Origin of the sequence: Lachnospira sp. CLA-JM-H23 (genome assembly GCF_040096425.1) — a bacterium.
In the GTDB taxonomy this organism is placed as follows: domain Bacteria; phylum Bacillota; class Clostridia; order Lachnospirales; family Lachnospiraceae; genus Lachnospira; species Lachnospira rogosae.
On record NZ_JBBMET010000005.1, the window covers coordinates 57,672 to 115,342 of the forward strand.

The 57,671-nt window shown below is 36.9% G+C and carries 46 protein-coding genes (2 of these 46 cut by a window edge); 38 read left to right on the forward strand and 8 right to left on the reverse strand.

Translation table 11 applies throughout. The features are described 5' to 3' along the window. From WMO42_RS07730 to WMO42_RS07745, 4 genes are all read left to right on the forward strand, one after another. A protein-coding gene (locus WMO42_RS07730) for a heavy metal translocating P-type ATPase (protein ID WP_349191961.1) crosses the window boundary here: on the forward strand, positions 1-2,205 show its 3' portion. The gene continues 468 nt to the left of window position 1, outside the view; 2,205 of the gene's 2,673 nt are visible here — the last part of the coding sequence; its start codon lies beyond the left edge, outside the window; its stop codon occupies positions 2,203-2,205. Positions 2,206-2,745: 540 nt separating this feature from the next. After that, positions 2,746-4,218 (forward strand): 4Fe-4S dicluster domain-containing protein, encoded by a 1,473-nt coding sequence (locus WMO42_RS07735; RefSeq protein WP_055174073.1) that lies wholly within the window; start codon positions 2,746-2,748, stop codon positions 4,216-4,218. Between the two features lie 15 nt (positions 4,219-4,233). Then, the gene (locus tag WMO42_RS07740; protein ID WP_055306179.1) at positions 4,234-4,800 is read left to right on the forward strand and encodes an NUDIX hydrolase; all 567 of its coding nucleotides are present in this window, start codon (positions 4,234-4,236) and stop codon (positions 4,798-4,800) included. Next, positions 4,800-5,534 (forward strand): leucine-rich repeat domain-containing protein, encoded by a 735-nt coding sequence (locus WMO42_RS07745; protein WP_055174075.1) that lies wholly within the window; start codon positions 4,800-4,802, stop codon positions 5,532-5,534. Before WMO42_RS07740 ends, WMO42_RS07745 begins: the two co-directional genes overlap by 1 nt. Positions 5,535-5,784: 250 nt before the next feature. Here WMO42_RS07745 and WMO42_RS07750 read toward each other — a convergent pair whose 3' ends face one another. Next, positions 5,785-6,108: a cupin domain-containing protein gene (locus WMO42_RS07750; RefSeq protein WP_022502582.1), complete on the reverse strand. Its 324-nt coding sequence runs from the start codon at positions 6,106-6,108 to the stop codon at positions 5,785-5,787. Positions 6,109-6,639: 531 nt separating this feature from the next. Here WMO42_RS07750 and WMO42_RS07755 point away from each other — a divergent pair. Next, positions 6,640-7,398: a YdcF family protein gene (locus WMO42_RS07755; protein ID WP_055174076.1), complete on the forward strand. Its 759-nt coding sequence runs from the start codon at positions 6,640-6,642 to the stop codon at positions 7,396-7,398. 75 nt (positions 7,399-7,473) lie between these two features. Here the strand turns inward: WMO42_RS07755 and WMO42_RS07760 are convergent, their stop codons facing one another. After that, positions 7,474-8,331 carry a patatin family protein gene (locus WMO42_RS07760; RefSeq protein ID WP_055174077.1) on the reverse strand — a complete coding sequence of 286 codons (858 nt, stop codon included), beginning with the start codon at positions 8,329-8,331 and terminating at the stop codon, positions 7,474-7,476. 208 nt (positions 8,332-8,539) lie between these two features. Here WMO42_RS07760 and WMO42_RS07765 point away from each other — a divergent pair, with 208 nt between their 5' ends. The 5 genes from WMO42_RS07765 (at position 8,540) to WMO42_RS07785 (ending at position 13,842) form a co-directional block, all read left to right on the forward strand. Further along, on the forward strand, positions 8,540-10,270 hold the full coding sequence (locus tag WMO42_RS07765; protein ID WP_055174078.1) for a hypothetical protein: 1,731 nt from the start codon (positions 8,540-8,542) through the stop codon (positions 10,268-10,270). 164 nt (positions 10,271-10,434) lie between these two features. Further along, complete coding sequence (locus WMO42_RS07770; RefSeq protein WP_055174079.1) at positions 10,435-11,577, forward strand: glycoside hydrolase family 88 protein; 1,143 nt, start codon at positions 10,435-10,437, stop codon at positions 11,575-11,577. Between the two features lie 75 nt (positions 11,578-11,652). Then, positions 11,653-11,988, forward strand: coding sequence for a cupin domain-containing protein (locus WMO42_RS07775; RefSeq protein ID WP_055174080.1), 336 nt, complete (start codon positions 11,653-11,655; stop codon positions 11,986-11,988). A 19-nt stretch (positions 11,989-12,007) separates the two neighbouring features. Beyond that, positions 12,008-12,508, forward strand: a complete 501-nt coding sequence (locus WMO42_RS07780; protein ID WP_022502588.1) for a hypothetical protein — start codon at positions 12,008-12,010, stop codon at positions 12,506-12,508. A gap of 119 nt (positions 12,509-12,627) precedes the next feature. Then, positions 12,628-13,842, forward strand: a complete 1,215-nt coding sequence (locus WMO42_RS07785; protein WP_022502589.1) for an LL-diaminopimelate aminotransferase — start codon at positions 12,628-12,630, stop codon at positions 13,840-13,842. Between the two features lie 818 nt (positions 13,843-14,660). Here WMO42_RS07785 and WMO42_RS07790 read toward each other — a convergent pair. After that, a complete protein-coding gene (locus WMO42_RS07790) occupies positions 14,661-15,560 on the reverse strand; it encodes a DegV family protein (protein ID WP_055306178.1) in 900 nt (299 codons plus the stop codon). 285 nt (positions 15,561-15,845) lie between these two features. Here WMO42_RS07790 and WMO42_RS07795 point away from each other — a divergent pair, with 285 nt between their 5' ends. The 3 genes from WMO42_RS07795 to WMO42_RS07805 all read left to right on the forward strand — a co-directional run bounded on the left by WMO42_RS07795 (position 15,846) and on the right by WMO42_RS07805 (position 17,827). After that, on the forward strand, positions 15,846-16,400 hold the full coding sequence (locus WMO42_RS07795) for a DJ-1 family glyoxalase III (RefSeq protein ID WP_055306177.1): 555 nt from the start codon (positions 15,846-15,848) through the stop codon (positions 16,398-16,400). 17 nt (positions 16,401-16,417) lie between these two features. Beyond that, the gene (locus tag WMO42_RS07800) at positions 16,418-17,500 is read left to right on the forward strand and encodes a serine hydrolase (RefSeq protein ID WP_349191968.1); all 1,083 of its coding nucleotides are present in this window, start codon (positions 16,418-16,420) and stop codon (positions 17,498-17,500) included. A 105-nt stretch (positions 17,501-17,605) separates the two neighbouring features. Then, positions 17,606-17,827, forward strand: a complete 222-nt coding sequence (locus WMO42_RS07805; RefSeq protein WP_022502593.1) for an alpha/beta-type small acid-soluble spore protein — start codon at positions 17,606-17,608, stop codon at positions 17,825-17,827. A gap of 206 nt (positions 17,828-18,033) precedes the next feature. Here the strand turns inward: WMO42_RS07805 and WMO42_RS07810 are convergent, their stop codons facing one another. Genes WMO42_RS07810 through WMO42_RS07825 form a run of 4 tightly spaced genes read right to left on the reverse strand, consistent with a single transcriptional unit; the run spans position 18,034 to position 22,048 of the window. Next, the gene (locus WMO42_RS07810; RefSeq protein WP_022502594.1) at positions 18,034-19,446 is read right to left on the reverse strand and encodes a hypothetical protein; all 1,413 of its coding nucleotides are present in this window, start codon (positions 19,444-19,446) and stop codon (positions 18,034-18,036) included. Positions 19,447-19,463: 17 nt separating this feature from the next. Then, complete coding sequence (locus WMO42_RS07815; protein WP_022502595.1) at positions 19,464-19,979, reverse strand: DUF4364 family protein; 516 nt, start codon at positions 19,977-19,979, stop codon at positions 19,464-19,466. Next, positions 19,976-20,893 (reverse strand): TIGR01212 family radical SAM protein, encoded by a 918-nt coding sequence (locus WMO42_RS07820; protein WP_055174083.1) that lies wholly within the window; start codon positions 20,891-20,893, stop codon positions 19,976-19,978. Before WMO42_RS07820 ends, WMO42_RS07815 begins: the two co-directional genes overlap by 4 nt. Before the next feature lie 3 nt (positions 20,894-20,896). Then, positions 20,897-22,048, reverse strand: a complete 1,152-nt coding sequence (locus WMO42_RS07825) for an NADP-dependent malic enzyme (RefSeq protein WP_349191971.1) — start codon at positions 22,046-22,048, stop codon at positions 20,897-20,899. 282 nt (positions 22,049-22,330) lie between these two features. Here WMO42_RS07825 and rho point away from each other — a divergent pair, with 282 nt between their 5' ends. From rho to prfA, 5 genes are all read left to right on the forward strand, one after another. Then, complete coding sequence (gene rho / locus WMO42_RS07830) at positions 22,331-23,842, forward strand: transcription termination factor Rho (protein ID WP_349191973.1); 1,512 nt, start codon at positions 22,331-22,333, stop codon at positions 23,840-23,842. A gap of 203 nt (positions 23,843-24,045) precedes the next feature. Further along, positions 24,046-24,249 carry a 50S ribosomal protein L31 gene (gene rpmE / locus WMO42_RS07835; protein WP_022502599.1) on the forward strand — a complete coding sequence of 68 codons (204 nt, stop codon included), beginning with the start codon at positions 24,046-24,048 and terminating at the stop codon, positions 24,247-24,249. 386 nt (positions 24,250-24,635) lie between these two features. Next, positions 24,636-26,234 (forward strand): DUF1385 domain-containing protein, encoded by a 1,599-nt coding sequence (locus WMO42_RS07840; protein ID WP_022502600.1) that lies wholly within the window; start codon positions 24,636-24,638, stop codon positions 26,232-26,234. A 9-nt stretch (positions 26,235-26,243) separates the two neighbouring features. Continuing rightward, positions 26,244-27,134, forward strand: a complete 891-nt coding sequence (gene prmC, locus WMO42_RS07845) for a peptide chain release factor N(5)-glutamine methyltransferase (RefSeq protein ID WP_349191975.1) — start codon at positions 26,244-26,246, stop codon at positions 27,132-27,134. Positions 27,135-27,173: 39 nt separating this feature from the next. Further along, positions 27,174-28,247, forward strand: coding sequence for a peptide chain release factor 1 (gene prfA / locus WMO42_RS07850; protein ID WP_055174317.1), 1,074 nt, complete (start codon positions 27,174-27,176; stop codon positions 28,245-28,247). 323 nt (positions 28,248-28,570) lie between these two features. Here prfA and WMO42_RS07855 read toward each other — a convergent pair whose 3' ends face one another. After that, positions 28,571-29,668, reverse strand: a complete 1,098-nt coding sequence (locus WMO42_RS07855; RefSeq protein ID WP_070101440.1) for an HD-GYP domain-containing protein — start codon at positions 29,666-29,668, stop codon at positions 28,571-28,573. Between the two features lie 218 nt (positions 29,669-29,886). On the opposite strand from WMO42_RS07855, the gene WMO42_RS07860 reads away from it, so the two are divergent. The 20 genes from WMO42_RS07860 to gltB all read left to right on the forward strand — a co-directional run. Further along, complete coding sequence (locus tag WMO42_RS07860; protein ID WP_349191977.1) at positions 29,887-31,809, forward strand: methyl-accepting chemotaxis protein; 1,923 nt, start codon at positions 29,887-29,889, stop codon at positions 31,807-31,809. 111 nt (positions 31,810-31,920) lie between these two features. Beyond that, positions 31,921-33,228 (forward strand): Na+/H+ antiporter NhaC family protein, encoded by a 1,308-nt coding sequence (locus tag WMO42_RS07865; protein ID WP_090139949.1) that lies wholly within the window; start codon positions 31,921-31,923, stop codon positions 33,226-33,228. 51 nt (positions 33,229-33,279) lie between these two features. Beyond that, the gene (locus WMO42_RS07870; RefSeq protein ID WP_349191979.1) at positions 33,280-34,788 is read left to right on the forward strand and encodes a methyl-accepting chemotaxis protein; all 1,509 of its coding nucleotides are present in this window, start codon (positions 33,280-33,282) and stop codon (positions 34,786-34,788) included. Between the two features lie 51 nt (positions 34,789-34,839). Further along, a complete protein-coding gene (locus WMO42_RS07875; RefSeq protein ID WP_055174089.1) occupies positions 34,840-35,349 on the forward strand; it encodes a shikimate kinase in 510 nt (169 codons plus the stop codon). A 97-nt stretch (positions 35,350-35,446) separates the two neighbouring features. After that, positions 35,447-36,934: a methyl-accepting chemotaxis protein gene (locus tag WMO42_RS07880; protein WP_090139945.1), complete on the forward strand. Its 1,488-nt coding sequence runs from the start codon at positions 35,447-35,449 to the stop codon at positions 36,932-36,934. A 139-nt stretch (positions 36,935-37,073) separates the two neighbouring features. Beyond that, positions 37,074-38,123 (forward strand): DUF5692 family protein, encoded by a 1,050-nt coding sequence (locus WMO42_RS07885; protein ID WP_055174091.1) that lies wholly within the window; start codon positions 37,074-37,076, stop codon positions 38,121-38,123. Positions 38,124-38,398: 275 nt separating this feature from the next. Then, positions 38,399-38,950 carry a DUF308 domain-containing protein gene (locus WMO42_RS07890; RefSeq protein WP_022502610.1) on the forward strand — a complete coding sequence of 184 codons (552 nt, stop codon included), beginning with the start codon at positions 38,399-38,401 and terminating at the stop codon, positions 38,948-38,950. 169 nt (positions 38,951-39,119) lie between these two features. Continuing rightward, a complete protein-coding gene (locus WMO42_RS07895) occupies positions 39,120-40,403 on the forward strand; it encodes a homoserine dehydrogenase (protein WP_022502611.1) in 1,284 nt (427 codons plus the stop codon). Between the two features lie 23 nt (positions 40,404-40,426). Beyond that, positions 40,427-41,014 (forward strand): ribonuclease H family protein, encoded by a 588-nt coding sequence (locus WMO42_RS07900; RefSeq protein WP_022502612.1) that lies wholly within the window; start codon positions 40,427-40,429, stop codon positions 41,012-41,014. Positions 41,015-41,622: 608 nt separating this feature from the next. Continuing rightward, positions 41,623-43,068, forward strand: coding sequence for an aminotransferase class I/II-fold pyridoxal phosphate-dependent enzyme (locus WMO42_RS07905; RefSeq protein ID WP_349191982.1), 1,446 nt, complete (start codon positions 41,623-41,625; stop codon positions 43,066-43,068). Positions 43,069-43,126: 58 nt separating this feature from the next. Then, positions 43,127-43,993, forward strand: coding sequence for a polyamine aminopropyltransferase (gene speE / locus WMO42_RS07910; protein WP_349191984.1), 867 nt, complete (start codon positions 43,127-43,129; stop codon positions 43,991-43,993). 76 nt (positions 43,994-44,069) lie between these two features. Then, a complete protein-coding gene (locus WMO42_RS07915) occupies positions 44,070-45,329 on the forward strand; it encodes a saccharopine dehydrogenase family protein (RefSeq protein ID WP_349191986.1) in 1,260 nt (419 codons plus the stop codon). A 15-nt stretch (positions 45,330-45,344) separates the two neighbouring features. After that, positions 45,345-46,562: a carboxynorspermidine decarboxylase gene (nspC, locus tag WMO42_RS07920; RefSeq protein WP_090139943.1), complete on the forward strand. Its 1,218-nt coding sequence runs from the start codon at positions 45,345-45,347 to the stop codon at positions 46,560-46,562. After that, positions 46,559-47,716: an agmatine deiminase gene (aguA, locus tag WMO42_RS07925; protein WP_022502617.1), complete on the forward strand. Its 1,158-nt coding sequence runs from the start codon at positions 46,559-46,561 to the stop codon at positions 47,714-47,716. The genes nspC and aguA overlap by 4 nt, the downstream gene beginning before the upstream one ends. Positions 47,717-47,843: 127 nt before the next feature. Next, complete coding sequence (gene aguB, locus WMO42_RS07930; protein ID WP_022502618.1) at positions 47,844-48,710, forward strand: N-carbamoylputrescine amidase; 867 nt, start codon at positions 47,844-47,846, stop codon at positions 48,708-48,710. Between the two features lie 16 nt (positions 48,711-48,726). Next, the gene (locus WMO42_RS07935; protein WP_349153303.1) at positions 48,727-51,333 is read left to right on the forward strand and encodes a translation factor GTPase family protein; all 2,607 of its coding nucleotides are present in this window, start codon (positions 48,727-48,729) and stop codon (positions 51,331-51,333) included. Positions 51,334-51,358: 25 nt separating this feature from the next. Continuing rightward, positions 51,359-52,789, forward strand: coding sequence for a GDSL-type esterase/lipase family protein (locus WMO42_RS07940; protein ID WP_055174097.1), 1,431 nt, complete (start codon positions 51,359-51,361; stop codon positions 52,787-52,789). Positions 52,790-52,891: 102 nt separating this feature from the next. Then, positions 52,892-54,505, forward strand: a complete 1,614-nt coding sequence (locus WMO42_RS07945; RefSeq protein ID WP_055174098.1) for an MBL fold metallo-hydrolase — start codon at positions 52,892-52,894, stop codon at positions 54,503-54,505. A 104-nt stretch (positions 54,506-54,609) separates the two neighbouring features. Continuing rightward, positions 54,610-55,539: a diacylglycerol kinase family protein gene (locus tag WMO42_RS07950; RefSeq protein WP_242854088.1), complete on the forward strand. Its 930-nt coding sequence runs from the start codon at positions 54,610-54,612 to the stop codon at positions 55,537-55,539. A gap of 507 nt (positions 55,540-56,046) precedes the next feature. Further along, positions 56,047-57,671, forward strand: the start of a protein-coding gene (gltB, locus tag WMO42_RS07955; RefSeq protein ID WP_055174100.1) for a glutamate synthase large subunit. Its footprint extends 2,917 nt past the window's final position; the window shows 1,625 of its 4,542 coding nt (coding positions 1-1,625); it begins with the start codon at positions 56,047-56,049; the stop codon falls past the right edge of the window.

The following is a 57,671-nucleotide window of genomic DNA, read 5'->3' on the forward strand; positions in this document are numbered from 1 at the left end:
TTTAAAAGTATGCTTCACGGCTCACCTAATATGGATACGCTTGTAGCACTTGGCTCTGGTGCAGCATTTGTATACAGCACATATGCCTTATTTGCGATGACTGATGCACAGGTGCGTATGGATATGGATGGTGTAATGCATTATATGCACGAATTCTATTTTGAGTCAGCGGCAATGATTCTTACACTTATAACAATAGGTAAAATGCTTGAGGCCCATTCAAAAGGAAAGACAACAGATGCACTTAAAAGCCTTATGAAGCTTGCGGCGACAACAGCGACAGTAGTTATTGATGGTAATGAACAGGTTGTTCCGGTAGAACAGGTTCACAAAGGGGATACATTTGTTGTAAAACCAGGAGAGAATATTCCTGTTGATGGTGAGATTATAGAGGGTATGAGTGCGGTTAATGAGTCAGCCCTCACAGGAGAGAGTATCCCGGTCGATAAAAATGTCGGTGACAGTGTATCAGCGGCAACTCTTAACACATCAGGTTATATAAAATGTGTTGCAACAAGAGTAGGTGAGGATACAACTTTATCAAAAATTATACAGATGGTAAGTGATGCGGCGGCAACTAAAGCACCTATTGCAAAGATAGCAGATAAGGTATCAGGAGTATTTGTGCCTGTAGTAATAGGAATCGCAGCAGTTACTATTATAGTGTGGCTGTTAGCCGGACAGAGTGCTGGATTTGCACTTGCAAGAGGAATATCGGTGCTTGTTATAAGCTGTCCTTGTGCACTTGGACTAGCAACGCCAGTTGCTATTATGGTTGGTAATGGTGTTGGTGCTAAGAATGGTATAATGTTTAAGACAGCCATTTCACTTGAACAGACTGGTAAAATGCAGATTGCTGCCCTTGATAAGACAGGTACAATAACAGCTGGTGAACCGGTAGTTACTGATGTTGTAAGTGCAGATGGAATTACTGACGACAAGCTTATATCAATAGCGAAGCTGTTAGAGGCAAGAAGTGAGCATCCACTTGCTAAAGCTGTTGTGAATTACGATTATACAGCAAAGCAGAATGATTATTCAGATATTATATCAATAGATGTATCAAATGCAGTTGCAGGAAATGGGCTTGAAGCCAGTGCACAGTATATTAAAGCATTTGAGGCGGACAGTGCAGATATTTCTGATAAAATCAGCTTATACGGTGGTAATGCAGATTATATAAGCAAAAAGGCAACAATACCACAAGAATATATAAAAAAATCCTACGAGCTTTCAGGCGATGGAAAGACACCTATGTTCTTTGCAACAGATAAAGAATTCTTAGGAATTATCGCTGTTGCCGATACAATAAAAGAGGACAGTCCTAAAGCCATAAAGGAATTAAAGGATATGGGTCTTTATGTTGTAATGATAACAGGTGATAATGAAAGAAGTGCCAATGCGATAGGAAAGATAGCAGGTGTTAATGAGGTTATTGCAGGAGTTCTTCCGGACGGTAAGGAAAAGGAAATACAGCGTCTTAAGAAGTATGGCAAAGTAATAATGGTTGGTGATGGAATTAATGATGCACCAGCATTGACATCAGCAGATATAGGTATTGCGATTGGTGCAGGAACAGACGTGGCGATTGATGCAGCAGATGTTGTTATTATGAAGAACTGCTTAAGTGATGTTGCGGCGGCTATCAGGCTCAGCCACAGGACGATAAGAAATATCCACGAGAACCTGTTCTGGGCATTCATATACAATATAATAGGAATTCCACTTGCAGCAGGTGTGTGGATACATCTGACTGGCTGGGAGATGAATCCTATGTTTGGTGCGGCGGCGATGAGCCTTTCAAGCTTCTGTGTTGTGACTAATGCTTTAAGGCTTAATCTTGTAAAGATATATGACACAGCAAGAGATGAGGTATACAAAAAGAAAGCTGCCAGAAAGGGTCTTATTGTTAAGACAACAGACAATACTGATAATAGCCCTGTGAATAATATTACATCACAGGATATTAATAATAAAAGAAAAGAGGATAATAAAATGACAAAGACAATGAATATTGAAGGTATGATGTGTGGACACTGTGAGGCAAGAGTAAAGAAGGCATTAGAGTCAGTTGACGGTGTAAGCGGGGCAGTTGTAAGCCACGAGAAGAATGAGGCTGTCGTGACACTTGCAAAGGAAGTTGATGATGAGGTACTTAAGAAGGCTGTGGAGGAGCAGGATTATAAGGTGATAGCGATAAATTAATTGAGGTTGTGAGGATTAAGAACGGGAGGTTGTGAGTGAGGATTGGGGAAGCTTATAGTTACAACGAAGATACGTTTGCACTGAGTGTCGCTCGCAGCGGTACTAAGTCGCCAGCCAGGGCTGCCGACTAAGGACCGGCGGCTCCCCATCGTATTCTTATGCAACTATAAGCTTCCTCAATCTGATTTACGTTCTTGAAGTGATTTGCTTAGGAATTAATTTATTGATGAGGGACACTAACAGGGGGAGAAGAGGGTATCAGGGATTTTGGTAGATATTGACTTTTCTGTTTTTGATTGGTTTCTTGAAGATTTTGGATAATAACTGACGCTCGCCCAGACTTATGTCTGGGCATTGCTGGTTGCTGGGGGAGTTTATACTGGTTGTTGAGAGGGGTGTGTTGTTTGGTTGTGAGGGAATGTTTTTGCTGGAGTTGGGGGATTAGATGGGAAAGTTTAAAAAAGGGTTAGGAAACATATATTAAGTGTGCTATACTGTATCTACTTAGTAAATATATTTGATTACAGGAGGACAAAAGATATGCTTTCTAATGATGCTAATATACTGAAAATTAAACATGAAATATTATATCAGGTTGCAAAGCTTGCTTATGCTGGACAGCTTGAAGAGAAGAAGGAGGAGCTTCCATATGAGCTGCTTCCGGGACCTCAGGCGAAGTACAGATGTTGCGTATACAAAGAGCGTGAAGTTGTAAGACAACGTATAAGACTTGCAGAAGGAAAGTGTCCATCAGAAACACCTAAGACAGGTAAGGATAATGTGGTTCAGGTTATAGAAGCGGCATGTGCTGACTGTCCACTTTCACATTATATAGTTACAGATAATTGTAGAAAATGTATGGCTAAAGCCTGTCAGCAGGCGTGTAAGTTTGGGGCTGTATCTATGGGGCGCGACAGAGCTTATATTGACCCTGACAAATGTAAAGAATGTGGTCAGTGTGCTAAAGCCTGTCCATATAATGCTATTGCAGATTTGATTAGACCTTGTAAGAAAATCTGTCCGGTAGGTGCAATTACTATGGACGAAAATGGTATATGTGAGATAGATGACAGTAAATGTATTAAATGTGGACATTGCATACACGCCTGTCCATTCGGTGCTATTGGTTCTAAGACAGATATAGTTGATGTTATTAAGGCAATTACATCAGGTAAAAAGGTTGTCGCTATGGTAGCACCGGCAATTGAAGGTTCATTTGGTGCAGATATTACAATGGACAGTATAAGAACAGCCTGCAAGAAAGTTGGATTTTCTGATATGGTAGAGGTTGCCCTTGGTGGTGATATGACAGCCGGTGCAGAAGCAAAGGAATGGCTTGAAGCTAATAAAGAGGGCAAAAAGATGACAACATCGTGCTGTCCTGCATTTGTTAATATGATAAAGAAACACTATCCTGAATTAACAGACAATATATCGACAACTGTATCACCTATGTGTGCGGTTTCAAGAATGTTAAAGTCTAAGGATAAGGACACAGTAACGGTATTTATCGGACCTTGTATTGCAAAGAAAGATGAAAGACGTAACAAGGACTTAGAAGGAAATGCTGATTATGTTCTTACAGTAGGTGAGTACAGAGCAATGCTTAGAGCTAAGGACGTTAAGATTGAGGCTGAAGCTAACAGCAGCCAGCAGGCAAGTGTATATGGCAAGAGATTTGGTAATGGTGGTGGAGTTGCTGCCGCTGTAGTAGAATGTATGAAGGAGTTAGGTGAAGACCCATCTAAGTTCACTATAGAAAAATGTTCAGGTGGAGCAGAATGTAAGAAAGCACTTACGCTATTAAAAATGGACAGACTTCAAGCTGACTTTGTTGAAGGAATGGCGTGCGAAGGAGGCTGTGTAGGCGGACCTAGCCATCATCGTTCAAGCAAGAATGAAATGCTTGTAGCCAAAGACAGGGATAAGCTCTTATCAGAAGCCGATGACAGAAAGATATATGATAACCTTAAGAGCTACGATATGGAAGCATTTTCTATGCATGCAGAATAAGAAGTGAGGAATAAAATGAGATTTGAAGGTATCAAGAAGGTTTTAGACGGACATTTTATTAACAGATATGATATTACATATACAACAGAGGATAACAGAACCAAGGTATATGAAATAATAAGCCGTAATGATAATGTGAGTTCATTGGCTGACCTTCATAATGACAGACCTGACGGGGTTGTTATAGTTGCGACAGATATGGCTGGCGGGAAAATACTTATCAATAAGGAATACAGAATGTCCGTAGGAGATTATGTATACAATTTCCCGGCGGGACTTATTGATGAGGGCGAAACGGCGGAGGTTGCGGCTAAGAGAGAGCTGAAGGAAGAAACAGGACTTAATCTTATAAGGATTGATGATAAGCTTTATGACAGCTACAGTGCAATAGGTTTTTCAAATGAAACTAATCAGGTAGTCATTGGAAAGGCAGAAGGAACATTTTCTAAAAGTACATCAACTATGGAAGAAATAACAGCTTCGTGGTACACTAAAGAAGAAGTGAAAGAACTTCTTAAGAATTGCAGATTTGCGGCAAGAACACAGGCATTCTGCTATATGTGGGCTAAGGGAGGCTGTTAATGAAGATACATAAGAAAATGTTGGTGGCAGGCTTGATACTTATTATGTTATTAGCAATATCAGGCTGTGGTAGAAAGAATATTAAAATTGCTCTTTACCAGTATACAGAGAATGAAGACGGAACGCTTACAATTACTGCTCTTACAGATAAGGGCAGGTCGGAAGATGAACTTGTTGTTCCAGCAGTTCTTGACGGTAAAAGTGTATCCACAATAGGCGATGGTGCATTCAGGGACGATACGATGATTAAAAAAGTAACTATAGAGCAGGGTATAACCTACATATCTTCAAATGCTTTTTTATCTTGTTATAACCTTGAAGAAATAGTCATACCAGAGTCAGTTGAAGATATAGGCACACACGCATTTACTGAAACCAGATGGAGGGCAGAAAAATTAAAAGATTCTAATGATATAATTGTTAATAATATTCTTTATGAAGCTGACCAGAATAAAGAGAATTACTCTATTAAAGATGGAGTTGTAACAATTGCCTCAGGTGTATTTTATAACAATACCAATCTTAAGAGTGTGACAATACCATCATCAGTTAAGAACATTGGTACATATGCTTTTTCAGGCTGTACTAATCTTACAGAGGTGATACTTCCAGATGGTTTGGAAAATATAGGCTATGCGGCATTTATGTCAAGTGGAATTAAAGAGATAACAGTGCCAAAGAGCGTAAAGAATATCGGACAGGATGCATTTCTTAATATAACGGTTAATAGGTAATTGTCTGTTACAGATATCAGTGGTGGTAGGCAGTTTAATTGATACTAAGAATATTGTTAAATTATTGCGATAATATTTTAAGAACATAAAAACTGCGGGATATATTATATAGATGATATTTGAGTATCATTTATGTATGTCCCGCAGTTTTTATTTAATTATATGGTATATTACATAAAAGACACTATGTGCCGATTATGCGCACCCGCACGAAAAGGGTCTAAAATCCAATACATTAATTGTAATGCGGTTAAGCAAGAAAATCTTTTCGCATAGGATTGAACACATCGACAAGTATGCCGTCTTCAAGTGCAGTAACGCCGTGCTCAACATTAGATGGCATATACACACTGTCGCCTTGATTTACAATCTTGGTTTCGCCACCAATTGTAAATTCAAAGCTTCCCTTGGCAATATAAGTAATCTGTAAATGTTCGTGCTTATGAAAGTTCCCCTTAGAGCCTTTCTTAAAAGTAATCTCGCACATCATAAGGTCATCAGAATAACAGAGAATTTTGCGTGTGACTCCTGGTTCACAATCAGTAGGTATAACATCTTTATTATATTTAAACATAAAAACTCCTTTTCCTGCCTGACACTCACTTTTAAATATGAGGAAATCAGACATATTAATTGTATTAATTAAAGTGTATAAATCTTTAAAACCAGTGTCAATACAATTAATTATCAAAAAATAGACAAAAAGACAAAATATCTGTATGATTATAACTAATAAATTAATCAGGTATAGCTAATAAGAAATTATTGTGTTTTGACAAAGCAATTTTTATCTTATTTAATTATACCCCGATAGTAAATAGCGAGCAGGCTTTAGAAATCAAAGATTTCTAAAACCTGCAAAGCGGCCCTCCGGATTATTTCCATTAAATACAGCCGCTATCCAGTTATGTAACTTTACTATATTGCAAGCTGGGTGCTTTTGCAGCCGTCGGCACTTAGCGGCTGTCCTTTAGCCGCTTAGTGTCCGCTACGGCTACAAGCAGCGAAAGCGTGCCCAGCGGTAATATAGTAAAGTTACCTAACGTCCGTCCGCCACCAAACATTAAATTAAGAAACAATCCACCAAACAGTAAAGGAGCACTAAGTGAAACCACATATGAGATATATATGCTTAATTTTATCCATAATATGCCTTGCCTACTATATACTATGTGTATCATATGCAGGTCGTAAATCTTCATTTATATGGATATGGCTTTTAGGTACAATTTTCTTTGCAGGCTTATACATAGCAGGAACACTAGATGCCAAAGGAATTATAGATATCCCACAGCTTGTCAAGAATATTGCAAGAGTTGTCATAATAACAGGATTTGTTATATTTGCAATACTTGAGAGCCTTATAGTTATAAGTATGAAGCAAAAGCCAGATTATAATTGTGAATATGTAATAGTGCTTGGCTGTCAGATAAGAGGCGACCGAATAACACGTTCACTTAAAAGAAGACTTGACTCTGCCTATGATTACGCATGTATTAATACAGAATGTAAGATAATAGTATCGGGTGGACAAGGACGTGGCGAGAATAAGACAGAAGCACTTGCAATGTATGAATATCTATGCGAAAGAGGTATAGATAGTGATAGAATAATTATGGAAGATAAGTCAACAGATACTAATGAGAATATGAAATATTCCGTACAATACATTTCAGATTTCAGCTCTCCGGTAGGCATTGCAACGAATAATTTCCATATATTCAGGTCTAAGCTTTTAGCTAAGGGACAAGGCTTGACACATGTAAGTGGAATAGCAAGCGGGAGCGATGATGTGTTGTTTGTTAATTATATGGTCAGGGAAGCGATAGGAATAGTGAAAGACTTTGTATGCGGGAATTATTAAGATGTTAATGTATGCACTCTATTTTCTGAAGAATAAACAGAGTGTATACATTAATAATAAGCGGATTATGTGGAATTATTTAATTCCATAGAATTCTTTGATGGTATCCAGCAGTTCATAGCACTGGTTGTAGCCGTCATTGTACATAGAAAGGATTTTGTTCTTATCCTTTTCAAGACGTGAAAAGCCCTTGCTTGTTGTAGGTTGTATAGTTATGATACGTCCCTCTTTAACATATTGGTCAAGACCTTTTAGGCTTTCATTGTAGCGGCTGGCTCTTGTAAGCATAGTTTCTGTAAGCTTAGGGTACTGGTTTCTATAAGAATATGCAATAGCCTTAGTAGAGCGTGAAGTTGTCTTAGTGTAGCCTGACTGTCTTGTAAGAACGACAATTATTCTGTCACAACCATCCTCAATGGCTTTAAGATAAGGTATTGAGTCTGATAAGCCGCCGTCCATATAAGGAACATCGTTAATAATAATTGGCGGAAACAGCATAGGCAGTGCACAGGTAGCTTTAAGCACGGTGTTAGTCCTGTCATCACCGGTGTATTTCATATATTCAGGCTGACCGGTAAGAAGATTAGTAACTACACAGTAGAAATCACCCTTATACTGCTTAAAAGCATCATAATCAAACAGATTAAGTTCATTAGGGATTGTTTCATAGGAGAATTCCAATCCATAGATAGACTTGTTATCTTTATCAATCATATTACTAAGACCGAGATATCTTTTGTCATTGCGGTATTTCATAAGTACATCAAGATTACGGCGGGGCTGTTTTGAAGCCATTGATACGCCGTATGCCGCACCGGCAGATACACCAATCATATAATCTGGCATAATATCATTTTCAACAAGAGCGTCCATAACACCACAAGAAAATATGGTTCTGAATGCGCCGCCCTCAAATACAATTCCTGTTTTCACTTTAGTTACCATCCTTTATAGCATATATTTTCCAATTATCATTTTTATACTAAAATTATGGATTGTCAATAAAATATATGTTAAGATTAATATTAAGATTATAAAAATAAGCATATATGTCTATGATTTTATATGGATTGGTTAAATGCTTTGCAGTTTAATACAATTTTAACATAGCATATTGAATTAAGAGGAAAGGTAAGAGTATATGAAGAAAGTCAGTAATGGATTGAAGCTTATTATGGCGTTTGTTGTTATTGTTGTTGCAGCAGTGTATTACTATATCAAGCTACCGGCAATTAATATACATTCACAGGGATTTTGGGGATTTATTATATTTGTTATGATAATAATTACAATTGCCCAGTGGATAATGAATCATAAGGAGGGAAGCACCAGATATAAAGACATTAATAATAATACAATAAAAGTCCCTCATTTTGAATTTAAGACTAAGGCAGGTAGTATTATATTTAAGGTGCTTCTTAATGTTACGATTGCATTTGTTGTTGTATATGTAGTTGGCAATGTATTATCTTCGCCAATAATTAATGCGGCAAAGTACCGGAATCTCTTAACAGTGGAGAACAGAAGCTTTACAGATGATATCAGGGAAGTTTCGTATGACCAGATTCCACTGCTTGATAAGGAGTCAGCTTCAATAATAGGAACAAGAGTAATGGGAACTATGGTTGATATGGTTTCCCAGTATGAAGTTGCGGATATGTATTCCCAGATTAATTATAAAGAAAAGCCAGTCAGGGTTACACCACTTGAATATGGCAATCTTATTAAATGGTTTGCTAACTATAAGAAGGGTATTCCAGCATATATAAGAATTGATATGACAACACAGGAGGCTGAATGTGTAAGGCTTTCAGAGGGGATTAAGTATTCGGAGTCGGATCATTTTTCAAGATATATATACAGGCATTTAAGATTTGCATATCCAACATATATTTTTGATAGTATTAACTTCGAGATTGATGATGAGGGAACGCCTTACTGGGTATGCCCTGTTAAGAAGTTTAATATAGGACTGTTTGGCGGACAGACAGTAGGCAGGGTTGTGCTTTGTAATGCAGTTACAGGCGAAATGACAGATTATAAGGTGGAAGATGTTCCAACGTGGGTTGATAAAGTGTATTCAGCAGAGCTTCTTATTGATTTGTATGATTATAACGGAAGTCTTAAGCATGGATTTATTAACAGTATTTTAAGCCAGAGGGACTGCCTTAAGACAACGGATGGTTATAATTATATAGCACTTGAGGACGATGTGTGGGTATATACAGGAATCACATCAGTTGGACAGGATAATTCCAATGTAGGATTTGTGCTTATGAACCAGCGTACAATGGAGACACGTTATTATGAGGTTTCGGGAGCTGAGGAATATTCGGCTATGGATTCAGCCAAAGGACGGGTGCAGAATCTTGGATATAAAGCGACATTTCCACTTTTAATTAATGTAAGTGGACAGCCGACATATTTTATGGCATTAAAAGATGATGCAGGGCTTGTAAAATGTTATGCAATGCTTAACATAGAGAAGTACCAGAATGTGGCAATTGGTGATTCTGTTCTTCAATGTGAATCTAATTATATCCAGCTTCTTAAGGATAATGGAATTGTTGATAAATCTACGCAGGAGATTACTAACACAGAAAGTGTAACAGGTGTTATATCAAAGATTATGCCTGTTGTAGCTGATGGCAACACACATATGTATATTATGCTTGACGGACACAATGATATATATGATGTTAATGCTGCGGACAATATTGACATTATAAGATATGAGGCAGGAATGAATATTAAGCTTGAATATATCAAAGCTGGCAATGTCAATACAGTTACTTCAATTATCAGAAATACCGATGGTATGGGAGTATCATATAAAGCTGTTGTTCCTGATAATGCTGTTATCTGCTATTAATTCTTTAGAAAATATTAATCAGTTACCTTTTCTGACAGAATACGACAAGAGAGTTTAGGTATAATAAATCTATAAACAAATTGTATTTTATGACAAAAAATGTTGTAAAATTGGACGAAATTTGATACAATTATAACAAATTGAGAATGTTAAGGAGAAACGTGATGGATATTATTGTAAAGTATATTGATGAATTGCTCGAAAAGAGCACACCAGAAGCACCTATGTGGAATATTGAAAAGATAAGACAGGGTCTTAAGTCTAACTGGAATTATATTGATGGAGTTATGATTAAGGCTGTGCTTCAGATGTATGATGTGACTAAGGATGAGAAGTATCTTAAGTTCGCAGATAATTTTATCGATTACAGAGTTCACGAAGATGGAACAATAGATGGATACAACATTGGAGAGAAGAATATTGATAATGTCAATGCTGGTAAGACTTTATTTGAACTTTATGACCTTACAGGTAAAGAAAAGTATAGAAAGGCAATTGATTTAGTATATTCACAGATTGAGATTATGCCTAGATGTAACAATGAAGCAAGATCTTTCTGGCATAAGGATATATATCCTAATCAGGTATGGCTTGATGGTATGTATATGGGACAGCCATTTTACCTTGAATATGAGACTAAGTTTAATAATAGAAAGAATTATCCAGATATATTTGCACAGTTCAAGTATGTTATTGAGAATATGAAGAATCCTCTTAATGGATTATATTATCATGCTATTGATGTCAGCAGGGAAGCATTCTGGTGTGACAAGGTTACAGGACTTTCACAGCATTGCTGGCTGAGAGCAAGCGGATGGTATGCTATGGCATTACTTGACACTCTTGATAAGGTTGATAATTCAGACCACAAGTATGATGCAGAATGTAAGATGCTTGAGGACGCATTTGTTGAACTTATGGATTCAATGCTTAAGTATCAGGATGAAAGCGGAATGTGGTATCAGGTAGTTAATTATGGTGGTATGGAGAAGAACTATCTTGAGACAAGTGGAAGCTCGATTATGGCATATGCAATTCTTAAGGGTGTAAGATTAGGATATCTTCCAGAAAACTATAGAGAATATGCAGAAAAAGCTATTAATGGAATATGTGATAAATATCTTAACATTAAAGATGGTGAGATGTCACTTGGTGGCATCTGTCTTGTAGCAGGACTTGGTGGCAAGGGTAACAGACCAGGTACATATGATTATTATATGTCAGAGCCAATCGTTGAAGATGATGCTAAGGGTGTTGGACCATTTCTTCTTGCTTATACAGAGATGCTTGCATATAAGAACAGATAATAATTAATTATATAAAGTCAAGTGGGGTCGGTGTTCAGGCATTGACTCCATTTTGTTTAATAGGAGGATTAGATTATGAAGCCATATGTAACTATGGAAGAAGTTATCAGTACACAGGGAGCGGACAGCAGAACACACAGATTCCTTACAGCAGAGAATGGCTGTACTAATGGGTGTGCTTCAGGAACAACAATATATGCTTCTAATGAATTTTCAGATAAACCAGGCGTGCATAATGACCAGGAAGGCTTTTATGTGTTAGAAGGAGAGGGGTATGCCAAGCTTGATGATCTGGTATTTCCGATTAAGGCGGGTGATTCATTTGTTGCACTCGCAGGAGTGGCCCATACGATAAGAACCAAAGAGGGATGTCAGCCTGTTAAGGTGTTCTGGTTTCATAGTGCAAAGTAATTATTAGAGAGGGTTGTTTATGGATGAGAAAAAGTTTGAAACTCTTAGTGAACAACAACAGAAGAAATTTCTGTTCAAAGAGAATATAAGATTGAATGAATTAAGCCAGTCTCTTGAAGAGGACAGACAGCTTATTGATATACAGAAGGGTATGTTAAGAAGCCAGCAGAGAAAGAACCAGCTTATGAAGAAACAGCTTGAGAGCCAGCAGTCTTTATTTGATCAGAAGTGGACTATACTTGAAAAAGAGACAAGACAGCTTGCAATTGACAAGGAGAGGTTTAACAGAGAAAAGCTTATGTACAGGGATAAGGTGTATCGCGAAGCACGAAGAACTATGGCTGATGCAGAAAATGTCAAGATATTCTTTAAAGGTGTTAATGATACTGACTCTGTTAAGAAACGTTACAAAGATTTGTTGAAAATATATCATCCTGATAACACACACGGAGATAATAACATTGTGCTTGCAATTAATGAAGAATATGAAAGATTATTAAGATTTTATCTTGGGACATAGCGGTAAATGTATAGTAACGGTTATTATTATTAGGTTTATTATCCTTTATATTGTTGTTAGAATAATAGTAGTGTATAATACTTGCAAATGATTTATGTATAGGATAAGGAGAGAGAAGAATGTTTAAGATTAATGAGAATTATTTAAAGCTTCCAGGAAGTTATCTGTTTTCAACAATTGCCAAGAAGGTAAGTGCTTACAGTGCAGCTAACCCAGACAAGGAGATTATCCGCCTTGGTATCGGAGATGTTACACTTCCACTTGCACCAGTAGTTATTGATTCGTTACATAATGCAGTTGATGAGATGGGTAAGGCAGAGACATTCCACGGATATGCCCCAGATCTTGGTTATGAGTTCTTAAGAAATGCTATTGTAGAGCACGACTATAAGAAGAGAGGTGCAGATATATCTGCTGATGAAATATTCGTAAGTGATGGAGCTAAGTCTGATTCAGGTAATATCGGAGACATCTTCTCGGTTGATAATAAGATTGCAGTATGTGACCCTGTATATCCGGTATATGTAGATACTAATGCTATGGCTGGCAGAACAGGTGATTATATTCCAGAACAGCAGAAGTGGAGCAATGTTATCTATATGCCTTGTACAGCAGAGACTAACTTTGCACCAGAACTTCCCAAGGAAACACCTGATATTATATATCTTTGTTTCCCTAACAACCCAACAGGTTCAACAATAACTAAAGATGAACTTCAAAGATGGGTTGACTATGCTAACAAGGTAGGTGCAGTTATTATATATGATGCAGCTTACGAAGCATATATTTCAGAAGAAAATGTACCACATACAATATATGAATGTGAAGGAGCAAGAACTTGTGCCATAGAACTTCGTTCATTCTCTAAGAATGCAGGATTTACAGGTACAAGACTTGGTTTTACAGTTATTCCTAAGGATTTAAAGAGTGGAGATGTTATGCTTCACAGCCTCTGGGCAAGAAGACACGGCACTAAGTTTAACGGTGCTCCATACATTATCCAGAGAGCAGGAGAGGCTGTATATACAGAAGAAGGACAGAAGCAGACAGGAGAACAGATTGCATATTATATGAATAATGCAAAGACTATTCTTGAAGGTTTAAAGTCAGCGGGTTATACAGTATCAGGTGGTGTTAATGCACCATATATCTGGTTAAAGACTCCGGATAAGATGACATCTTGGGAATTCTTTGATTATCTTTTAGAGAAAGCTAATGTAGTAGGTACACCAGGTTCAGGATTTGGACCAAGCGGTGAAGGATACTTTAGACTTACAGCATTTGGATCTTACGAGAATACTGTTAAGGCACTTGAGAGAATTAAGGCGTTATAATTTTTGTGAAGCTTATACAACTGTGGTGGTATGTATAGGTTTGGGTTATGTTTTGCTACGGACGGCAGGGGAGCGGCTTGCTGATGGCGGGGTGCGGTGCTGTGTAATAAGACAATTGGATATTCTTAAGCTATTCTTAATGCAGGTGGTGAGGACGGACGCATACGCTCCTATTCGCCATCGTGGCTCAGTAGTCGCTTGGCAGGACATCGTGTCCTGCCATTGCTGTTTATTGTAAGAATAGCTTGGAATATTCGCCAATTGTCTTATAAAACACAGCACCACACCCCGCCATCAGCAAGCCCCTCCCCTGCCTGTATTGCGATAAAATGCAACAGCTGTACAGCCGTAGTTGTATAGAGCTTCATAATTTAGAGGAAAGCCAGAACTATATGTAAGAGTTATGCTGTTCCGATGATAAGTCAGCGTACATAATGATACAACCAGCAAAATGGTGAGCGAATACGCAATGCGATGAGCGAGGCGGGCGGGTGACACAGCTAAAGAGGATGATTTATAAAGACAACTGAGATATTCTTAGCCTTTCTTCCCCATAAACCAGCAATGGCAGGACACGGTGTCCTGCCAAGCGACTACTGAGCCACGATGGCGAATAGGAGCGTATGCGTCCGTCCTCACCACCTAAATAAGAAAGGCTTAGAATATCCAATTGTCTTCATACAATACCGTAGCTGTGTCACCCGTTCGTCCGCTCATCACAGCGTGTATTCACCCACCATTTTACGTCCGTCCGCCACCCAATAAAGGTAGAAATCAATCATCAAATGACACATTATTTATATTTGAAGCCCTCCTAATTAAGCCTCAAATCTATCAAACTTAGGCATAAGTGCAACCCCAAGTGCAGTAGGACCTGTATGGCACGAAGTAACAACACCGATACGTGTCTTGAATTCAACTCCTGACTCTAGAAGCTTAGTGCTTATAGCTTCCTCAACTTCTTTTCTGTATTCACTTGCTTCTTCAGGGTTAGTACAATATCCAACTGTTATATCATAATCATTGATATTAAGTCCTGACTCCTGAAAATGCTTGCATAATAATTCGATAACCTTTGCTTTAGCTTTCTTTCTTGTTCTAAAGAAACCGCCAACGCCTATTTCCCCACCCTTCATAATAATAATAGGGCGAAGATTTAACTTGCTTGTAATCATAGTAGCTGTCTTTACAAGACGTCCACCTTTAGTTAAGTAATCAAGAGATTCTGTTGTGAATATAATTCTTCCAAAAGGACGCATAGCTTCAAGCTTCTTAACTGTATCTTCATAAGAATATCCAGCATCTCTCATACACATAGCTTCATATACGAATAAAGACATAGAAGCTGAATTCTGTAAGGAATTGATAACGGTAATCTTAGCATCCGGATAATCTTCAATAATCATATCCCTTGCAGTGCAGGCTGAGTTGTATGAACCAGAGAAATATGTTGTTATACAACAGCATATAATAGGTACACCAGCCTCAACTGATGGCATAAATGCATCAACATAATCTTGAATAGAAGGAAGAGAAGATTTAGGAAATGCGTTCTCATCTGTCATTTTTCTATAGAATTCATCATAGCTGATTTCAAATTGCTCTTTATAATAAGTCTGTCCGTCAAATGTAGTATATAACGGAACTAATGTAACATTATGTTCTTCTGCGTACTCCTTAATCCAGTCACATGAAGTATCACTTATAAGTTTAAACATATGTGCCTCCAACATTCAAATATTTATTTATATATGATAACACATAGTATTCAAAACCACAAGACATAATGATAAAAATGTTTTCAGCTTGACTAAAAAATAATCAGTTATAATTGAATTAAAGTTGTAATTAAAGTGTTATAAAGTATGGTATGAAATAACAAAAAGTGATATACTATAAAATAAATTGATTTAATTAAAATTTTATAAAAACAATACGCTAATAAATAACATTTTATAAAATATCGGTAGATTAAGACATTAAGTAGAAATGGAGATTAATAAATGAAAGTTTTAGCTTTTTTAACAGATGGATTTGAAACTGTAGAAGCACTTGCAGTTATAGATATATTAAGAAGAGCGAATATAGGTGTCGACACTGTATCAATTACTGGTAATAAATCAGTAAAAAGTGCACAGAATATTATAGTTGAAGCTGATAAGCTTATTGAAGATATTAACTGTAACGATGAAGATGTATGCTTCCTCCCAGGAGGACCGGGACACAAGACATATTATGATTGTGACAAGCTTATTGATATGCTTAAGGTGCATAATGAAGCTGGTGGCAGAATTGCCGCAATATGTGCCGCACCAAGCGTACTTGGAAAGTTAGGCTTCCTTAAAGGAAAGAGAGCAACAGCTTTCCCGGGCTTTGAAGATATGTTAGAAGGGGCTGAGGTTGCACCTAAGACAGAGAGAGTTGTTACAGATGGTAATATAACAACTTCAAGAGGAATGGGAACTTCTGTTGATTTAGGACTTGAACTTGTTACTCTTATTAAGGGTAAAGAATTAGCCGATGAACTTGCTGTCAGTACACAGTATATTAATGATTAATTGTATCTGGGGGCAGTATGAGTGAGTATTTAGATTATGATGAAGCTGTCAGAGCCAATAGAGCAAGAAAGAAGAAGGCTATGGCAATGAAGAGAAAAAGACAGGCACAGATAAGACTTATCAAGAGAAATTTATTTGCAGCTATATTACTGTTAGTAATATCGGTTGTTGTCACCAAGTCAGTTAAAGCAATAAGTTCGCGTGCAGATGATAGTAATGCACAACAGCAGGCAGTGCTTACAGATAATGTTATAGAAGATAATAATATAACAGTTATACAGCAGGAATCGGTATTTAAGTGTGCCGCAAAGTCACCAGACTATAAGGAAATGCTTGATGGTGATATACAGTCACCTTATGTGGCACTTCTTGATGTTACCAATAACCAGCTTATAGCAGGCAAGCAGGCAGATACAAGAATATATCCAGCCTCTATGACAAAGGTAATGTCACTTATAATAGCGGTTGAGAATATACAGGATTTGAATAAAACGTACCGTTTTGGTTTTGAAGAACTTAATAATCTGTATATACAGCAGGCATCAGTTGCAGGTTTTAGTGTTGATGAAGAAGTGACAGCCAATGATTTATTATATGGACTTGCACTTCCCTCAGGAGCAGATGCGGCATACGGAATAGCACAGATAACTGCTGGTTCAGAAGAAGAATTCGTTAAGCTTATGAATGAGAAATGCGAAGAAATGGGATTGAAGAATACGCATTTCTGTAATCCGTCAGGACTTCACGATGTCAATCAGTATACAACGCCGGCAGAGATGGCGATGATTATGGAATATGCTATGAGTAATGAGGTGTGTGCAAAGGTTCTTGGAACATACCAGTATACAACTGCGTCTACACCACAGCACCCTGATGGAATACATCTTACAAGCACAATGTTCTCAAGAATGGTCGGTAATGAAGTGCCGGGAGTAACCATTAAGGCAGGAAAGACGGGCTATACAGATGAAGCACATAACTGTCTTGTTAATTTTGCAGAAAAAGATGGAAAAGAATATGTAACAGTTATGGCTGCGGCAGGCAACCGCTGGTATGTAATATTTGACGGTTTTAAGATATATGAAAGATATCTTCCATAAATTGGTATAATAAACAGACGGTATAAGCACATAATAATACCAAGATAAGCAATGAAGCTTATCTAATAAAGAATATGTCTAAGGACATAAGGACGGAGGTTTATTATGGCTAGTTCAAATTCAAGTTCAACTTCATCAAAGACTAAGAAGAATGCACAGGATGCACTCGACAGATTTAAGATGGAAGTAGCATCAGAAATCGGTGTCAACTTAAAGGAAGGCTACAATGGTGACCTTACTTCCGCTGAGGCTGGTTCTGTAGGTGGTAATATGGTTAAGAAAATGATCAGAAAGCAGGAAGAACAGATGTCACAGGGTGGCAACTAGGTAAAAGCCATATATTAGATAAATCTAATAATGACATTTTTAAACTGCTGATACGCTTAACTAAACAGTATCAACCAATTTAATAATAAAAGCCGTCTTGCAGGCAGAAATTTGATAATACAGTAATTGTTATATGATAAATAACAATTGCTGGCTCAGTTAATCAATGAACTACTTGTAAGGCGGCTTTCTTAAATATATTAATATTAATCTAAAAATTTATCTACCCAGCATTTCCAGGAAAAATGCTTATGTGCGTAAGCTCTTGCATTATCAGACAATGAATTAATATTTTCCAGAACACAATCTTTATCGGATAATGAATTAATAATTTCAGGAACACAATTATCATCAGCTGTGTTATTTAGAATATCCATAATGATATCAGGCACAGCTTCGATATTTTCAAGAGAGTATGTGTATACACCTTCATTTTCACCAATATTCAGAATATCAGTTAAATAGGTGCTTGCGTCAGTCAATGAAAGACAGCCATTCATAAGTGCAAGTGGAATTCTGTCGTGCATACCGCCTTTAAACCAGGGCATCTGGTTTAAAGACAGACGTGCATTTGAATATATGGCTGGAAGCCTGTTATAAGTAACTTCCTTTCGTATATCAAGATACTTAGTGTACTCGGGAATTAAGATATCACATTTATCGGCAAAAGCATCCCAGCCGTGTCCGTATATAGTTATTGGAATTCTGTTTTTAATTATTGTGCTTATAATCTCCTCACGGATAATACATTGCAGATATACATCTATTAGGAAATTATTGTGAAGATATTGTATTGTTGAAGAAGAATTGTCTAATATATTAAGGCTTCTAAGATATTGGACGGCTTTCTCCTGCGTAAATGAAGGATTATTAAGAAGTGCATTAAGCAGATAATCGTTATCTATATCCTTAATTAGTGTATTTTTAGTGCTATTATCGTTGATATCTTTATCGTTAATATTATTATTTTGAATATTTAAGCCACTTTTGTTATATAAAAGTGCAACCTTTACAGGGTCAGTGTAAGTGCTTGTAAATAGCAGTTTTACCGCACGTTTACTACATTTATGGTATGATAAAGTGTTGTAGCTGCTGTCTGAATTAGTATCAGCCATATTGTCCTGACAGTATTTTTTAGAAATATTACTGATGGAATATTCATCAGCACTTAACGGAATAACCTTTACTTCCCTGATATGTGGGAAACTTTCCCTGATTAGTTTTGCGTGAAATGTATCAAGGCATATTACATTGTAATTGTTAAGCTGCACTTTAAGAGCCTTATAGTGGTAGAGTGGGTGGTCAAGAATGTAATGCCATACAGGAATATCAAAATTATTAAGAATGTATCCATTGTTATATTTAATACAGGGAATAGTCGTATTAATATCAATTATGGCATCTAAATCTGCGTTAAAATAAGGCTTAAGCAACATATATGCTGTATCAGCTAATGTGCCGCTTAAACCTTTGGCTGGCTTTGGAATATTAAGATGTGTAACTTTAATACCAGCATTGATGAGTTCTTCTGATATACGCTGTTCAAAATATGATGTTGAGTTGTAGCATATATCTTTATAACTTAAGAATAGAATATGTCTGTATTTGCAATTATCCATATTAATCCTCATTATAATTATAAAAGTCTGTGCATTATAAAGTCATATATATCCTGGCTTGAGTCTTTCCATTTGTCACACATATCTTTAGCCTGGTCTTCTAAAGGTACTCCAAGGTTAAGCTCAATAAGTGTGCTGTCCCCTTCTTTAACCAGAAGATGTGCGATATAAGTTCCATTGGTAGTACGATAGTAGTCAGAAGTAGTTCCAACCTCGGATTTTAGTTCGTATTTGTTCCTTGCAAGATATGAATCAATATCTTCACGTATTGCAGGTGAAATCTTAGTATAGAAAAACGCTACAGTATCTTCGCCTTCCTGTGTGAGTTTGTACTGTGTACTGTTTCTGTAATTCATTTGCTGGATAAAGGAATCTTCAACTAATGAATTAATTGTTTCCTGAAATGTAAAATATGAAGTATATTCATTATCGAGCATAAAAGTTGATATCTGTACATTGGAAAGCGGAAAATTGACCTTGCTTAACATATACAAAATCATCAGCTTATAAAGCGTTGTCGAATCGGTATTCATACATAGTTCCGTCCTTGATAAATATTATTATCTTTGAAGTGTTTATTGAGTGAGTTCAATACAAGCTTCTTGTTAGAACTCCATAAAGGAGCTTTAAGTATTGATTTGGGACCATCGCCCGTTATTCTATGGACAACCATATCAGGTGGCAGATGAGTTATTATCTGTCCTGCAATATCCATATATTCTTCTAGTGAAAGCACATTAAAAAGACCTTTATCATAATCCTGGCAAAGGTCAGTACCTTGTAAAATATGTAAAAGCTGTATCTTAATTCCTGATGCACCACAGTGTGCGATGTAGTCAGCAGTATTTAACATATCAGTCATATTTTCATTGGGAAGCCCTGCTATCATATGGACAATTGGACGTATTCCAATAGAACGAAGAGTGCTTACACACTCATCAAATGTCTTAAGAGGATACCCACGCCTTATATAACGGGCAGTGTTCTCGTTGGTAGTCTGTAAGCCTAATTCAACCCATACAGGTTTTATTAAGGAAAGCTCAGCTAATAAATCAAGAACTTTATCATCTATGCAGTCAGGTCTTGTAGCTATAGATAAAATGTCTATGTCATCACGCCTGATAACCGGCATATAAAGATTACGCAGATAATCTATATCAGCATAAGTATTAGTAAAGGACTGGAAATAGGCGATAAAATGACCGCCATTATATTTGTTCTTTATTAATGCTTTGGCATTATCTATCTGTGTGTTAATATCCATATCGGATTTTCTGCCGCCTGCGAAGTCGCCTGAACCTCCGGCACTACAGAATATACATCCTTTTGTATCAATTAGCCCGTCACGGTTAGGGCAAGTCATTCCACCGTTCAGGGCTAATTTGTAAAGCTTATGGCCATATTCTTTTTGAAGAAATTCGTTAAGGGAATAGTAATATGGTAACATATATTACTTAATTAAGTCCATAACGGCTTTGGCAACAACATCGGTTACCTTAGGGTCAAATGCTTCTGGTAAAATATTAGTATCTGAAAGTTCTGAATCTGGAATAAGGTTAGCAATTGCTAAAGCTGCTGCAAGTTTCATTTCCTCAGTTATCTGTGTAGCACGTCCCTGTAATGCACCTTTGAATATACCAGGGAATGCGATGACATTATTAACCTGATTAGGAAAATCTGAACGACCTGTACCGACAACTCTTGCACCAGCGGCTTTCGCAACATCTGGCATAATCTCTGGAACAGGATTGGCCATAGCAAATATAATAGCATCCTTGTTCATAGTCTTTACCATATCAGCAGTAACGATATTAGGAGCAGATACACCTACGAATACATCAGCACCGGCTAAAGCATCAGCAAGTGAACCAGTCTTACCTTCAAGGTTAGTAACGTCCATCATAGATTTCTGCATCCAGTTAAGACCTTCACTATTCTTAGAAAGAATACCAGATTTGTCGCACATAGTAACATTTTTAAAGCCGTAGGTAAGAAGAAGCTTAGTAATAGCAACACCGGCAGAACCAGCACCATTTATTACAACCTTACATTCTTCCTTGGTCTTTCCTATAACCTTTAAACCATTGATGATACCAGCTAATACAACGATAGCTGTTCCGTGCTGGTCATCGTGGAATACAGGAATATCAAGAAGCTCTTTTAATCGGCTTTCTATTTCAAAGCATCTTGGAGCCGATATATCTTCAAGATTAATGCCGCCAAATGCAGGTGCAATATTAACAACAGTCTTAATAATCTCCTCTGTATCCTGAGTATCAAGACAGATAGGAACTGCATTAACACCACCAAATGATTTGAATAACACAGCTTTACCCTCCATAACAGGCATAGCGGCGTGTGCACCGATATTTCCAAGACCAAGAACGGCACTTCCGTCAGATACAACAGCAATAGTGTTAGACTTTATTGTATATGTATAAGCGGCTTCTTTATCTTTGGCAATAACCTTACAAGGTTCTGCTACACCAGGAGTATATGCTAAAGCAAGGTCTTCCCTTGTTGTAATACTCATCTTAGGAGTTGTTTCAAATTTACCATTCCATTCTTTATGAAGCTGTAAAGCTTTTTCTGCATTAGTCATAAGATATATGTTCCTTTCATGAATAATATTATAGAATAATCATATAGACTATATAATAACACAAGCTGAAATTATCATCAATATAAGTCTTTTATTTTTGGGAAAAATAATGTATAATAAATTACGAAATCTAAGATACATATTCGTATCGTTTCCCAGATTAATTTGTTATATATAGTTATTTTACAATTGATATTAGATTTAATCATAGTGTATATCCGGTATTTATGGGTAATAGCATTTTTATAATCAATAAATACTGGAATAAGTAAGGAGGTTTAGATGCGTGAGAAATTAGAAACACTTTCAGTAAGCGTATTAAGAGATTTTGCAAAAGATAAGAAGATAAAGAACATATCTGCTATGAGAAAGAGTGAGCTTATTGATGCTATTATTGCAGCAGAGGAAAATGAGAGTACTGTGGGATATACTGATAATGAGGCAACTGTTAATACTGTTACTGAACGGACAGTTAATAATTCTGAAACAGCTAATACTAATAATGAAGTAATAAATAATACCAATAATAATGAAGCGGTGAATAATAATCACAGACAGCACCAGAACGAAAGATATGAGAAACGCCCATATCAGGAGCGTCAATATCAGGAACGTACATATCAGGAGCATACAGTTAATGAAGGTAAGGCTTCTTATGATGAAGCAAAAGAGCCAGAGATGGCGGATGGAATACTTGAAGTATTACAGGAAGGCTACGGATTTATAAGATGTGAGAATTTTCTTCCTGGCGAGAATGATGTGTATGTAGCACCATCACAGATAAGAAGATTTAACTTAAAGACAGGTGATATAATAAGAGGACCTAAGAAAGCCAAGACACAGGCTGAGAAGTTCTCCGCAATAATGTATGTTGAGTCTGTAAATGGACTTAATCCGGTTGTTGCACAGAGAAGAAAGGCGTTTGAAACGCTCACACCAATCTTTCCTAATGAAAGAATTCATCTTGAGAGGAATTCCAATACAATAGCGATGAGAATGGTTGATCTTATATCACCTATAGGCAAGGGGCAGCGTGGTATGATAGTATCACAGCCTAAGTCAGGTAAGACAACACTTCTTAAGCAGATTGCCAATGCGGTTACTAAGAACAACCCGGAAATGCACCTTATGATTCTTCTTATTGATGAAAGACCAGAGGAAGTTACAGATATTAAAGAGTCAATAACAGGTGATAACGTAGAGGTAATATATTCAACATTTGATGAACTTCCGGAAAGACATAAGAGAGTATCTGAGATGGTTATAGAAAGAGCTAAAAGACTTGTAGAACAGAAGCAGGACGTAATTATTCTTCTGGATAGTATTACAAGACTTGCAAGAGCCTATAATATGACAGTTCAGGCAAGTGGACGTACATTATCAGGTGGTCTTGACCCGGCGGCACTCCATATGCCTAAGAGATTTTTTGGTGCAGCACGTAATATGAGAGAAGGCGGAAGTCTTACAATACTTGCAACAGCACTTGTTGAAACAGGAAGTAAAATGGATGACGTAGTATTTGAGGAATTCAAGGGAACAGGTAATATGGAACTTGTACTTGACAGAAAGTTATCCGAGAAGAGAGTATTCCCGGCAATAGACATAGCCAAGTCGGGTACAAGAAGAGAAGACCTTCTTCTTGATAAGGAAGAACTTGAGGCAGTAGACATAATGAGGAAAGCCCTTAACAGCCTTAAGACAGATGAAGCTGCAGAAAGAATACTTGACCTGTTCACCAAGACAAGAAATAATGATGAATTCGTAAAGACAATCATCAAGAACCGTTATGTATAAAAATATTATATATAAAATATAAAAGCTGCGTTTGTTAATTCGTATTAATATATGGAATATATGGAAGTTAAAAAATTAGTAAGTTTTTAAAATTAGTACTTGCATTACATATATGTGTATGATACAATAACAAAGCTGTTTATCAAAATGATAAAAAGAAATAAGGATAAATCATATAAAGATATTGTAAAGAGGTGAAAGTAATGAGAGAAGGAATACATCCAGCATACTATCAGGCAAAGGTTGTTTGTAACTGTGGTAACGAATTCGTAACAGGTTCTACAAAGGAAGAAATTCACGTAGAAATTTGCTCAAAGTGCCATCCATTCTATACAGGACAGCAGAAGGCTACATCAGCTCGTGGACGTATTGATAAGTTCAACAGAAAGTATGGTGTTAATAACTAGTTATGAACATAAAGTTGAGGTTGTCAAGACCTCAACTTTTTTTTGCGCGAGTAACGATGAGAATAGGAATATATAATGCTGTGAATCCTGCTTGCAGGAATTCACGGTATTATATATTTCTATTCGAGGAGCACCGCGACAGTGACAGAAGCTTTTGCTTCTGGAACGGCATCGTTACGAGTTAGCCACAACGTAAACCGATCACCTACCGCTATAACGGCCCAAAGCTCTATAGCGAAGCGCTTAGAGCTTGTCCGACAGGTCAATGAACAGGTGCTCTACAGCGAAGCGCCTAGAGCCCGTCCGTATATCTAAGCCCGTCCGGTTTACACACATTGTCCGCTAACCTCACCAATATTCCATCAAACAAATTGGAGGTCCAAACTATGAAACCATCAGGTATAGGTGGTCAGGCAGTCATCGAGGGGATTATGATGCGCAATAAAGACAAATACTCTATTGCCGTAAGAAAGCCTGACAATGAAATCGAAGTTACCGTTAGAGAAAGTAAGGTTCTTACTGAAAAACATAAATGGATGAGTTACCCTGTAATAAGAGGTGTAGTAAGTTTCATAGACTCACTCATAACAGGAATATCAACAATCAACTACTCAGCATCATTTTATGATGATCCAGATGAGCAGAAGAAGACCAAGGCTGATGAAATCGGCAAATCAATATTCAAAGACAAGTTTGAATCAGTACTTATGGCACTTACAGTTATAGTGTCAGTATTTCTTGCAGTTGGTTTATTTATGCTTCTGCCATACTATGTATCAAGACTTGTTAAAGGATACGTTGCTTCAAAGACACTTCTTAATCTTATAGAAGGCCTAGTCAGAGTTGCAATATTCATACTATATCTTGTTCTTATATCATTGATGAAAGATATTAAAAGGACATTTATGTATCATGGTGCTGAACACAAATGTATCAATTGCATTGAGAATGGTGCAAGGCTTACAGTAGAAAATGTTATGAACAGTTCAAGATACCATAAAAGATGTGGAACAAGCTTTTTATTTATAGTAATGTTTATAAGTGTTGTATTCTTCATTTTCATAAGAGTTGATAATACAGCACTACAGATTGTTATAAGACTGCTTTTAGTTCCTGTAATTGCAGGCGTATCTTATGAATTTATAAGATGGGCAGGACGTAATGATAATGGGTTTACAGTTGCTTTAAGCAGACCGGGAATGTGGCTTCAGAAGCTCACAACAAGAGAACCTGATGAGGATATGGTAGAAGTTGCCATAAAGGCAGTTGAGGAAGTATTTGACTGGGAAGCATTTTTGAAGGAATATTATCAGACTTCACTTGATATGGAAGCTGATATTAAGGCGGCAGAAGCCAAGCTTGCCCTGACAGGTGAATTAATACATAAGCCTAAGAAGACAAGAAAGATTGATGCCAGGGAAGTTGCTATGGCAGAAACTTTGAAATCTGTTGAAAGTAAGTCACTTGCAGGTTCGGATAAAGATAGTTCTAAGTCAGATACAGAAAATGGTAATTCTGACACATTAAATTCAGATACAGATGTTGTGAAGACTGATACAACTGATACAGGCAATGTTGAAGCTGAGCCAGACACAGTAAATGCTGTTGATGACACAGACAATGGCAATTCAGATGAGGATAATGCTAAGTCAGACGGTGAGGCATTACAGGAAAATGCAGAGTCAGATGATAAAGCACAGGAAAGCACAGAAGCTGATAATGAAACGTCACAGGAAAATGCCGATGATGATTTACCTGAGGGCTTTGAGATAGAAGACCACTACGAAACTGTTGAAAAAATCAAGACAGAAACTGGAAGCAAATATGCTTTTACAACAGAAAACGTTCAGGAAGATATTGACGAGTCTGAGAATATGTCTGTTGAAGAAGTAGAAGCAGCTTTCGAGATAGAAGAGACAGAACAGGAAGAAGAAAATATCAGTGCTGACGAAGTGCCATTATTTAAGCAGAGAGATAGAGAATAAGGTAGATATATGCAGTTAGATAATGTTAAGACTTTAAGGGATGCTGTTAATTATGGAAAACAGTTTCTTGAGGATTTCGGTATAGAAAATGCCCAGTATGATGCAACCGAGCTGCTATTGCTTGTGATGGGCATTAGTAGAACACAATATCTTATTAATTCAATGGATAAGATAGATAGTGGAAAGCTTGCAGAATACGCAGAATTTATTAATAAAAGGGCAGAGCATATTCCTTTACAGCACATTACCGGAATTGTGAATTTCTATGGCAGGGAATATAAGGTTAATGCCAATGTGCTTATTCCAAGGCAGGATACAGAAATTCTTGTAGAAGAAGTTATGAAGCTGACTAACTCTGAAAGCCGTGTGCTTGATATGTGTACAGGTTCAGGCTGTATAATTATATCACTTGCTGCATCAGGGCATACTTCTGAAAATGGAGCTGTTGCCATAGATATATCAGATGATGCACTAAAAGTAGCTGACTATAATAAAAAGTATAATAATGCAGATTATATTAAGCTTATAAAGAGTGATATGTTTAGTTCTTCGGAATGTGAGCAATATAAAAATGAGGATAACAGATTTGATGTTATAGTATCTAATCCACCATATATACCTACTAAAGATATAGATGAATTATCAGAGGAAGTAAGGCTGCACGACCCTGTGCTTGCACTAGATGGTGATACGGACGGTCTTAAATTCTACAAGGCGATAACTAAACAGTCTGTAAATTATTTAAAAGAAAATGGATATTTATGTTATGAAATAGGTTATAATCAGGCAGAAGATGTCCGTAATATAATGGAACAGTGCGGCTATTCTGGCATTAAGGTTATAAAAGATCTTGCAGGACTTGACAGAGTTGTAATTGGCAGGCTTAATAATATTAATTAATACCGTTAAACGGAGAAATGGAGAAATACAGCAATGAGTATGTTTGACAGATTAGAAGATACATTACGCCGTTATGAAGATGTAACAGCGGAACTTGGCAATCCGGATATTGTAACTGATCAGGACAAGTTCAGAAAATATATGAAAGAACAGAGCAATCTTGCACCTATCGTTGAAGCTTACACAGAATATAAGGCAAGCAAGCAGAATATAGAGGACAGTCTTCAGATGATAAGTGAAGAAAGTGATGAGGAACTTTTAGAGATGGCAAGAGAAGAGCTTGCTGACTCTAAGAAGAAGGTTGAAGAATTAGAGAAGAAGCTTAAAATATTACTTCTTCCTAAAGATCCTAATGATGATAAAGATATCGTGGTTGAAATCAGAGCTGGTGCAGGTGGAGAAGAAGCAGCACTTTTTGCCGCAGAACTTTTCCGTATGTACTCACACTATGCAGATACTAAGGGCTGGAAGATAGAAGTAGTTAATGCTGATGAAACTGGTATCGGCGGTATGAAGGAAGTAGAATTTATGGTTAAGGGACAGGGTGCATACTCTGTTATGAAGTACGAAAGTGGTGTACACAGAGTACAGAGAGTTCCTGTAACAGAATCTAACGGAAGAATTCAGACTTCGACAGCTTCTGTAGCAGTTATGCCAGAGGCAGAGGAAGTTGATATCCAGATAGATGATAAGGATATCCGTATTGATGTTATGCGTGCCTCAGGTAATGGTGGACAGTGTGTCAACACAACTGACTCAGCAGTCCGTCTTACTCATTATCCTACAGGTATAGTTATCTACTCACAGACAGAAAAGTCACAGATACAGAACAAAGAAAAGGCTTTCGCACTCTTAAGGGCTAAGTTATATGACCTTGAAACACAGAAAGCACACGATGCAGAAGCAGATGCAAGAAGAAGCCAGATAGGTACTGGAGACAGAGCTGAGAAGATAAGAACTTACAACTTCCCACAGGGACGTGTAACAGACCATAGAATAGGTCTTACACTTTATAAGCTTGATAAGATTATGAATGGTGATATTCAGGAAATTATCGATGCCTGCATAGCAGCCGACCAGGCGGCTAAGCTTGCTAAGATGGGTGAGGAATAAAATATATAATAACAAGTTGTAATATATGCAGTAATTGCAGTTGTGTCTATGGGTGTAATCGTGTTTGTAAAAAGACGTAAGACAGCTTAATTGAAACACATCTATTCACATATATATGAATATATATTTATAAATGTATATCAGACCAGTAAATTCTTAGTAGTTTACTGGTCTTTTTTATATTTAATAAAAAGTAATCATTTTAAAAGGCAGACTCTATTGTAGCTAGTGGAAAGAATACATAGCATAATGTCAGACCTTTTTGCATTATTATATATTAATTATTGTATATTAAATGAGACTTATCGTACAAAGTGGCTATATTAAATAATTACAATATTAGCACAATCCATATCTTCGCCAAGATTGTATACACGACCGCTTGTTATGCCGACTACAGTAGGGCGCAGTATATAGCTGTTGTTGTTGCTTACAACCTTGGCTTTCTCGCCATTGCTTAATTCCACGATTGAGTCAACAGGGTACAGAATAATACTCTCAAGAAAGCTTTTCATAGCCTTGATGTCAAGCTCCTCTGTCATAGACATAATAAGCTCGATTGCATCTTTCTGGGAAAATGCTTTCTTGTAAGGACGTTCTGTGACAAGTGCATCATATATATCGGCAACTGCAAGTATTCTTGCATAAGGAGTTATTCTTGGAGCGTCAAATCCAAGAGGGTATCCATTGCCGTTAATCTTTTCATGGTGCTGTAGGACAGCCATACATATATCGTTATTAAATTCATTACGTTCCTGTAACATATGGTATCCAAATACAGAGTGCTGTTTCATAACAGCGAATTCTTCATCTGTAAGTCTGGCAGGTTTGTTAAGTATTGAAGCTGGTACTTTAGTCTTTCCGATATCGTGTAGAAGTCCGGATACACCAAGCTCATATATCTGCTTATCAGGCAGACACTGTTGTTTGCCGATAATCATAGCCATAGTTGCCACGTCAACACTGTGCTTGAAAGTGTATTCATCACTTGTCTTGAGTGTGCTTATATCAATTGCTATTGCATTGTTGGCATTAATAGCGTCCATCAGGTTAGAAGCGATGCTGTCAGCAGTGTCTGAGAGTTTTTCAGATTCTGTGTTAGCATATATGTATTGAATTCCTTCAGCGACACGGTTCTTGACACTGTCAGAAAGCTTTACCTTGGCAGGGTCATCTTTGTGGAGTCGTTCAATATGTTTCTTAGCCTCAGGAGTTATCATCTGCTCGATATTATCAGGTTCAGGTTCACCCTCCTGTATGTATACGTTCATAATGCCCATTCGTAAAAGAGAGTCAATTACATAATCGTCAAGAATAGAACCTCTCATAACGAGGTTTCGTCCTGTACGGTCCAGAATTGTCTGGTCAAGCTTCATTCCTGGTTTAAGCTGCCTGGTTCTCATAAAATGTCTAGTAATCATATTACTCCCCAATTCCTAATATAAATACTTAATTAAATGTCAAATCTTAGCTTAATATTAGTTTATTATACTATAGAATACCTGCTTTTTCTATAGAAGCAGTTCATTAAATTTCCACAAATTTTCCATTATTCAATCACAAATTTTAGTTAACATATGTTCAAACAAAAATATCTAAGTAAAAACAAACAATTTTTACATAGAAACGGAGGATTACAATGAGAAAAAAGATTAGTGCAAAAATACTTGTGCTTGTTGGCGTATTGTTCGCGGCAGGTGCGGCAGGAATAATAATGGGAATGATACTTATTAACAGTATGAATGATAAGAGCCAGAATATATCCAATGAGTGTATGCAGGCAGTAACATTGATGGCAGATACACAGACATCAATTGAAAAGGTGCAGAAATATGCCAACAGCTCGGCAGCATTCAGAATGCAGAGCCGTGTTAATGGCGGCAGTAATAACAATACAGCAGGCAGTAACAGTGATAATAGTGGAAATAATATAACTGATAACAACAGTAATAATGCTGGTGGCAACACACAGCCAGCAGGAGCTGCTGATAACAGTGCAGGACAGTCGGGAACAGATACAGCAAAGCAGGGTATGGCACAACAGTCAGGTGATACTAAGGATAATGCTACAGATATGCAGGAAAATATGGAGAATGTAATTCAGACATTGACAGATACATTTGATGAGCTTGAAGCCGTAATTAATAAGTTCGGCAATGCAGAGGTTCTTGAAGGACTTAGTGAATATAAAGAAGTATATGATGAATACAGCAGTAAAATCCAGTCAATCTTAAGTGGTGACAGTTCAAGTATGGATGATTTCTTTGTGCTTACAGCTGAAGGTAATGATGGCATAACAACTAAGCTTGAAAATGCGGCAGATAACCTTAACGCTTTAATAAGTGCACAGGTAAGCAGTGCCTCAGATGAACTTAACAGCCAGTATTCTTTATCAGTAAAAGCATTTTCTGCAATACTTGTAGTTATGATTATTATGGGTGTGGCAATTACTTTAATGATATTTGCAATTATAAGACCTCTAAAGTCAGCAAGCAGCCAGCTTAATAATATGATAGAAGATATTGAGGATAATAATGGCAACCTTACAGCAAGAATTAATGTTATGTCGGATGATGAAATTGGCATATTGGTAGACGGAATTAATATATTTATTGAGAAGTTACAGCTCATAATGAAGGATATTAATGTACAGTCTGAGGTGCTTAGGACATCATCAGATAATATGAACTTACAGGTGGCAGATGTTAATAACAATGCTAATGAGGTATCAGCGGCAATGCAGCAGATGGCGGCTTCTATGCAGGAAGTGTCTGCAACAGTAGAACAGATTAATGCAGGTGCAGATAATATATTTGAGGCAATTGTCAATGTCAATGAGCAGATAGAACAGGGCAATAAGATAACTGGTGATATACAGAACAAATCCGTTAAATATATGCAGGATACTAATCGTGGCAGGGAAGCAGCTAATGCTATGGTACAGAATATAAGAGAAGGACTTACAGGTTCTATTGAGAACAGCCGTCAGGTTGAAAGAATACAGCAGCTTACTGATGATATTTTAAATATATCATCACAGACTAATATGCTTGCACTTAATGCAAGCATAGAGGCGGCAAGAGCCGGAGAAGCAGGAAGGGGATTTGCGGTTGTTGCAGAGCAGATAAGAAATCTTGCTGATGAGAGCAGAAATATAGCTAATAATATTCAGGAGATAAGTCTTATTGTCACAGAAAGCGTATCAGCACTTACAGGCGATTCACAGCGACTTATAGATTATGTTGATGAAAGCATACTTGCAGATTATGAAAAATTTAGCGGCATTACCAATGATTATAGAAATGATGCTTCAAGAGTTAATGATATATTAAAGAATTTTGCAGAAAATGCCAGAACTTTAAAGAACACAATGGCAGAGATGAATTCAGGAATTAGTGATATTTCAACTACAATAGATGAAAGTACTAAGGGTATTAATGAAGCGGCTGATGGTGTGAGCGGAATTGTCAATTCTATAGATGATATAGAAAAAGAGGCAGAGAATAATATTATTATAGGACAGAAGCTTCAGGGTTATGTCCAGGTATTTAAGAAATTCTAATATATAAATTTAATATATAGCAGCTTCACACTATACTTAATCTTCCAAATGTAATATAATAGTTTAGATTAAGATAATTTAACTATATATTATGTTTGGAGGATTTTTATTTTGAAAAAGTCTAATGCAACAGCATTATTGCCGGTTTTAGTATTTCTGGTGCTATACCTTGGACTTGGCATTATATTTGAATATATATGTAAGATACCAATGGGATTTTATAACATACCTATTATTGTAGCATTTCTTGCGGCAATACTTGTAGCGTGTATACAGAACAGAGATGTATCTTTTGATGAAAAGTTACAGATTATGGCAGGCGGGCTTGCTGATAAGAATATTATAACTATGCTTCTTATATTCCTGACAGCAGGTGTGTTTGTAGGTGTTGTTGGAAGAAGCAGTGCAGAAAGTGTGGCATATTTTATGCTTAATCTTATACCAGCTAAGTTTGCAGTTGCAGTGCTTTTTATTGTTGCATGTTTTGTGTCAACAGCGATGGGTACATCAGTTGGGACGATAACGCTTATAACACCGATTGCGGCTGCGGTATCAGAGGCTTCTGGATTTAATATGGCACTATGTGTTGCATCTGTTATGGGCGGTGCGATGTTTGGTGATAACCTATCATTTATATCAGATACAACAATTGCGGCGTGCAATGGACAGGATTGTGCTATGAGAGACAAGTTCAGGGAGAACTTCTGGATTGCATTTCCGGCAGCGGTTGTCACACTTGTAATTATACTTATACTTTCATTTGGAACAGATATTTCAGGAAGAGTAACACACGAGTATAATCTTGTTCAGGTAATACCATATGTATTCGTGCTTATTGGTGGAATAGCAGGAATAAATGTATTCGTTGTGCTGCTGATAGGAATTGTAACAGGAACATTTATTATGCTTGTGACAGGTCATATTGGTGTATTTGAATTAATAACAAGTATGGGTTCGGGCGTATCTGGAATGTTTGAAACCTGTATGGTTGCCATTCTTGTGTCTGCTATGTGTGCCTTAATAAGGGAATATGGCGGATTTACGGCACTTCTAGGCTGGGTTAAAAGAACCTTTAAAGGAAAGAAAGGCGGACAGCTTGGTATGGGGCTTCTGGTCGGGGCTATGGATATTGCAACAGCGAATAATACAGTAGCGATAGTTATGGCTAATCCAATCGCTAAGGAGATGGCAGCAGATTATGGAATATCCAATAGAAAAGCAGCTTCGCTTCTTGATACATTTTCGTGTGTATTTCAGGGGATTATTCCTTATGGAGCACAGATGCTTGTTGCTATATCAGCGGTTAATGAGCTTGGTTATGAGATGTCAGCATTTCAGATACTTCCGGTTCTTTTCTATCCGATGATGCTTCTTATAAGCTCGCTTATATGGATATTTATAATTCCTGCAGACAGATAAACTTAACTGGTAACTTTTAACTTCACGCCAATTAATATGGAGGATTTTCTCATGGCTAAAGACACTAAGGATGGTAACAATTTAAACGAAAAAAGCTATGTTAATAAAAAGTTGCTGCAGTGCTACTTGATTATATCAATGGTACTTTTGGCGGCATATATAATGGAACTTGTTAAGGGAAATAGAACGGCAGGATATGTGTTTGTATTTTCGATTATTCTTATTGTGCCGGTTATTATGGCAGCATTCGCATATAAGAAAAATGCTGAGAGTAAAATAGTCAGGTCAATTACGGCAATAGGCTATGGAATATTATATGCCTTTGTATTATGGACATCAGTAAGTATTCTTTCATTTACTTATGCAATTCCTATGATAATTGCAATATCTATGTTTGCAGATAAAAAGTATACCTTAAAGGTTGGTATTGCAAGTGCACTTATTAATATTGTATATATTATTATCCAATATGTTAATGTTGGAATAACAAGCAGTGATATGGTTGATTATGAAATACAGATTGCATTTATGACACTTGTTGTAGCATTTTCTTATATTACAACAGATGTACTTGGACATATATCAGCTTATAAGCTTGAGACAATTGAAGCAGAGAAGGCTAAGACTGATGATATGCTTGATAAGATAATCAAAGCTAATGATAACCTCTGCAAAGAGATTGACAATATCAATGATGAGTCAAAGAATATGCAGGAACAGGCGGAAGGAAGCCAGCTTGCAGTATCACAGATGGTATCAGGTGCTAATGAGCTTGCAGGAACAGTGCAGAACCAGCTTGAGATGACAGAGAGTATTGGGGAGCTTACAGAGAATGCAAGAACGATTATTGAGGATATCAAGAAGCAGTTCGATACAACAACAGATATTACTAAGACAGGCAATATCAATATGGAACAGCTTGAAAATGTATCAAAGAACAGCAGTGATATTGGCAGTGATGTAAGTGGTGCCATGAATGAGCTTACAGCTAAGACAGAAGAAGCTAAAGTGATTCTTGGAATGATTAACGGAATTACAAGACAGACAGCACTCCTTGCACTTAATGCAAGCATAGAAGCTGCGAGAGCAGGTGAGGCAGGAGCTGGTTTTGCAGTAGTTGCACAGCAGATTAAGCAGCTTGCAGAGGAGACACAAAAGTCAACAGAGGAGATAGAGAATATTATCGTAGCACTGGTAGAGCAGGCTGAGAAAGCTGGGTTTAGTGTTAATAATCTTCTTTCGGCCAATGAGAACCAGATGGAATTAGTGAACCAGTCAAAGAAATCATTTGATGCGATAAGAGATGACATAAGGGATATTCAGGTAAAGATAGACGAAGAATACAATTATATGGATAATATCACAACAAGCAACAATGAGATTACACAGCAGATAGAAAGCCTTAGTGCATTCAGTGAAGAGCTTCTTGCCAACACAGAGAATACACGGGAACTCAGTAATAAGACTATTAATGGAAGCAGGAATATTAATAATCTTTTAGATGATGTAATGAAAGAAGTCAGCATTTTGCAGATGATAATAGACAGTAAAGATGAATAGAGAATAGTACTGTAACGCTGCGTTAAGTTGCAGGAAGGAACGAGGAGTAAAATGTCAAAGAACAATATTATACTTATAGGTATGCCGGGAAGCGGTAAAAGCACACTTGGAGTTGTACTTGCCAAGAAGATAGGATATTCATTTATAGACTCTGATATTGTGATTCAGGATACATATAAAAAGACGCTTGAGCAGCTTATAGAAGAAAATGGCGATACTGGCTTTATTAAGATTGAGAATGATGTGAATTGTTTAATATCTCCAGAGCATACAATTATAGCAACAGGTGGAAGTGCTGTATATGGAGATGAGGCTATGGAGCATTTTAAGCAGATAGGAACAGTTATATATTTAAAAGTTTCAGAAAAAGAGCTTGAGAGCAGATTAGGGAGCCTTAAAGAAAGAGGTGTTGTATCCAACGGCAAGTCTACAGTAGAAGAAATCTTTGAGGACAGAAAAAGGCTCTATGAGAAATATGCAGATATAACAATTGTTCAGGAGGGCCGTGATATAAGAATGATTGTTGAGGATATGTATAAGAAGCTTACAAAGCTGATATAAAAGTGAGAAATAATTGAAATAATTATAAAACTATAGAAAAATATCTCCTTTTGTGGTACTATTAAAGATAGTAACATACGGAGGAGGTATTTTTTTAATGCAGGATAAATATAAATACACAGATGTGAGTGAAAGAAACAGAAGAATGAATAGGTTCTATATAGTGGCGACTTCTCTACTTGGTTTGATGTTTCTTTTTTATCTGTGGATGAAGCAGTTTAATCACAATATTCCATCAGTAGTTGTGTATTGTAACACAGCACTTATTGCTGTATTTGTAGCTGTTAATGTCATAGTTTACAGAAAGAATACAGCGACAAGATATTTAAAGGTTATGTCAACTATTGAGATTGGAATAGAATATCTGTTAATTGGTGTGCAGACAGATGCAAGCTTTATCAGTTATGCTATTCTTGGAATATTTATACTTCAGATTCCTTATTATGAGAAGAAGTCGTTGAAAAGAACTGCGGCAGGAATGTTGATTTTATACATAATTGTAACTGCTGTGCAGGCTTCAAAGGGAATATATGGACAGGACGTTAATGCAGTATGTTCAATATTTATGATAGTGCTTATAGGTGTTGTTATATTGGAAGTTGGTAAATTAACAATTCTGTTTAATGATGATGCTGTTAATTCGGCTAAAGATGAACATAGCAGAATAAAAGAGATTTTAGATAATATAATTATGGTATCAGGTGTTGTCAGCAATGAAACTAAGAAGAGTGATAAGCTTATCAATGAACTCGTTGATACAACTAATACGGTAACTAACAGTATGAAAGAGATATCTGCGGCAACTAATATGACAGCGACAAGCATAGAAGAGCAGAGCAGTATGACAACAACTATACAGGAGGCTATTGAACATACAGGAAAGGCTTCTGATCAGATGGTTGAGCTGGCTGTTAATTCTAACGACAGTATACAGAAGAATATTGTTGTTATGGACGAATTAAGAAAGCAGTCTGAGCAGATAACAGATACTAATAAGTCTGTTACTGAGTCTATGCAGAGATTACAGGAAAAGACTAAGAACGTGGAAAATATTGCTGGAATGATACTTAATATATCAAGCCAGACTAACCTTTTAGCACTTAATGCTTCAATTGAAAGTGCAAGAGCTGGTGAAGCAGGAAGAGGCTTTGCGGTTGTTGCTGAGCAGATAAGACAGTTAGCAGAACAGACAAAGAATTTTACAGAAGATATTACTAAGATAACTAATGAACTTAATGATAATGCAGATGAAGTTGTTGTATCTGTTAATTCTTCCGTTGAGGCAACTAAAGAGCAGGGCGAGAGAATAATTGAAGCGGCACATACATTTGAACAGCTTAACAAGAATATAGAAACACTTATAGAGCATATTGATGTTGTTAATAAAGAAATAGCAGGTCTTTCAGACTCTAATAATAAGATTGTAGAGAATATTTCACAGTTATCAGCAGTTACGCAGGAAGTAACAGTCAATGCCGAGCAGGTACATAATATGAGTGAACAGAACCTTGAGTATGCAAAGCAGGTTAAAGAAGCTGTTGGCAATATTAGAATTACATCAGAGAAAATGGAAATAGAAGAATAAAAGTATTTGGATGTACAAAATGATTGTTATAAATTTATCGAAAATTATACGAAAAAACGATTAAATTGTTGAAAAAAATATTAAAATGTTGTAAAATATTGATAACATATAATCAATTATTTGATCGGAGGCGTGTAATATGTTGTTTCAGATTTATGGCGAAGGTGCCATTTACCAGTTATTAGGCTGTGTTCTTGTCTTTGCAGGACTCGTTATCTGTAACGAACTTGCAAGACGTTCTAAATTTGGTGGATTGTTATTCTTTATTATAATTCCAATCGCACTTACAATCTATTTTGTGGCTATCCAGATAGGAGCTGCACAGGGTGCTTCATGGGCACTTAATAATACTACATATAGATATATGAATGGATGGTTCCATTATGCTAAGCTTTATGCCGCTACAGCAGGCTGTATCGGATTTATGATGCTTAAGTATAAGTGGAGCATAGGTAAGACAGAATGGTTTAAAGTATTCCCATTCTTAATCGTTGCCATTAATATTCTTATCGCTGTTTGTAGTGATTTTGAATCAGCAATCAAAGGTGGAATTAATGGCGGCTGGTGGTTCTCTAACGAGGGTGTATGGCTTTACGGTGGCTGGTGGAACTGGCTTAACGGTATCGCAGGCTTAATCAATATCTTCTGTATGACAGGCTGGTGGGGGATTTACTCATCAAAGAAGCAGGATGATATGTTATGGCCAGATATGACAATATGGTTCATTGTTGCATATGATATATGGAACTTCACATATACATATAACAACCTTCCAACACATACTTGGTATTGTGGTGTTGCATTACTTCTTGCTCCTACATTTGCTAATGCGTTATGGAACAAGGGTGGCTGGATTCAGAACCGTGCTAATACACTTGCAATATGGTGTATGTTCGCACAGGTAGTTCCATTATTCCAGGTTGACGGAATATTTGCTACACTTCCAGTCCTTTACAAGTACACAGGAGCTAAGTCAGGAATGGAACTTACACATTATACATTAGAGCAGATGAATGCCGCAGGTGCATATCCAGTTGCTCAGGGTGTAATGGCTATTCTTGCAGTAGTAGCTAACGTAATCTGTATCTCAGTTATCATTAAGAGAGCTATTGAACAGAAGAAGAATCCATACAAGAACGAAATCTTTGCAGGAACTAGAGATTTTGAACAGGCTATGGATAGAGCATAATATATGCGGGTTAATATATCAGTATTGTGATAATTATATATAGATATTGATATATATGGATACATTAAGTATCAAAAGATAAAACAACAAAATACAATGATTATATGAAGATAAGAATACCTTTCTGTTGCAGGGACAATCCTTAACAACAGAAAGGTATTTTTGCATTATAATTATTGCCGTAGTTATATAGTAAGTTGCTAAAGAATACTTTGCTGTGCTATACTAATAATATTAATATGCACCTTTGACTGGTGCAGGAATGGAGGCACATTATGATTAAAAAGATTAGGGGAATTAAAATCGAACTTATAATTATATCAATAGCGTTATTTGTGTTAGGTCTTTTCCTTACAATATTTCCTGAGGTATCACAGATTATCATATGCAGGGCAGTAGGAATTGCATTATGCGTATGGGGAGTGTTAAGGCTTATGACATATTTCAGAATGTCAAGGGAAGATGTATTCGTATCATTCGGACTTGTACAGGGCATATCATTACTTGCATTTGGAATATTCTTTGTTATGAGACCAGAAGCTATTGCAGTATTTTTTGGAACAGCTATTGCCATAATAATTATTATTGACGGTATATTAAAGCTTCAGTATGCAATAGAATTCTATCATATGGAAGCACAGCGCTGGTGGATAGAGGCAATTGTTGCAGCATTAATGGTTGTTATGGGTGTTGTTGCATTATTTAACCCATTTGGTTCATCAACTGTACTTATGATGTTTGTTGGAATTGTGCTTATGGTTGAGGGCTTAAGTGACCTTATATCTATTATAAGAATATCTTCGTTTATTAAGAATTTAAGAGGATAGTGTATTGTCGGGAGGCGGAATAGAATTTGTCTCTGGCATAATTAAGATTAATACAATTATTGAAGTGGTAATCGTAACTGCTGTTATTAATGAATTATTATAATGAAATTATATTGCTGTGGCGGCAGCCAGGCCTTATAAATGTAAAAATATGGAGGAAATAATTAAAATGTCGGATAAAGTAATATATGCAGCTATACTTGGAGCAGGAACAGTAGGACTTGGAACATACAAATTATGTGAGGCTATGAGTGATGAGATAAAGCATAAGACAGGAGCAACACTTGTTATTAAGAAGGTTCTTGTAAGAAATTTATCTAAGAAAAGAGAAGGTATTCCAGATGAAATTCTTACAGATAAGTGGGAAGATATAATTAATGACAAGGATATCAGCATTGTTGTTGAGCTTATGGGTGGAATTCATCCAGCTAAGGATTATGTTCTTGAGGCACTTAAGGCTGGCAGGCAGGTTGTTACAGCTAATAAGGATCTTATTGCTGAGTATGGAGAGGAAGTTGGCAATGCGGCTAATAAAGCAGGAGCAGACCTTCAGTTTGAGGCGGCTGTAGCTGGTGCAATACCAATTATCAGACCATTAAAGCAGAGTATGACTGGTAACCATATCACAGAGATTATGGGTATTGTTAATGGTACGACTAATTATATTCTTACTAAGATGACAGAGAGTGGAATGGACTACAAAGAAGCTTTGGCAAAGGCTACAGAGTTAGGTTATGCAGAAGCAGACCCGACAGCAGATGTGGAAGGATACGATGCAGGAAGAAAGATAGCTATTATGGCTTCTATTGCATTTAACTCAAGAGTAACATTTGCTGATGTATACACAGAAGGTATTACTAAGATTTCCGCAGATGATATTAAGTATGCCAAGGAATTTGGCTATGTAATCAAGCTTTTAGGTGTTGCCAAGAATACAGAGGACGGAATTGAAGTAAAGGTTCACCCAATGCTCATACCTAATAATCATCCTCTTGCAAATGTTAATGATGCTTTTAATGCTGTATTTGTACACGGTAAGGCTATGGATGATGCAATGTTTATGGGACGAGGTGCAGGACAGATGCCGACTGCCAGTGCAGTTGTAGGTGATATAATTGATGTATGCAGAAATATAGTACACGATTCCTGCGGAAGAATTGGCTGTTGCTGTTATAAGAATCTTGAAGTGAAGGATATAACAGATACTAAGAGCAAATTCTTCTTAAGACTTGAAGTTGCAGACAAGCAGGGCGTTCTTGCCAATATTGCAAGCGTTCTTGGTAACAGCGGTGTAAGCATAGCACAGGTAGTTCAGAAGAGCGGCAAAGACGGAGTTGCTGAACTTGTTATTATAACAGCAGAAGTTCTTGAGAAGAACTTTAATGATGCTATGGCTGTATTTAAGGGACTTTCAGCAGTTAAGAATATAGCTGGTGTTATAAGAGTGTATTAAGATTAACAGAAAGGCAGTTGATAATGGCGGCTAAATATTATGCAGTAAGAAAAGGCAGAAATACAGGAATATATAGAACATGGGATGAATGTAAAAGTCAGGTGTTCCAATATGCCGGAGCTGAATATAAAAGCTTTACAACTGAACAGGAAGCTCTTGAATATATTGGCAGGCTTAAGAATAATGATGTCCAGAGTGAGAGCTATGCGTATGTTGATGGTTCTTTTAATATAGTAACGGGTGTCTATGGATATGGCGGATTTCTTGTATATAATAATGAAAAATATATCATTACAGGAAGTGGCAGTGATAGTGAAATGGCTTCAATGCGTAATGTAGCCGGTGAAATTCTTGGAAGTATGGCGGCAGTAGAGAAAGCAATAGAACTTGGCGTTAAAAGTGTAGATATATATTTTGATTATATGGGAATAAGAGCGTGGGCACTTGGAGAGTGGAAGCGTAATAAGAAAGGTACTATAGCTTATTATGATTATATGCAGTCAGTAAAAGATAAGATAGCCATTAATTTTGTTAAAGTTAAGGGACATTCAGGTGTTGAAGGTAATGAGGAAGCCGACAGGCTGGCTAAGAAAGCTGTAGGAATATTATAAATAGATAAAAGATAGACAAAAGATTGTCAGATAATAATTGACATATAACATTAATATATGATATTATTTACTCGTGTGAGTCAGGAAGTATATGATTTCATACAAATATGACCACTTGTATCTTAGGTGTGCAGTAGTTATACAGCATATCAGGATAAAGTTAAGCCTAACGGACAGGCGGGTCGGTTGCCGGTGTGGTAGAACCACATTATTATTATTGATTGAGCATTAAGCTCTGTTTTTTAAGTTGATTACTTTATAATCTGTGCCAAGCACATCATCTTGTGAAACGGTCAATAAAGAGTGACGCATATTTGTATGACATAGACAAGTCGTCTATGAAATATATTCGCTGATTTCGTATATATTATGACATTATACTGTATAGTTACAGATATATTTTAATGTAATGATGTTGATATTATATTATGACTAATAAGGTGGTAAGTGTGTAAGCACTGCCACCTTTTTTGTGTAATTTAGGAAGCTTTGTGTGATTAAGAAAAACTGCACTGTTTATGAAGTTTAATTATAAGATTTTACATAATTATGGAAATTTTCTGGCAGTGCTTAAAGAAATTATTTTTAATGTATGTGAGGTAAGGGAGATGTCTAATGATCAGACAAGAGCACCAGTATATGAAGCACTGGAAAAGCTTAGAAGAAAAAGAGTAGTACCATTTGATGTTCCGGGTCATAAAAGAGGAAGGGGCAATCCTGAATTAGTGGAATTATTAGGAGAAAAATGTGTTGGAATAGATGTTAATTCTATGAAGCCATTAGATAATCTGTGTCATCCGGTATCAGTTATAAGGGATGCAGAAGAATTAGCGGCCAGGGCATTTGGTGCAGAGAACGCATTTCTTATGGTAGGTGGAACGACATCTGCTGTGCAGGCGATGATATTATCGAATTGTAAGAGAGGAGATAAAATAATACTTCCAAGGAATGTGCATAAAAGTGCCATTAATGCTTTAGTGTTATGCGGTGCAATTCCTGTATATGTTAATCCGGAGGTTAATCATCAGCTTGGTATTTCACTTGGTATGAATCTGGAGTCAGTACGAAAAGCTGTAAAAGAAAATCCTGATGCGGTTGCAGTGCTTGTAAATAACCCTACATATTATGGAATATGCTCTGATATATGTTCAATAGTGAAGCTGGCACACGAATACGGAATGAAAGTGTTAGCTGATGAGGCACACGGAACACATTTATATTTCCAGCCGCAATTACCAGTTTCTGCTATGGCAGCAGGGGCTGATATGGCGGCAGTATCTATGCACAAATCGGGTGGTTCTTTAACACAAAGTTCGATACTTCTTACGAATAAAGGTGTTAATGCTGATTATGTCAGACAGATTATCAATCTTACGCAGACGACAAGTGGTTCATATCTTTTGCTTGCCAGTCTTGATATTTCAAGAAGAAATCTTGCCTTAAGGGGTGAAGAGTCATTTGCAAAGGTAATGGATATGGCAGAATATGCACGCATGGAGATTAATGAAATAGGCGGATACTATGCGTATGGAAAAGAACTTGTTAATGGAACAAGCGTATATGATTATGATGTCACCAAATTGTCAGTTCATACGCTTGGATTGGGACTTGCTGGAATTGAAGTATATGATCTGTTAAGAGATGAATATGATATCCAGATAGAATTCGGAGATGTAAGCAATATCCTTGCTTATATATCTATCGGAGACAGATTACAGGATATAGAAAGACTTGTCGGAGCTCTGGCAGATATAGCCAGAATATATAAAAAAGACAGTACTGGAATGTTAAGCGGAGAATTCATAAGTCCAATAGTAGCCAGATCACCTCAGGAAGCTTTCTATTCTGCCAAGGAGTCCCTGCCAGTTGAGAAGACTGAGGGAAGAATATCAGGAGAATTTGTTATGTGTTATCCTCCGGGAATTCCGATATTAGCACCGGGAGAGATGATTACAGACGAGATTATACAGTATATTCTGTATGTTAAAGAAAAAGGCTGTTCAATGCAGGGAACAGAAGACAAGAGCGTTAATAAATTAAAGGTTCTGGTATAGACAGATAATTGTGGAAGAGCCATATGAAAGTATATACAGGAAATGAGGATTATTTAATATGGAGATGTGGTTTTCAGAGCTTCATACAAGCAATGTGAAGCTTTCAATGAGAATAGAAGAACAATTGTGTTCGGTGGAGAGTGACTGTCAGAGGATTGATGTGCTTGTTTCAGATGAATTTGGTAAATTTCTTGCATTAGACGGAGAGATACTATTTTCTGAAAAAGACGAGTTTATATATGATGAGATGGTAACCCATATTCCAATGGCAGTCCACCCTGATGTAAAGAATGTATTAATAATCGGTGGAGCCGATGGCGGAGTTGCAAGAGAACTTATCAATTATAAATGTATAGAAAGAATAGATGTTGTTGAACCGGATGAAATGCTTGTTGAAGTATGTAGAAAGCATTTTCCTGAGCTTACCTGTGGACTGGATGATGACAGGGTTAATGTGTATATTCAGGATGCATTAAGATTTTTAAGAAATAAGACGGGTGATTATGACCTGATAATTAATGATGCGACAGATCCATTTGGATATACAGAAGGTTTATTCACCAAAGAATTTTATGGAAGCTGTTATAAAGCACTTAAAAGTGATGGCATTATGGTATATCAGCATGGAAGTCCGTTTTATTCAGAAGATAAAGATGAATGTGTGAAAATGCACAGAAAGGCATATCAGGCATTTCCTGTAAGCCGTGTATATCAGGCACATATACCAACTTGTTCATCAGGCTATTGGCTGTTTGGATTTGCTTCCAAGAAATATCATCCGCTTGATGATTTCAGACCGGAGGAATGGAAGAAGTTAGGTATAAAGACAAGATATTATACAACTAATCTTCACAGGGGAGCATTTATGCTTCCGGGTTATGTAGAACAGATGCTTGAAGAAGAAGAAAATGAGAAGAAAACCTGAAAAGAGTAATAGACAGTGTTTAAAAAGAAAGCGTTAAGATAATTAATAAACAGGGCTTAAAGAATGGAGGATAATTATGAGCAGAGTATTAATAATAGGTTGTGGTGGAGTTGCAACAGTGGCAATTAACAAGTGCTGTCAGAACAGTGATGTATTTACAGAGATATGTATAGCAAGCAGGACTAAGAGCAAATGTGATGCTTTAAAGGATAAATTACAGCCTGATACAAAGACAGTAATTACAACAGCAAAGGTTGATGCAGATAATGTAGAAGAACTTGTGAAGCTTATTGAAAGCTATAAACCAGAGGCAGTGCTTAACCTTGCACTTCCATATCAGGATTTAACAATAATGGATGCCTGCCTTAAGACAAAGGTGCATTATATTGATACTGCTAACTATGAAGCAGAAGATACCGAAGATCCTGAGTGGAGAGCTATATATGAAAAAAGATGTAAGGAAGAAGGTTTTTCAGCTTATTTTGATTATTCTTGGCAGTGGAATTATAAGAAGCAATTTGAAGAAGCTGGAATAATGGGACTTTTAGGAACGGGCTTTGATCCTGGTGTAACAAGTGTATTCTCAGCATATGCACTTAAACACTATTTTGATGAAATAGACACAATTGATATTCTTGACTGCAACGGCGGAGATCACGGCTATCCTTTTGCGACTAATTTTAATCCAGAGATTAATTTAAGAGAAGTATCAGCACCTGGCTCATATTGGGAAGATGGACACTGGGTAGAAGTACCAGCTATGTCTATTAAGAGAGAATATAATTTTCCACAGGTTGGAATGAAGGATATGTATCTTTTACATCACGAGGAGATAGAATCGCTTGCTAAAAACATTCCGGGAGTTAAAAGAATAAGATTTTTTATGACATTTGGACAGAGCTACCTTACACATATGAAATGTCTTGAGAATGTTGGAATGTTAAGAACTGACCCTGTAAAAGTCAATGGTGTTGAAGTTGTTCCTATACAGCTCTTAAAAGAACTTCTTCCAGATCCTGCTACGCTGGGAGAAAGAACAGTAGGAAAGACTAACATTGGCTGTATATTCAGGGGAAGAAAGGATGGAAAAGAAAAGACAATATATATTTATAATGTATGTGACCATCAGGAATGTTACAGGGAAGTTGAATCACAGGCAATATCATATACAACAGGAGTTCCTGCAATGATAGGAACAATGATGGTTGTCACAGGAATGTGGAATAAAGCAGGTGTATACAATGTGGAAGAATTTGATCCTGATCCATATATGGAAGCACTTAATAAATGGGGACTTCCTTGGGTAGTTGAGGAAAATCCACAGCTTGTAGAATAGAGGATATAAGAGTTGATGACAATAGATGATATTACAACACCAGCATATATTATAGATGAGAATATTCTGGTTCATAATCTTGAAATTTTAAAATATGTTGAAGACAAAACAGGATGTAAAATATTGCTTGCACAGAAAGCATTTTCAGCATTTTATGAATATCCGTTAATTGGCAGATACATAAGTGGCACAACAGCAAGTGGATTGTATGAGGCAAGGCTTGGCAGGGAAGAGATGAATAAAGAAAATCACGTCTATGCTCCTGCTTACAAAGAAAAGGATATAGATGAACTTGTAAAAATATGTGACCATATAATATTTAATTCCATAGGGCAGCTTATGCGTTATAAGGAAAAATGTATAAGAAGCGGTATCAGCATAGGACTTAGAATTAATCCGGAAATATCTACGCAGGGTGATAATGCAATATATGACCCTTGTGCGTATGGTTCAAGGCTTGGAGTAACTATTGATATGTTAAACAAGGCAGATGAGGAAGTTCTTAATGGAGTTGAGGGACTTCATTTTCATACTCTCTGTGAGCAGAATTCAGATGCACTTGCAATTACACTTAAAGCAGTTGAAGATAAATTCGGGCATATTATGAAGAATATGAAGTGGATTAATATGGGCGGTGGACATCATATAACAAGAAAAGATTATGATATAGATACACTTATTGGCTGCGTTAATCACATAAAGAGTGAATATAATGTACAGGTGTATTTAGAGCCGGGCGAGGCTGTTGCTCTTAATGCCGGTTATCTTGTTACAGAGGTGTTAGATAAGGTTGATAATGGAATCGAAACGCTTATACTTGATGCTTCTGCCGCGTGCCATATGCCAGATGTCCTCGAAATGCCATATACACCACCACTTCGGGGGGCACAGATAATTAAAAATATCAAAGAATATAAAGATGTTACTGCTGGTAAAGATATTCAGGAAAATGAAGATATTATGAAGTATAAAGATAAAAAAGAATACAGAGAAAATGTATACAGGCTGTCTTCATATACCTGTCTTGCAGGAGATATTATAGGTGATTATAAGTTTGACAGTAAGATTAATATAGGGGACAGGCTTGTATTTGAGGATATGGCGATATACTCAATGGTAAAGAATAATACATTTAATGGAATACCACTTCCAGCTATAGCGGTAATGAAAGATAAAGAAGTGCGGGTTATTAAAGAATTTGGTTATGAAGATTTTAAGTGGAGGCTTTCGTGAGAATAACAGATACTACACCTATAGAAGATGGCTATTATATGCCGGCAGAATATGACAGGCACAAGGCTACAATTATGATATGGCCTGTAAGGACAGGCTCGTGGCCTTATAATGCTGTAGCTGCACAGAATGTATTTGTGGATATTGCACATATAATATCCAGACACGAAAAAGTGTATATATTAGCAGATGAGAAGCACTATGCACAGGCAGAAGCAAGATTTATGAAAATAAAAGACGCTGTAACAGGAGAATGTAATAAAGCCAGTGAAGATATTAAAGCTGCCTGGAATATTGAAGTAGTCTGCATCGAAACAGATGATGCGTGGGCAAGAGATGTATGTCCCACGTTTGTAAAAAACGGACATACAGGTGATGTACGTGGGATTAACTGGAAATTCAATGCGTGGGGTGGCGATTATGACGGACTTTACAAGAATTGGGAAAAGGACGATAAAGCAGCTCTGCAATTCTGTAATATGACAGGATATGATTGCTATGATGCCAATCCGTTTGTGCTTGAGGGAGGTTCTATACACAGTGATGGTGAAGGTACGGTTATAGTAACTGACAGCTGTCTTTTAAGCAAGGGAAGAAATCCAGATATGAGCAGGGAACAGATTGAGCATAATCTTAAGAAATATCTAGGGGCAAAGAAAATTATATGGATTCCATATGGAATATATAATGATGAAACTAATGAACACGTTGATAATGTGTGTGCATTTACCTCACCAGCTAATGTAGTTCTTGCGTGGACGGATAATGAGGAAGATCCTCAATATGCAATGTCTTTGGCTGATATGAAGGTGCTTGAAAGAGAAACTGATGCCAGAGGACGTAAGTTTAATGTTCATAAACTGCATATACCGGATGTCCCAGTGTGCATAACTGATAATGATTTAAAGGGTCTTGTGTTTGAAGCAGGAGAAGATATGCGTGAAGCGGGAGAGCGGCTTGCGGCCAGTTATGCTAACTTCTATATAGCCAATGATATTGTGCTTGTTCCACAGTTTGGCGATGTTAAAGATAAGCAGGCAGTAGATCTTATTCAGAATCTTATGCCAGAGTATGAGGTTATTGGTGTGTATGCAAGAGATATAATTGTTGGTGGAGGCAATATACATTGTATTACACAGCAGATACCGCAATAACAGGATATATTAAAGTGGTATATATGTTACAGATTAGTGCTGCTGGCACAATTAAGGTATAAAAAGAAGTCAAAGCGTAATAGGTTATAGATTGGTTTTAGTGTGACAGACACGGAAATGAGGTAATATGAGCAGAAAAGTAAAAGCTGCGGCAATTCAGATGCGGTGCAGTAATAATGTCGGCGATAATATAAAAAAAGCTGATGAAATGACAAGAGAAGCAGTAAAAAAGGGAGCTAATATAATTCTTCTGCCAGAATTATTTGAAAGACAGTATTTCTGTCAGGAGAGAAGATATGAATATTACGCCTATGCCAAAAGCGTACAAGAAAATGATGCTGTCCAGCATTTTACACAGACTGCTAAGGAACTTGGAGTTGTTATAATTGTAAGTTTTTATGAAAAAAACATAAATGTGTTGTATAATACAGTTACGGTTATTGATGCTGATGGAAGCAATCTTGGAATATACAGAAAGACACATATTCCAGATGACCATTATTATCAGGAGAAATTCTATTTTACGCCGGGTAATACAGGATTTAAGGTGTTTAATACAAGGTTTGGCAATATAGGTATAGGAATATGCTGGGATCAGTGGTTCCCTGAAACGGCAAGAGCATTAGCAGTGAATGGTGCAGAGATATTATTCTATCCTACAGCTATAGGAAGTGAGCCTATACTTGAATGTGACAGTATGCCTCATTGGAGAAGGTGTATGCAGGGACACGCCGGCTGTAATCTTGTTCCTGTGGTGGCAGCTAACAGAATTGGAATAGAAACAGTAGACCCTTGCGAGGCAAATGGTGGACAGAAAAGTTCACTCAAGTTCTATGGTTCATCATTTATAACAGATAATACAGGTGAAGTCATATGTGAAGCAGGAAGAGATACAGAAGAAGTACTTGTTGCACAGTTTGATTTAGATGAATATATGACAGACAGATTATCGTGGGGATTATTCAGAGATAGAAGACCGGAAATATATAACTGAATTGGAGATAAACGTAGTGAAGAAACTTGTTATAGGTATGCTTGCCCACGTTGATGCAGGTAAGACAACATTATCTGAGAGCATATTGTATACATCGGGAGCTATAAGAAAGCTTGGAAGAGTAGATAACAAAGATGCGTTTCTTGATAATAATGATTATGAAAGACAGCGTGGAATAACGATATTTTCCAAGCAGGCAGTATTTACCTACAAAGATTTAGATGTTACATTGCTTGATACACCCGGACACGTTGATTTTTCGGCAGAGATGGAGAGAACGCTCTGGGTGCTTGATTATGCTGTTCTTGTTATTAACGGAATGGATGGGGTTCAGGGACATACAGAGACACTTTGGGGACTTTTAAAGAGATTAAAAGTCCCTGTGTTTATATTTGTCAATAAAATGGACCAGCAGGGAACAGACAGGCATAGAATATTAGAACAATTAAAGAATAAGTTATCATCAGGATGTGTGGATTTTGACAGGCTTGATTATGAAGAGCTTGCTGTGTGCAATGAAGAAGCATTAGAGCAGGTGTTAGATGAAGGCATTGTTGATGATAAGCTTATAGGAAATATGATAAGCCAAAGAGAAGTATTTCCTGTAATATTCGGCTCTGCATTAAGACTTGATGGAGTGGACAGACTTCTTGATATTATGAATAAATATTGTGAGGTATCTGAAAATGGTGATGATAAGCAGTCGGATATGTCAGCAAGAGTATATAAAATATCAAGAGATGACAGGGGTGAAAGGCTTACACACATTAAGGTTACAGGCGGAAGCCTTAAAGCTAAACAGCTTATTAATGGTGAGAAGATTAACCAGATCAGAATATATTCAGGTGAGAAGTACACTTCGGTAAATGAAGCTGTATGTGGAAGTATATGTGCAATAACAGGGCTGGAGGGCACCTATGCAGGACAGGCATTAGGCAGGGAGAATAATGATAATGCACCGGTGTTATCCCCTGTGCTTAATTATAAGATTAATCTTCCAGCAGGAACAGACCCGCTTATGATGCTTCCTAAACTTAAGATGATTGAGGAGGAAGAACCACAGCTTCACATTGAATGGAATGAGAGCTTTAAAGAAATACATGTGCAGGTTATGGGACCTGTTATGATAGAAGTCCTTCAGAATATTATTAAGGAACGTTTCGATTGTGATGTGACATTTTCTGAAGGAAGCATTGTATACAAGGAAACCATAGCTGATAAAGTTGAAGGAATCGGACATTTTGAGCCTTTAAGACATTATGCGGAGGTGCATCTTATATTAGAGCCGGGTGAAGCTGGGAGCGGTATGCAGTATGAGCTTGATTGTAGTGATGATATGCTTGCCAAGAACTGGCAGAGGCTTATATATACACATCTGTGCGAAAAGACACATAAGGGTGTGCTTACAGGTTCAGCACTTACTGATGTTAAGATAACGGTTGTTGCAGGCAGAGCACATAACAAGCATACAGAGGGCGGAGATTTCAGGCAGGCTACATACAGGGCAGTAAGAAATGGACTTATGCAGGCAGAGAGTGTACTGCTTGAGCCATTTTATGAATTCACTCTAATACTTGACAGACAGTATATAGGCAGGGCTATGACTGACTTTGAGAGAATGGGTGCACAGTTTGAGATTAACGATAATGGTGATGAAGCAGTAATAAAGGGTGCTGGTCCTGTTGCCACTGTTGGTAACTATCAGGCAGAGGTTAATGCGTACACTAGGGGAAAGGGAGTATTAAGACTTAAAATGTCTGGCTACAGACCTTGTCATAATACAGATGAGGTTATTGAACAAATCGGATATGAAGCCGAGAGAGATACAAGAAATCCAGCAGATTCAGTATTCTGTGCGCACGGTTCAGGTTTTAATGTGCCTTGGTATGAAGTCAAAGATTATGCACACGTTGACAGCGTGCTTAATCCAGTGGGAACTAATGAAAATGTAGTTCTCACACCAAAAGAAGCAGCAAGAACGGTATCTGATGAATGGATTGGAACAGATGAAGTTGACAGAATACTGGCACAGACGTACTTTGCTAACAGCAGGGGTGATAATGAAAGACGTAAGATGTCTAAAAGAAAAGCCTCTGATGAAATGGGAAGATATGTAACAGCCTCTGGCAGTGGAAGCTATAATAATGGACAGTATAAAGCTTCGCAGTCTAAGAAGCAGACAAATTCAATATCGTATCTTCTTGTAGACGGCTATAATATAATACACGCGTGGAGCGAGCTTGAGGAATTGTCAAGAATTAATATGGACAGTGCAAGGGATAAGCTTCTTGATATAATGTGCAATTATCAGGGTATGAAGAAGTGTGAGCTTATCGTTGTATTTGATGCTTACAGGGTATCAGGACATCATGAAGAATATATGGACTATCATAATATTCACGTTGTATACACGAAAGAGGCAGAAACGGCAGACCATTATATAGAAAAGTTTGCACATGAGAATGGAAAGAAATATAATATAACAGTTGCTACATCAGATGGACTTGAGCAGGTTATTATCCGTGGAGCAGGCTGTCTTTTGTATTCAGCAAGAGAATTTGAGAAAGAGGTAAAAGCTATGGAGGAGCATATCCGCAGCGATTACCTTAACAGGACATATTAATTAATGGAAATCGAGGTTATGGATTATGAGTACATTATGGGTTATAGGAGATTCAACAGTAAGCAGTTTTGAGGATAAATACTACTATCCAAGATATGGTTATGGAACAATGCTTGATAAGTACCTTAATGATAATGTCAAGGTTGTCAACATTGCATTATCTGGCAGAAGCAGTAAGAGTTATCTTTCAGAGCCTGAATATAATACGCTTATTAATGGAATGAAGCAGGGTGATTATCTTTTAATAGGTTTTGGACACAATGATGAAAAGACAGAGAAGGAAAGATATACAAGTCCTGTTGGTGACTATATGACAGAAGGAACATTTGCTAATACTTTATATGTTAATTATATCAGGAAAGCAAGGAATGCAGGCTGTTATCCTATACTTTGTACTCCTATTGTAAGAAGAAGTGCATCTGGCGAATGGAAAGCCACAGAACTTCATATTACACAGGACGTTGCACAGTATAAAGGCGGAGATTATGCACTTGCAGTAAGAGAATTAGGAAAAGCCGTTGGCGTTCCGGTTATAGATATGACACAGCTTACCAGGGATGAATATGAAAAGTTAGGATCTGATAATACAATATATCTTCATGCGTGGCCATCTAATAATAAGCTGAGCGTTGATAATACACATACTAACATATGGGGAGCAAGGGTTAATGCTTATATGATAATGTCAGCAGTGAAAGAACTTAATATAAGTGGTCTGTCGGAAAATGTTGTGAACATTGATAACAACCCATTAGATTATAAAGAAAAGTTTCTTGTATCTAATAAAGATTATGTTCCAGTTGTATTCAGCGATAAGCTTCCAGACAGCAGATTGTTTAAGGATTATGGAGAGTACAAGGCGGCTGTATTTGGTGATGTATTAGGAGAAGTTGATGATACAGACTTTACTCTTGGAACAGATGCTAATGGAGATATGAACATAGCTGTCAGAAATAACAGAGGCAAGATATCTGCTGTAACAGACGGCATTGCTATGTATTATAAAAAAGTTGATATAACAGAGCATTTTACTCTTACAGCAACAGTTAAGGTTAATAAAATATTTGCTAATGACCAGGTATCTTTTGGGCTTATGGTAAGAGATGACTGCTATATTGATAAGAATATGCCTGACATATTAGGAGATTATGTTGCCGCCGCACCATTATTTATAACAAAGGGTGAGAAGGCGACAGCTACATTTGCAAGACGAAGCGGACAGCTTGTGCTTGGAAAAGATACGAATGAGGTTATAAAAGAAGGTGGGGAGTATGAGCTTATGCTTTCATCTTCTTCTGACGGATATGCGGCTAAGTTTGGAAAGGGTGATGTTATTACAGGCGGATATGATTTTAAGCTTACTGCAATTGACCCGGCTCATGTATATGTAGGAATGTTCGTATCAAGAAATGCAGATGTTATATTTTCTAATATTAAATATACAAAGAATGAATAAAATGTTATAATAAATCTAACAAAATATAGAACATAGAAGAAGGCTGTGTTTCATATATTAAACAGGATTGTGTTAATTGAATATTGGACTGGGGGTATGCTTATGAGAATAACATTTTTAGGAGCAGATCACGAGGTGACAGGAAGCTGCCATTATCTACAGGTGGCAGACAAGAACATTTTAATTGATTGCGGAATGGAGCAGGGCAATGATGTGTATGAGAATCAGGAGCTTCCAATTCCAGCGTGTGATGTTGATTATGTGCTTCTTACCCACGCACATATTGACCATTCAGGACTTATTCCACTTCTTTATGTGAATGGTTTCAGGGGAAAGATATACTGTACAGAGGCGACAGTACAGCTATGTGACATAATGTTAAGAGATAGTGCACATATACAGATGTTTGAAGCTGAGTGGCGTAACAGAAAGGCTAAGCGTTCTAATGGCACTTTAAAGGAATTTATTCCATTATATGATGCAAAAGCAGTATATGAGGTTATGAAGCAGTTCGTTGGTCTTGAATATGAGAAGATTGTAAAGATTGATGATAATGTGAGCATAAGATTAAGAGATGTAGGACATCTGCTTGGTTCTGCCAGTATTGAAGTATGGGCATCAGAAGATACACCAGAGGGCAGGGTTGAAAGAAAGCTTGTATTCTCTGGAGATATAGGCAATGTTCATAAGCCGATAACCAAGGACCCTGCAACAGTTGCAGATGCAGATTATGTTGTTATGGAGTCAACTTATGGCAACAGAAGTCATAATGGAACACCTGATTATGTGGCTGAGCTTGTCAAAGTATTCAAGCGTACATTTGACAGAGGCGGTAATGTTGTTATACCATCATTTGCGGTTGGAAGAACACAGGAGCTTTTATATCATATAAGAAAGATAAAAGCGGATGGACTTATGGACAGGGATTTTGATGTGTATGTCGACAGCCCTCTTGCAATTGAAGCTACAGAGGTGTTTAGTAAGAATGTAGAGCAGTGCTTTGATGAAGATGCGATTGAACTTGTAAGACAGGGGATTAATCCTTTATCTTTTCCGGGGCTTAAATATGCCATATCAAGTGAAGAGTCCAAGATGATTAATTTTGATACTAATCCTAAGGTAATCATATCAGCATCTGGTATGTGTGAGGCCGGACGAATAAGACATCATTTAAAGCACAATCTGTGGAGACCAGAGTGTACGATACTTTTTGTAGGTTATCAGGCCAATGGTACAACAGGACGAATTATTGTTGACGGAATTGACGAGATTAAGTTATTTGGTGAGCCAATTCAGGTAAAAGCAGAGATTGCACAGCTTCCGGGTTCAAGCGGACACGCTGATAAAGACGGTCTGATTCATTGGGTGAATGCATTTACCAATAAGCCAAGAAAGGTATTCGTTGTACACGGTGAGGACAGTGTGTGTGAAGAATTTACACAATGTCTTAAAGAAGAATATGGTTTTGATGCGTATGCTCCATATACCGGCACTTCATTTGACCTGATTACAGGACAGATGATTGCTGAGGGCAATAAGGAGAAGAAGAGCAGAAGAACAACAGTTAATAAGCGTAATAAGAGCGTATTTGACAGGCTTGTTGCGGCTGGTAAGAGACTTATGAGTGTTATTGCACACAATGAGGGCGGTGCGAATAAGGATCTTGCGAAGTTTACAGACCAGATTAATTCACTTTGCGATAAATGGGACAGATAAGAGAATAATTTAAGATGAAATAATTATAAATATAATAATAGTAAATTATTATTAATAATATAATTATATATAATTTAAGCGATTAGATAAGAATGGAGATTATTATGAAAAAAATGCTTTTTGTATTCAATCCTAATTCTGGTAAGGCTCAGATTAAGAATTCTTTGTTAAAGATTATTCAGATATTCTCCAATGCGGACTATGAGGTTACTGTGTATCCTACGAAAGCAGCACTGGACGGATTTGAGAGAGTTAAAGCTGATGAAGGACGATATGATGTTATTGTATGCAGTGGCGGCGATGGTACTCTTAATGAGATTGTCAGTGCTGTAGCAGGATATAGTACAGTTAAACCACCGATAGGTTATATTCCAAGCGGTTCTACTAATGATTTTGCCAGGAGTCTTGGAATACCGTCAGATAAGATCAGGGCTGCTTGCAATATAATCAATGGTGAAAGCTTTCCATGCGATATAGGAATTGCCAATGACCATAAATATTTTAATTATGTGGCAGCTTTTGGTGCATTTACAGATGTTGCCTACGAAACACCGCAGGATCTTAAGAATGTGTTAGGTCATCAGGCGTATGTTATTGAGGGTGTTAAGAGATTATCTAATCTTAAGGCTTGCAGAATGAAGATTAAGAGCGACGAACTTAATGTGGAAGATTCATTTATATATGGAATGGTTAGCAACGCAAGCTCAATAGGCGGAATGAAAGGCCTTATAGCAGAAGGAGTTGATTATCAGGACGGAATGTTTGAAGTTACCCTTATAAGGGAGATTAAGAATCCTATGGATTTACAGGCAATAGTTAATGCTTTTATAACACAGAAGATAGATGACTGCGATATGGTATATACATTTAAGACCAAGGATATAACATTTGAGTCAAAGGAAGAAGTTAAGTGGACACTTGACGGAGAATTTGGAGGCATACATAATAATGTCAACTTAAAAGTCTGCCAGAAAGCGGTGGATTTCATAGTTAAGAAAAGAAGGAAAAAAGAAGAAAAAGATTTATTAAATTAATAAGCGGATTGATAAAGTTAATTAAATTAATAATTGTTTGTAAAAAATATGTCGAAATATTAAATAATTAAAGTGATAAAAGCTATCAGCAAGGGTATATGGCTTTTATCACTTTATTTTTTTACAACTTTAGTTTTAAGGGCAGAAAATGGAACTTAAAAGATAAACAATTTAGACACAATTTTAAATTTTATGATAAAGTGATGTTGGAATATGGGCTGATAGAAAGATGACTTGATATATAAAATGTATTAATATGTTTGCGTATAATATATTTTAAGTGCTGATTCAATGAAATAGTCAGATAATAATGTATTAAATTACAAATAATTGAATAATCTGATAATTTAACCAAATAAAAAGTTTACAAGATAAAAAAATAGGAGTATATTAAGCACAAGAAAAACAAGTCTACCACATTTGTGGGTTAAATCAGACGATTGTTAATTATACAAATCATACGATAAGACTTGCATTACAGATTATATATGAAAGGATGAGCAGACTATGGAAAATCAAAATAATCAGCCTGGACTTTACAGCCCACAGTTTGAACACGATAACTGTGGCATCGGTGCAGTTGTAAGCATCAAGGGAGTAAAGACACATCAGACAGTATCAGACGCATTAAGCATCGTTGAGAACCTCGAACACAGAGCAGGTAAAGATGCAGAGGGAAAGACTGGTGATGGTGTAGGTATCCTTCTTCAAATATCACATAAATTCTTTAAGAAAGCAGTTAAACCTCTTGGAATTAAGATTGGTGAGGAAAGAGAGTATGGTGTAGGTATGTTCTTCTTCCCACAGGACGAACTTGCAAGAAACCGTGCTAAGAAGATGTTTGAAATCATCGTTGAAAAAGAAGGTCTTGAGTTCTTAGGCTGGAGAGAAGTTCCAACATTTCCTAATGTACTTGGTAAAAAGGCAGTTGACTGTATGCCATACATTATGCAGGGCTTTGTAAAGAAACCTAAGGATGTTAATAAGGGAATTGACTTTGATAGAAAGCTTTATGTTGCAAGACGTGTATTCGAGCAGACAGCAGAAGATACATATGTCTGTTCGCTTTCAAGCAGAACTATTGTATACAAGGGTATGTTCCTTGTTGGACAGTTAAGAACATTCTTTAAGGATCTTGTAGATGAAGATTATGAGTCAGCTATTGCACTTGTTCATTCAAGATTTTCAACTAACACTAACCCAAGCTGGGAACGTGCTCATCCTAATAGATTTATTGTTCATAATGGTGAGATTAATACAATCAAAGGTAACGCAGATAGAATGTTATCAAGAGAAGAAACTATGGTTTCTCCATATCTTGAAGATGAAATGTCTAAGATAACACCAGTTGTTAATACTAACGGTTCAGATTCAGCTATGTTAGATAATACTCTTGAATTCTTTGTAATGAATGGTATGCCACTTCCACTTGCTGTTATGATTACAATTCCAGAGCCTTGGAGCAATAATAAAGCTATGGAGCAGGAGAAGAAAGACTTCTACCAGTATTATGCAACAATGATGGAGCCTTGGGACGGACCTGCTTCAATCCTCTTCTCAGATGGAGATATTATGGGAGCAGTTCTTGATAGAAATGGTCTTCGTCCTTCAAGATACTATATTACTAATGATGGTTATCTTATTCTTTCATCAGAAGTAGGTGCACTTCCAATAGATGAGAGTAGAATTAAAGTTAAGGACAGACTTCATCCAGGAAAAATGCTTCTTGTAGATACAGTTAAGGGAGAGCTTATTGATGATGACAAGCTTAAAGAGCAGTATGCAACTAAGCAGCCTTATGGTGAATGGCTTGATAACAATCTTATAAATCTTTGTGATTTAAAGATTCCTAACAAGAAAGTTCCAACACATACTAAGGAAGAAAGAGCAAGATTACAGAAAGCTTTCGGTTATACATATGAAGATTTCAGAACATCAATACTTCCAATGGCACTTAATGGAGCAGAGTCAATTGGAGCTATGGGTATAGATACACCACTTGCGGTGCTTTCTAACAGACACCAGCCTTTATTTAACTATTTTAAGCAGTTATTTGCACAGGTTACTAATCCACCTATTGATTCGATAAGAGAAAAGATTGTAACTTCAACTACTGTATATCTTGGTAAAGA

Bases quoted from the DNA above. Each gene is read 5' to 3' on its own strand.
- WMO42_RS07805 (WP_022502593.1), top strand. From the start codon at position 17,606: ATGGCTAGTTCAAATTCAAGTTCAACTTCATCAAAGACTAAGAAGAAT.
- WMO42_RS07885 (WP_055174091.1), top strand. From the start codon at position 37,074: ATGTTGTTTCAGATTTATGGCGAAGGTGCCATTTACCAGTTATTAGGC.
- WMO42_RS07820 (WP_055174083.1), bottom strand. From the start codon at position 20,893: ATGTTACCATATTACTATTCCCTTAACGAATTTCTTCAAAAAGAATAT.
- WMO42_RS07940 (WP_055174097.1), top strand. From the start codon at position 51,359: ATGAGTACATTATGGGTTATAGGAGATTCAACAGTAAGCAGTTTTGAG.
- prmC (WP_349191975.1), top strand. From the start codon at position 26,244: ATGCAGTTAGATAATGTTAAGACTTTAAGGGATGCTGTTAATTATGGA.
- WMO42_RS07815 (WP_022502595.1), bottom strand. From the start codon at position 19,979: ATGAATACCGATTCGACAACGCTTTATAAGCTGATGATTTTGTATATG.
- WMO42_RS07875 (WP_055174089.1), top strand. From the start codon at position 34,840: ATGTCAAAGAACAATATTATACTTATAGGTATGCCGGGAAGCGGTAAA.
- rpmE (WP_022502599.1), top strand. From the start codon at position 24,046: ATGAGAGAAGGAATACATCCAGCATACTATCAGGCAAAGGTTGTTTGT.
- WMO42_RS07870 (WP_349191979.1), top strand. From the start codon at position 33,280: ATGGCTAAAGACACTAAGGATGGTAACAATTTAAACGAAAAAAGCTAT.
- WMO42_RS07825 (WP_349191971.1), bottom strand. From the start codon at position 22,048: ATGACTAATGCAGAAAAAGCTTTACAGCTTCATAAAGAATGGAATGGT.
- WMO42_RS07785 (WP_022502589.1), top strand. From the start codon at position 12,628: ATGTTTAAGATTAATGAGAATTATTTAAAGCTTCCAGGAAGTTATCTG.
- WMO42_RS07810 (WP_022502594.1), bottom strand. From the start codon at position 19,446: ATGGATAATTGCAAATACAGACATATTCTATTCTTAAGTTATAAAGAT.
- WMO42_RS07780 (WP_022502588.1), top strand. From the start codon at position 12,008: ATGGATGAGAAAAAGTTTGAAACTCTTAGTGAACAACAACAGAAGAAA.
- prfA (WP_055174317.1), top strand. From the start codon at position 27,174: ATGTTTGACAGATTAGAAGATACATTACGCCGTTATGAAGATGTAACA.
- WMO42_RS07750 (WP_022502582.1), bottom strand. From the start codon at position 6,108: ATGTTTAAATATAATAAAGATGTTATACCTACTGATTGTGAACCAGGA.
- WMO42_RS07745 (WP_055174075.1), top strand. From the start codon at position 4,800: ATGAAGATACATAAGAAAATGTTGGTGGCAGGCTTGATACTTATTATG.
- WMO42_RS07735 (WP_055174073.1), top strand. From the start codon at position 2,746: ATGCTTTCTAATGATGCTAATATACTGAAAATTAAACATGAAATATTA.
- WMO42_RS07855 (WP_070101440.1), bottom strand. From the start codon at position 29,668: ATGATTACTAGACATTTTATGAGAACCAGGCAGCTTAAACCAGGAATG.
- WMO42_RS07890 (WP_022502610.1), top strand. From the start codon at position 38,399: ATGATTAAAAAGATTAGGGGAATTAAAATCGAACTTATAATTATATCA.
- nspC (WP_090139943.1), top strand. From the start codon at position 45,345: ATGACAATAGATGATATTACAACACCAGCATATATTATAGATGAGAAT.
- WMO42_RS07775 (WP_055174080.1), top strand. From the start codon at position 11,653: ATGAAGCCATATGTAACTATGGAAGAAGTTATCAGTACACAGGGAGCG.
- WMO42_RS07915 (WP_349191986.1), top strand. From the start codon at position 44,070: ATGAGCAGAGTATTAATAATAGGTTGTGGTGGAGTTGCAACAGTGGCA.
- WMO42_RS07795 (WP_055306177.1), top strand. From the start codon at position 15,846: ATGAAAGTTTTAGCTTTTTTAACAGATGGATTTGAAACTGTAGAAGCA.
- speE (WP_349191984.1), top strand. From the start codon at position 43,127: ATGGAGATGTGGTTTTCAGAGCTTCATACAAGCAATGTGAAGCTTTCA.
- WMO42_RS07765 (WP_055174078.1), top strand. From the start codon at position 8,540: ATGAAGAAAGTCAGTAATGGATTGAAGCTTATTATGGCGTTTGTTGTT.
- WMO42_RS07900 (WP_022502612.1), top strand. From the start codon at position 40,427: ATGGCGGCTAAATATTATGCAGTAAGAAAAGGCAGAAATACAGGAATA.
- WMO42_RS07880 (WP_090139945.1), top strand. From the start codon at position 35,447: ATGCAGGATAAATATAAATACACAGATGTGAGTGAAAGAAACAGAAGA.
- WMO42_RS07800 (WP_349191968.1), top strand. From the start codon at position 16,418: ATGAGTGAGTATTTAGATTATGATGAAGCTGTCAGAGCCAATAGAGCA.
- WMO42_RS07740 (WP_055306179.1), top strand. From the start codon at position 4,234: ATGAGATTTGAAGGTATCAAGAAGGTTTTAGACGGACATTTTATTAAC.
- WMO42_RS07770 (WP_055174079.1), top strand. From the start codon at position 10,435: ATGGATATTATTGTAAAGTATATTGATGAATTGCTCGAAAAGAGCACA.
- WMO42_RS07945 (WP_055174098.1), top strand. From the start codon at position 52,892: ATGAGAATAACATTTTTAGGAGCAGATCACGAGGTGACAGGAAGCTGC.
- aguB (WP_022502618.1), top strand. From the start codon at position 47,844: ATGAGCAGAAAAGTAAAAGCTGCGGCAATTCAGATGCGGTGCAGTAAT.
- WMO42_RS07905 (WP_349191982.1), top strand. From the start codon at position 41,623: ATGTCTAATGATCAGACAAGAGCACCAGTATATGAAGCACTGGAAAAG.
- WMO42_RS07895 (WP_022502611.1), top strand. From the start codon at position 39,120: ATGTCGGATAAAGTAATATATGCAGCTATACTTGGAGCAGGAACAGTA.
- rho (WP_349191973.1), top strand. From the start codon at position 22,331: ATGCGTGAGAAATTAGAAACACTTTCAGTAAGCGTATTAAGAGATTTT.
- WMO42_RS07790 (WP_055306178.1), bottom strand. From the start codon at position 15,560: ATGTTTAAACTTATAAGTGATACTTCATGTGACTGGATTAAGGAGTAC.
- WMO42_RS07950 (WP_242854088.1), top strand. From the start codon at position 54,610: ATGAAAAAAATGCTTTTTGTATTCAATCCTAATTCTGGTAAGGCTCAG.
- WMO42_RS07840 (WP_022502600.1), top strand. From the start codon at position 24,636: ATGAAACCATCAGGTATAGGTGGTCAGGCAGTCATCGAGGGGATTATG.
- WMO42_RS07860 (WP_349191977.1), top strand. From the start codon at position 29,887: ATGAGAAAAAAGATTAGTGCAAAAATACTTGTGCTTGTTGGCGTATTG.